Raw genomic sequence first — 53,652 nt, 5'->3', positions numbered from 1 at the left:
CCCTCAATTAAGATTTTGATTTCAAAGTCTTAAAAACTATTGAATTATTTAAAAAAATAATTTAAGAGAAAATTGTATAACCTTAAAATTGAATATATATGAAAGCCTTAAGAATTACTTTGATATTGGCATTATTGTTTTTAGCATTTACCGCTTGTACAAAACAAGATTTAAATGAAGATGATGTACTACAATCACCTGATAATACAGAAACACTTTTTACTGGTGGGCAAGGACATGATTAAAAAAAATAATTAAAGAATAAAAAAAATCCTATGCAGTTAATGCATAGGATTTTTTTTATGTAAATAAAGTCTAGTATTTAATTAAAAAATTATAAATACATTTGGGGTAAAGTCAATAAATAATCTAAATTGAAATATAAAATATTTTACTTTATTCTGTTTTTTTGTTTTTCTAAGTTTTATGCTCAAATTGAGCCAAACTTGCAAAAAATTGATTCTATTCATAAAATATTAAAATCTTCTACAGATTTAGACTCTATTACAATCGCAAAAGAGAAATATAAGATTGCTGAATTATACAGATATTCTTTAATAAGCGATAGTGCTTATTATTATTATCATAATGCGGAAAAAGTTTTTAAAAGAACTAATTTAAAGTATGAATTAGCCATAACTTATTACGGGATAGCCGCAATTCAATGTAACGAAAAAGATTATACCGGTAGCGAAGTGACTTCAATAGAGGCAATTTCTTTACTAGAAAACCTTGAGTCTAATAACGATATTGAAAAGTATAAATCTTTTATTTATAATAATTTAGGGATAGTTTTTAATGAATTGGAACAGTTTGATGAGTCAATAAAGTATCATAACATAGCTCTTGAAATTAAAGAAAAATTAAAAGGAGATTTTAAAAGAAGTATTGGGTTATCCAAAAACAATTTAGCTTTTGCCTACAAAAAGGCTAAACATTATGATTTGGCAATTGAGAAATATGAAAAAATATTAAGTGATAAAGAATTATTAAATAATCATCCAGATGTTCATGTGTTGGCTTTAGATAATTATGCTCATTGTTTGTTTTTGTCAGGAGATTTTGAACAACTTCCTGGTTTGTATTTAAGAGCGATAAAGATTTGCGATAGTATTGATAATAATTATAACTCAATAATAATAAATCAACATTTAGCGGAATATTACAATTACAATAGAAATAAAGATTCTGCTAAATATTATGCCCGAAAAGCCAAAAACATCTCGGAACAATATCATAACGATGATTTATTAAAATCCTTACTATTACTCTCTAAAATAGAAGACGATAGTGTTGCAGTAAAACACTATAAAGAATATATTAAACTTAATGATAGTTTAGTTCAAAATGAACGTACAATACGAAATAAATTTGCCAGAATTCGTTTTGAGACTAAAGAAATAGAACAGAAAAACATTCAAATTGCTAGAGAAAAATTATGGTTAACCATCATTTCTGTCATATTATTAATTTCAGCATTACTCATTTATGTCATCATTAGTCAGCGTTCTAAGAATAATGAATTAAGATTTGTACAAAAACAACAAGAAGCTAATGAGGAAATTTACAACCTTATGTTATCTCAGCAAGAAAAAGTTGAAGAGGCAAGAACACTAGAAAAGAAAAATATTTCCCAAGAACTTCACGATGGCGTCCTAGGACGTTTATTTGGTACACGGTTAAGTTTAGATAGCTTAAATATGGCGTCTAGCGAAGAAGCTGTTAATACCAGAAGTAAATACATTCAAGATCTTAAAAAAATTGAAGAGGATATTAGAAAAGTGTCGCATGAATTAAACACAGATTTTATTTCGGGTTCTGGATTCTTGGACATTATAAAAACCCTTTTGGAAACTCAAACTGAAGCATATCAATTAGAATATACCTTTAGTTATGATGATTCCATTAATTGGGATGATTTATCAAATAAAAATAAAATTCATATTTATAGAATTATACAAGAGTCCATTCATAATATTTATAAACATGCGAATGCGAGCTTTATAAATATTGGGATTCAACAAAAAAATGACGTAATTTTATTAACTATAAAAGATAATGGTTCTGGTTTTGATGTGAACAAGGTTAAGACTGGAATTGGATTGAAAAACATGAAGTCAAGAGTTAATGAAATCAATGGTGAAATTAGTATTATATCAGAAAAAGGCATAGGAACAACAGTTGAAATAAAAGTCCCCGTTTAACTATTAAGAATATGACAGAAACTATAAAGATATTAATGATTGATGACCACCCTATGATTATTGAAGGGTACCAAAACACCTTGCAGTTTACTAAAAAAGAGAATCAGGTTTTAGTTATAGATATTGCCAACAATTGTGATGAGGCCATTCATTTTATGGATAAGTCAATCAAAAATAATAGTCCATATCAAGTTCTTTTTGTAGATATAAGTTTACCTCCTTCAAAAGATGGGTTAATGAACTCAGGAGAAGACTTAGCTATTTATGCTCGAAAAATTTTACCTCAGGCAAAAATTATAATATTAACCATGTTTGATGAATCGTATAGAATTCACAACATCATAAAAACTATTAATCCGGAAGGATTTTTAATAAAAAGTGATTTGACTTCCAGTGAGTTGTCAAGTGCATTTCAAGCAGTGCTTAATAATCCACCATTCTACAGCGGCACAGTCAATAGCCATTTAAGAAAAACGAATGAGAGTGATATCGTTATTGATGATAAAAATAGAAGGATATTATATTTACTATCTCAAGGTGCGAAAAACAAAAGCCTCGCTACTCATTTAGATATCTCATTAAGCGCTATAGAAAAACGTAAAAAGCAACTTAAAGAAATCTTTTTAATTGATGACGGTCAAGATGAGACTCTTATTAATGAGGCCAGAAAAAAAGGATTTATTTTATAAATACAAGGACCCTTTAAATTATATATAACTTAAAAATATAGGTCTTAACATATGTTAATTTAAAACCTAAAGCTTTTTAATACTTTTATCAAGTCAATATTTTAAATTAATTATAGCGATTTTATGTTGATAATAACAATTTACAATAACCTTTTGGAAGTGATAGATTCAAAGGGTTTTTTTATTATTTATAAAAGAATGATAGCGTATTCTGGCAAATTTGTTTCGTATTTACGGTTTTACCGCAGTTTGAATTGAAATTATCTTTATAATTTTGTAACGTCAGCACTTCAAATTAATTAATCCCTCAATTTAATGTTGACAATAGCAATTTACATTAACCCTGTGGAGGTGAGAGACCCACAGGGTTCTTCATTTTATATAGTGAATAAATCGCTTCTATATTCCCAAAGCTTACTTACATAGATTCCTAAATAAATAATACCGATAATGATTTTAATAAATGTGGAGGCTAAAAACCCTAAAAATGAACCTATGGCAGCTTTAAAAGCCAGTTTTGAATCATTTTTGTTCATCATTTCTCCAATAAAAGCACCTATAAACGGACCAATAATGATACCACCAGGAATGGGACTTAGTAGACCAATAACAAGACCAATGGTAGTGCCAATCATTCCATTTCTGCTTCCTCCAAACTTCTTGGTTCCAACAGCTGGAATGATATAATCTAAAATTAATATAATGATAGCAATAACTCCAGTTACTACTAATAAGGATGTACTCATTTGAATACTGTTGGTAAAATTAAGTATTAAAAGACCTAACCAACTTAATGGAGGCCCGGGAAGAACAGGTAATAAGCTACCTAATAAACCAAGTACAATAAATAATGTAGAAATGATAACTAAAATAATGTCCATGTAATGATATGCTACTTAAGTTGGTCTAATTTATAAAATGATTGTTACATTTTTTAACTAAAAAATTAGTTCAAACTAAAAAATTAGTTATATTTGATTTTTAAACTAAGTATTTAGTTGTAAAAATATAAAATAATACACCGTGATTAATTTAAAATACCACAAAATGTCATTTAGAATAAGAATACTATTAATTATTGGGTTTGTCATTTTTAGTCAAAAATATGTATGCGCTCAAAAAGATGAACATCATTTATATAAAGTAGGCGTTGTAGATAGTCTGTATTCCGAAGTTTTAAAAGATTATAGAGAGATTTATGTACAGGTTCCAGCAACTTACAACCATGATAATCATAAGAAATATCCTGTTGTTTTCATTTTAGATGGAGAGGTGTTTTTACCTACAGTTAGTATGGCACATGATTTTTATAGTGGCGGATTCTTACCAGAAATGGTTATTGTAGGCATTTCTAACAGTAAAAATAGAGTGAGAGATTTAACGACTTCAACCATAACAACAAACTATGGAATGCCGTTTAATGAAGAAAACGGTAAAGCTGAAAATTTTACTAATTTCATTGAGAAAGAACTTATTCCATATATAGAGAACAAATATCCCGTAACTCATTTTAGAACATTAATTGGTCATTCTTATGGAGGTTTGTTTACTGTTTACACACTCATTAATCATCCAGAATTATTTAATAACTATTTGGCAATCGATCCGAGTTTAGATTGGGACAACCAAAAGGTATTAAATGAGTCAAAACAAATTCTCGAAACTAAAAGATATGATGGTAAATCCTTATTTATGTCTTTAAGTGGACAATTGCATATGCAGAACTCACAGGTTACCATAAATAATGTCATGCAAGATACAACCGACTTTACCGTGTTTCCCCGTTCTAATATCGCTTTTTCTAATTTGGTTAAGCAAAATTCCAAAAATGGATTGTCTTTTGCTTGGAAATTTTATCCAAGAGATATACATGGCACCGTTCCGTTTCCGTCTATTATGGATGGGTTGATATCTCTTTTTGAATGGTTTCAAATGGAGAATACTGATAAAATAAATTCATTTGATACTCCAAAAGAAGAATTATCTAACTTAATTAAATATAGAGCGAAGAAACTGCAGTCACATTTTGGGTATCAAGTACCACCGTATCCAGAGGAACTTTTAAATATGTCTGGCTATATGAATATGGATATGCAACAATTTGATAAGGCAAAAATGTATTTTGAAGCCGTTATCGAATATTATCCAAAAAGTCCAAACGCTTATGATTCAATGGCAGATTATTATGAAGCTAAAAACGATAACGGAAATGCTTTAAAAAATGTCATGAAAGCCTATGAATTAAGTGGGAATGATAACTATAAAGAGCGAATAGACCAACTTAAAGAAAAAAAATAAAACTAATACGACTCGACTGATGAAGCAACTCACAAAAGCTGAAGAAGATATTATGCAAATACTATGGCAGTTAAAAAAGGCCAATGTAAAAGCGATGATAAAAGAATTTCCAGAACCAAAACCAGCTTATAATACGGTATCAACCATAGTTAGAATTTTAGAAAGCAAAGGATTTGTAGATTACGAAAAAAAAGGAAAGGGTCATGTGTATTTTCCAGTCGTGAAGCAGCAAGATTATAGCAATCAATCTATCAATAAATTGGTTGACAATTATTTTCAAGGGTCTTTTAAAAGCATGGTGTCTTTTTTTGTTAAGAAGAACGACATTAGTTTAAATGAACTGGAATCCGTTTTAAAGGACATCAATAAAAAGGAATAATTATGTTACATTATATAATACAAACTATAGCGTTTCAAACCTTTTTTCTTTTAGTGTTTGATGTTTTTCTAAGAAAGGAAACCTTTTTTAATTGGAATAGATTATATCTTATATCTACCGCTATCATATCCGTTATTTTGCCATTCGTTAAGGTTGATAGCTTCAAAAATGTGGTGCCCGAACAATATATTATGAGACTGCCTGAAGTCTTTATAGGAGAGGATTTAAAAGGAAACATAAGTCAAATAGCCTTTGAACCTATCAATATAAAAGCGCAATCTGTTTTTAATTGGGAACTAATACTTTATATGGGAATGCTGCTAGCAGCACTTCTATTTGTCTTTAAAGTTGTTAAAATAGGTTGGCTATTATATAAAAATCCAAAGAATAAAATAGACCGTTTTAATATTGTTAAACTTATCAACAGTACGGCGGCGTTTTCATTTTTCAACTATATCTTTTTAGGAGAACGAATAAGTGAGCATGAAAAGGAATCTATTTTACAGCATGAAATAGTGCATGTAAAACAAAGACATACACTAGATTTATTATTTTTTGAATGGATGCGCATTATGTTTTGGTTTAATCCTTTGGTGTATATGTATCAAAACAGATTGATGACCGTTCACGAATTTATTGCTGATGAAAAGGCATCAAAAGCCCAAGATAAAACCAACTATTATCAAAGCTTGTTATCACAAGTTTTTGAAACTAAAAATATTTCATTCATCAATCCATTTTTTAAACAATCATTAATCAAAAAACGAATCGTTATGTTACAAAAATCAAAATCAAAACAAATTAATTTATTTAAGTATGCACTTTTAATTCCGATGATACTTGCAATGTTGGTATATACATCTTGTATTCAGAATTCTTATTCACAAAAGAGAGATACACAATTGGTAACAAAAAAAGACAATCCAAGTTCATTAATTGAAAAAATAAAAGTCGTTAAACACCAAATTCAAGAACAAGGCAATACGAGTGACAAAGAAAATAGTGGGTTGAATTTATTATTAAAAATAGCCAAGCACGATGTATTAGATTTAAAATTAGTTGAAGAAGTGCAAACGTTTATGGAGATAGAGCCAAAAACTAAATTGATGTCTAAAATATCTGGTGTTTTTGAGCAAATTCAGTTACAAGGGGATATGACTGATATAGAAAACAAATCATTAAAAGAATTATTAATTCTAACGAGTGATGACGGATTTAATGATTCGTTTTTTGCCGATGTTTTACAAGGTATTGAAGTGCCTTTTGGAGTGATAGACCAAGTACCATTATTTCCAGGCTGCGAATCTTTATCTACCAACGAAGAGCAAAAAGATTGTATGTCCAAAGAAATTTCAATGCATGTAAATAAAAATTTTAATACGAAGTTGGCTGACGAATTGAAGTTAATAGGGAGGCAACGTATTCACGTGATTTTTAAAATAAACAGAGAAGGTGACATTGTTGATGTACGTTCCAGAGCACCCCATCCAGCATTAGAAGCAGAAGCTATAAGAGTTATAAAAACACTTCCTAAAATGATTCCTGGAAAACAAAAAGGAAAAGCCGTTACAGTGCCATATTCTTTACCAATAATATTTCAAGTAGCTGATAATAAACTAAAAGAGCATAAAATTGATTAGACAAACCTTCGTGTTTTTAATTATAATAGTTATTAAAACCGAAGCCCAAACATCGGTTTTAAACCTTGCGGACAGTTTATATGCAAACGGAAATTATTCAAAAGCGATTGAGCAGTATAGATTATATGATAAACAGCCTGACGTTTTTGATAAAATAGCAAAATCCTATATGGCTTTAGGTAATTATGAGGACGCTATAAAACATTATGAATTTAGTATTGAAGCGCATCCTAAAGATGCGCTTTTAAAATATGAATATGCGAAATTATTGGCGAGCTCGAAAAAAGATAAAGAAGCCGCAAAGATGTTTAACGATTTAGTTTATATCGATTACAAAAACCCGAACTATCACTACGAGTTAGGTTTGGTTTTAGAGAAATTAGGAGACTCAACCGCACAAAATAGATTTTATAACACCTTTCAACTAGATAGTACACATCAAAAAGCGATATACAGACTCGCCAAATATAATTTGCAGAAAGGAAGGGGTTCTTTAGCCGAAAAATATATTGATATAGGTTTGTCTTCTTATGAAAATAATAAGGAGCTCATTAATTTAAAAGCCCAAAATTACTTCCTTAGAAAACAATATGAAGAAGCCGTTGTTTGGTTTGAAAAACTTATTTCTTTAAACGAATCTTCAGAGTTTATCCATGAAAAACTAAGCAGGTCGTACGTGAAAATTCTTGAATACGAAAAAGCGATTATACACATTGAGAATGCTTTAAAGTACAATCCGAAAAATGCCTCAAACCTTTATATTCTTGGAAAATTATATGAGCGTATTGAAGATTTTCAAAAAGCTGAAAAATTTATTGCAATGTCACTGGAATTACAAGATTACCCATTAGATGATGAATATGTTAATTTAGGGATGGTATTAAATAGACAAAAAAAATATAAGGAAGCATTGGAGGCCTTCGGTAAAGCTATTGAAGAAAATTCAGATAATGAGCGTGCACATTTCTTTTTGGTATATACAAAAGACCAATATTATAAAGATATAGAAACCCGAATAACTATATATAAAGTTTTTAAAATAAGATTTCCTGAGAGCAATTTTTTAAGTCTAGTTGAATACAGAATACATGAGCTTAACAAGGAGAAATTCGTTAAAGAAGGCAAAAAGGAAGATTGATAACCGAAAAAAATTGTACTTTTCGGTTTTAGTTTAAAACCATGAAGAAAGTTTGCGTTTTTTTATCTATTTTAATGCTCATGTCCTGTGAGTATTTTAATGTAAAAAAAACATCTTCCGAAGCTATTTTAAAGGAAGAGCTGCAAACCTTTAATTGGAACGATGTTGATGAATATCCTTCCTTTTCGGTATGCGATTCGTCATCTGCCAAGCAAGAACGGAAACAGTGTTTTGAAACAACTTTAACGAGCCATATTACAAGCCATTTACAGAAAGATACCATTGTTGTCACTCAAGATATTAAAGACACGGTTAACTTAAAACTTCAGGTTTCAGATAAAGGCGTTATATCCTTATTAAGTGTAAACGTTGATTCTGTTACAAGTCTAGAAATACCAAATATAAAAGCCTTACTAGCTGAAAGTTTAGAGGCTTTGCCTAAAATATTTCCAGCATTAAAACGAGGTCAGCAAGTTAAAACTGAATTCAAATTACCTATTATTATCCACGTCGATTAAGTTCATAACTTAAATTATAACCAAAGCTAAACTTATATTGAAAAGAGTCATTTTATTACTTTTTAAACTGTCTATCCTTCCACTTGTAACTCGTAAATACAGAAAGAAAAGCAATATAAACACTAAAAAAAGGATAGATAAAAAATCCCCAAATCACGCTTTTTAGAATCTCCTTTTGGTGATAAAATGTTGCGGCTTTGTAAATTAAAAGCGTGTCAATATTAAACTTAATAAATACAATATAAAACAGGGTTCTCCCATTTAAAAATCCGAAAACACATAGTAAAACGCTTATTATGATTGTGACATTCATTAAAAGCACCATCAATCCTGTAAGTTTTCCAAACAAATTACGGTAAGAACTTGTTTTGGCAGCCCACCGTTTTCGTTGCGCAATGAGTTGATTCAAATTGAGTTGTGATGGGGTAGTGACGATGGCGTCTTCACATTTTAAAAAATGAATCTCTTTAGGGTGTTTTTTGATTATTTTTTCAAGTAAAAAAATATCATCACCACTAGCAATATTGGTATTGCCCTCAAAACCATTTACATTATTAAATAGTTGTTTGGTATACCCAAAATTAGCGCCATTACATAAAAATGGTTTTTTTATTCCGAAACCTCCAATAGTTGCGCCTTGTAAACTAAGCATGTCAAGTACCTGAAATTTATTTAATAAACTGGAAGTAATATCAAAGGTTACTGGAGCTGCTATGCATGTTGCTTGGTTTTGTTGTATAAATTCATCAAAACTATCGAGCCAATATTTTGGAAGCACGCAATCTGCATCGGTGGTGATAATCCAGTCAAAATTTGCTCTTTTTATGGCTGTAGCAATAGCATCTTTTTTTGGCGAATTACTTTTCCGTTCGTTTTTAATAATGGAAATATTTGCTGAAGAGCCAATAGCATCTTTAATAATTTCAACAGAATTATCTTCAGAATCATCATCAACAAAAATAATTTCAAAAAGGTGTTTAGGGTATTTTAATGCTTGTATAGAAGTTAATAACTGAGGTAAATTTATAACTTCATTTCTAAAAGGAATCACTACCGAAAATCGTGTTTCAGGAATAAGATTTCTTAATTTAAAAGTGTCTACCTTTTCGAAACCATGAACAAATCGAGCGATTAAAAGTAAGTATATAATGGTAATGCCTATGATAATTATTGTCATGATTAATTGTTGTCTTTTGGGAAATTAAATTGGAGGACATAATAGCTGCCTGCAATACTAGGAAGCACAAAGTTAAGAATCCACATGATGGTTACAATACTTAACACAATCAATTCATTCACCCCAATCAATGAAAACAGATATACGGCAACACTCCCTTTTATTACGACATCAAATAAAAAAATAGACGGTATTATAGATGCTAAAAGATACATACTAGTGATAATTTTCATAGCGTTAAGATAGCTTAAATCGATGTCGAAAATGGTTAATAAATAATAAAATTGAAAGGAAAAAATAAGAAATCTGCCAAAAGAAAATACAGTTACTAAAATTAATTTTTTTCTTGAGAAATGCAATATAAAATGTTTTAATTTTCTAAATGAAAACCCTTTAATTTTAAGCGATATTTTTTTTAGAACCATAATTATTAAAACAACTAGTAATAGAAAAATAAAGAGGTAAAACAGTGAATATTTTATGTTTAACGTTGAATGTATTGGCCTAAATAAAAATAAACCTATCATACCAAAAATCGTCGTAACTCCCATTTGAAGAAAGTTGTTTAATACATTAATAAGCACAACACGTTTCCTAAAATTATTAGTGAAGTAAATCGCTTTTGCTCCATATTCACCGATTCTGTTTGGTGTAAATATTGATACGGTTAATGCGCCTAAACATTGTTTTAGAGCTTGTTGGAAATTAATTTTTTTTATCGAACTAATTAAAATTTGCCACTTAAAAATTTCAAAGAACCAGTTAAAAACACTCAATAAAACTAGAAAAATGATAGTTTTTAGAGAAAACGCATCATTTTTGGTCAAAATTTGAACAAAATTATGAAATTCTAAATGGTTGTTTTTTGCAAGTTTAAAGTAAATAGAATAAAAAGCAGTAACTACGAGACTTATTTTGATAAGTACAAAAAAGAATTGTTTAGTTTTGTAATGTAGCGTTTGCAATATTAAAAGGTGAGTTTACTATTGCAAATTAAACCAATATTATTAGATGGCCTTAGGTTTTAAAAGTTATAAGTATGTATTTTTTTTAATTGGTTTTACCAGTTTCACGTTTTTAGGTTTTTCTCAAGTCGATACCAGTACGTTAAAAGCTCAAATATCTGTTGGCGTCAATAGTGAGTCTTCAGATGGATTTGTTAGTAATTTTGAATCAAAAGCTATTAATTTTCCAACGGTGAACTTAGGTGTTCAATATATGTTTTCATCACAATTGGGATCTAAATTAGATTTCGGCTTTAATAGATTTTCAAATCTAGAGAATACACCAGAATTTAAGGTGAATTATACACGTTTGAATATGCAATTGGTCTTTAATGCATCAAGAATATTTAGTTTTTTTCCGACTAATATGGGTGTTTTTATTCATGCCGGACCGGGATATTCTTTTGTAAAACCATTAGGGAATTATCCTGAAAATAAAACTTCCTTTTTAAATGTTATGGGCGGAATAGAATTTCATTATGGCTTTTCAGATAGTTTATCGCTGTACCTCGATGGTTCTTACATTTCTGGGTTTAGTGATGATTTTAATCCTGTAAGTGAAGGTTTTGGTTCATTTAATGGTAATGTGTTAAATATATCTATCGGTGTATCTATTTCTTTAACGGGTTGTTATTACTGCGGAAATGATTAAAGAACAAGTTATTTTAGGAATTGATCCAGGAACAACCATTATGGGTTTTGGTCTTATAAAAGTAGTTGGAAAAAAGATGCAGTTTGTTCAACTTAATGAACTTGATTTAAAAAAATACGACGACCACTATCTAAAATTAAAGCTCATATTTGAGAGGACAATAGAGCTTATTGATACACATCATCCAGATGAGATTGCTATTGAAGCGCCTTTCTTTGGGAAAAATGTACAAAGTATGCTCAAGCTTGGTAGGGCACAAGGTGTGGCTATGGCTGCAGGTTTAAGCAGAGAAATCCCAATCACTGAGTATTCACCAAAAAAAATTAAAATGGCCATTACAGGTAATGGTAATGCTAGTAAAGAACAGGTAGCAAAAATGTTGCAAAGTTTGTTGCAATTAAAAGTATTGCCTAAAAACCTCGATGCGACGGATGGTCTGGCTGCGGCGGTTTGCCATTTTTATAATTCAGGGAAGGTAGTTTTAGGAAAAAGTTATTCCGGTTGGAGTGCTTTTGTTAAGCAGAACGAAGGCAGAATTAAAAAATAATGTCAGGAATTTACATTCATATCCCATTTTGCAAGCAAGCTTGTTATTATTGCGATTTTCATTTTTCAACATCGATAAAAAAGAAAGCCGAACTGGTTAATGCGCTAGTAAAAGAGCTCGAATTGCGAAAGGATGAATTTTTTAGCCAAACGATTGAAACGATTTATTTTGGTGGTGGAACTCCGTCTTTACTGACTATTGATGAATTATTATTGATTTTTGATACCATTTATAAACACTATAAGGTTTCAGACAATCCCGAAATTACCTTAGAAGCCAATCCGGACGATTTGTCAAATAAACAAATAAAAGCATTAACACATACGCCAATTAACCGGCTTTCCATTGGTATCCAATCGTTTTTTGAGAAAGACTTAAAACTCATGAATCGCGCTCATAATACTCATGAAGCCAAACAATGTATTGAAGAAGCTACTAAGTATTTCGATAATATTTCCATCGATTTAATTTATGGCATTCCAGGTTTAAGCCATGAAAATTGGCTGAAAAATATAGAAACAGCTTTAGCGTTTAATATTCCTCATATTTCAAGTTATGCTTTAACGGTTGAGCCAAAAACGGCCTTAGATTCTTTTATAAAAAAAGGAATCGTTAAGGATGTTGATGATGAGCAGGCACAACAGCAATTTTATTTAATGATTGACAAATTAGAAGGGTCAGGATTTATTCATTACGAATTATCTAATTTTGGAAAATCCGGTTGTTTTAGTAAGAATAATTCGGCTTATTGGCAGGGCAAATCCTATTTAGGGATAGGTCCTTCGGCACATTCATTCAATGGAACTCAAAGAGGTTGGAATGTAAGAAACAATACAAAATACATTAAATCATTACAAGAAAATACGCTGCCAATTGAATTAGAAACGCTTTCAAAAACAGATAGGTATAATGAGTATATTATGACAGGTTTAAGAACTATTTGGGGTGTTTCTTTAGAAAAAGTAGAGCAAGATTTTGGAAAAATATATAAAAAGTATTTATTAGAACAAGCCCATCATCATATAAATAATGATTTATTGTATATTAATGACAATAAATTACGAGTCACAAAAAAAGGAAAATTTTTAAGCGATGGCATTGCTTCAGATCTATTTAAAATAAATTTATAATGATTGCAAAAATTAAATACAACTCAAATACATATACAATAGACTTAAAAAAACCTATTGATATTTCCATTCCGCTTCAAGCGTCAAAAAAGAACCTTAATGCCTGGTATATTGATGCACCAAGAATAGAGCCTGTTAAAGATGGTGAATGGACAGCAAGTGTAGCAGAGGGCGCATGTATAAATTTTAACGATATTTATTTTAATCCGCATGGTCATGGAACACATACAGAATGTGTTGGTCATATTACAGAAAAAGTGCATTCTATTAATCAGCATTTAAAACAGTTTTTCTTTCTAGCAGAAGTCATTACAGTGGCTCCGGAAAATTATAAAGGAGACTTTGTAATTTCAAAAAAACAAATTCAGTATGCTTTAGGGAATAAAAAAAGAGATGCCATAGTCATTAGAACGATTCCTAATATGAAGGATAAATTATCTAAGCAATATTCAAACACTAATCCACCTTATTTGTTAGAAGATGGGGCTAAATATTTAAAAGAAAAGGGGGTTAAGCACTTACTAATTGATTTACCAAGTGTTGATAAAGAAAAGGATGACGGAGAATTACTGGCTCATCATGCTTTTTGGAATACTAACGGAAAATTAAGAATGGATGCGACTATCACAGAATTTATTTTTGTGCCTAATACGGTAAATGATGGCACCTATTTTTTAAACCTTCAAATAGCGCCCTTTGAGAATGATGCTTCACCTAGTAAACCGGTTTTGTATAGCATTCAATAAAATGAATATAGAACAACTTCGAGAATACTGTATAAAAAAGGAAGCTGTTACAGAAGAATTCCCTTTTGATAACAATGTGTTGGTATTTAAAGTATTGGGAAAAATGTTTGTAATGGCACCGTTAGATACATGGGAAAAAGGGGAAGCGTCTGTAACTTTAAAGTGTGACCCAGAGTATACTATTGCGCTAAGAGAACAATACGAAAGTATTTTTTCCGGTCCGTATGTTAGTAATAAACATTGGAATACAATTGCTATTTATAAAGGTGAATTGCAGCCGAAATTTGTGCTCGAACTTATAGACCACAGCTACGATATGGTAATTAAAGCAATGCCTAAAAAACTTCGTGACCAAATAATAAGTTTTAAAAATAGGGGCCTAATTTAAAAAAAAAGTCATTTTTTTTTGTATATTTAAAATCTATTCCCTTGATTTAAGTTGAATTAATAGCATAGTATAGATTAACCCTAATCTTAAAATAGTATTTAATTTTAATCAATAAATAACTTTAATTTTTATCAAATTATGAAAACAACCAACCGTTTTTTTACCGCAATAGCTGCTGCGCTATTGTTATTTAGTACAACATCTTTTTCTCAAGATGAAGATCGACCAGATTATTTTTCTGTAACCACCATGTATTGGAGCAAGGATTATCAAGGCACCATGGATGAATGGAAAGCTATGGAAAAAGAATATAGAGAGAAAGTAACTAGTAAGAATGAGCATATTATGGGATCTAGTTACCACACACATTTGTTAACGCCAAATAGTAATGAGGTTCTATATGTACAAGTATATCCTACATGGGCAGATATTGATTTAGCTTCAGCCAGAAATTCTGAGTTAGAAAAAGAAGCTTGGCCGGATGCTGATGCTAGAGAAGCGTTTTTGAAAAAATTTAATTCAGTATTTTCAATGTATCATTCAGACGAAATTTACGCGACTATGCCTGGAGCAAAACTGCCTAAGGAGGAGATGACGAAAGATATGATTCTTTATATGAGAACTAATAAAATGGCTTATCCTAAAGATGGAAGTGCAAAAGAGTTTAACGGATTCATGAAAAAAATACAGGATGAGGTGATCATGAAAAATGATTACATAAAAGGTTATTGGCCAAGTATGCATGCATGGGGTCATGATAAGAGAGATTTTGTTGAGGCCTTTATGATAGAATCGTTATCAGATTTAGAAGCCATGTTCGATAAAAATAGTGAGCTTATGGAAGCTGCTTTTACTGAAGAAGAAGGTAAAGCATTTAGTAAATACTCTAAAAGCCATGGCGATGCTGTTTACACCTATGTTAAATTTTAATATATAAATTTATATATTTTAAAAAGGCACCAATTTGGTGCCTTTTTTTGATTTTTTAAAGCGTATAAATCTTACTTGTACGAACTGTTATTAAAATGTAATATTGCAAAAACAAAACAAACAGAATGAGCGTACTTAATACATTGCAAGAAAGAAGCAATAATAGCTGTGAACTATGTAAGCATTCAAACGATTTAAAACCATATACAATACCGCCTTCCTTGAATGAATCAGTTGATAATAGTCTTTTGGTTTGTGCCGCGTGTTTAGATCAAATTGAAGGTGCTTCAGATATGGACGCAAACCACTGGCGTTGTTTAAATGATAGTATGTGGAGTGAATTCGTAGCTGTGCAAATTATGTCTTGGAGAATGCTTCAAAGGCTTCGTAATGAAGGTTGGCCGAAAGATTTAATAGATATGATGTATTTGGATGATGAAGCCTTAGCATTAGCCAGAGCAAGTGGTGAACATGAAGATGAGGCTAATAAAATTATTCACAGAGATGTTAATGGCGTTATCTTAGAAGCTGGAGATTCTGTTGTTTTAGTGAAAGATTTAAAAGTTAAAGGCTCCAGTATGGTCGCTAAACAAGGGACAGCGGTAAGAAATATTCGTTTAGATCCTGAAAATGCAGAATACATAGAAGGAAAGGTTGATGGGCAGCAAATCGTTATTATCACTAAGTATGTAAAGAAAACCTAATTAGTTATTCCTCATTATCTTTTTTTTTAAAGAGACCAAATCCTAACGGAAGCATTAACAAAAGAAAAAGGAATTTTCCGGTTATAAGCCCGTAAACTGTAATTAAACCAGCAATAACAAAAACAAGATACATGTATTGTTGTTTCATCTTAACGGAAAGTTTTAAATCCTACCAAGAATTTTATCCATAATCCAAGCGGTATGTAGTGCTGTTTTTCCAGTAGATGGATGTTCTTTGGTGCCTTCTAAATGGGTCTTCATGGCTAGAACGTGATACAGTTGGATGTTCTCAGGGTGCTCAATAGTTAAGCTGACAGTTCCATTTGAGGTGATTAGTTGAACAGGGTTTTTATCAAAAACTGAAAATACGATGGAACCTTTACTTCCTATAATTTCAACAGTATCTTCTCGTTTCCAAGATCCAAAATTCCAAAAAGCTGAACCAGTAATACCGTTTTTATGAATCCATGAGGCCGATAGAGCATCTTTAGCCGAATACAAACCTTGTTGGTTGAGACTTTGTCCATTGACAGATTCAATGTCTCCTAAAATATAATGAAAAAAGTCTAGACCATGAGAGGCTAAATCATCAAAATAACCGCCTAAAGCAATACGCTTATCGGTTCTCCAGTTATAATTCTTAGACATATCTATTTCATTAGCCGGTTTGTGGAATGACCAATGGATGTGCCTGATATCGCCTATTTCTTTATGATAAATCCAAGTTTTTATTTGTTCAAATCTCGGAAGGCTTCTTCTGTAATAAGCAATAAAAAGAGGTAAATTCTTTTTTTGAAAAGCAGAAAGCATGGTTTGACATTCTTTAAATGTGACTGCCATTGGTTTTTCTATACAACAAATTTTACCAGCTTCAGCAACTTTTAATGCATATTCTAAATGATTATTTGGAGGTGTTGCTATATAAATAGCATCTATTTCTGGGTTATTAATTAACTCAGAGGCATTATTAGAAAAGGTTTCAATTTGATGACGTTTAGCAAAGTCTTTCGCTTTATCAAGATCTCTGCGCATCACAGCTTTTAAATAAAAGCCATCTACTTTTTGATAGGCGGGAGCACTTTTTTTCTCACAGACATCGCCTACGCCAATTATTCCCCAGTTTATGGCTTTATGATTCATACTTGATTAGCTAGATGTATCAGCAATAATTTTCCATTCACCATCAATCTTCTTAAAAATTATCATAAAAATTCCAGTAGCATTTCCAGCATTACGTTTCAAATGATATTCACCCATTACGTAATAAGCCTCTTCGGTTATTGGTGAAATAGCATTGATTTTAAAATTCAATTTCCCTGTGTGATCTTCAGTTGGATAGGCTTTTTTATAGCGTTCTAATGTGTTTTTCCATCCATATGTTACACCATTACTTCCATAGAATTTAAGAGAATCGCTTTTCCAATAGCCTTCCATAAATTCCTCAATATTATTTTTAGACCACGCCAAACGTTGTGACTTTAATACCGAAAGTATCTCGTCTTTATCGTCTTGTTCTGTTGATTGTGAAAAACAGGCATGACTTATGATGATGCTACATATGATTAAAATATATTTTTTCATGAGTATTTTTGGATTGAATTTGAACTTAATGTGAGTAAAAATAGCAAAATCTTGCTTTAAAAATGTTAAACATCGATTATTTTGACACTAAATATTTTTTTAACTAAAGATAAATTCTGTTCATCGAAAAAATAATGCTGTACCCTTGTTTAGTATTTATATTTACATGTAAATCAAATGATTAATAGCCCAAATTTATCGTTTAACATTAAAATTATACTGTTATGAATCTTAAAATTACTCACAGTCACAATTTTTTTAAATTAAAAGGCATTCTAGACAGAAGAAGTTTAGAATTGTTTCAAAACGAATTCAATAATATTTTTGAACGCGTTAATACTCTTACCATTAGTATAGAAGAAGTAGAATGGATGGACCGTTACGGTGTGAAGGCCATGACAGGTTTGCATGATGAAGCCATTTTAAAAAACAAAAAACTTTCTATTATTGGATTAGGTTGTAGAGAATTATATGAGCACTTTAAATATAAAACGACAGCTTAAAATCTATTAAAGTATGTTTTTTTGATGCTTAAAAAACGCATCAGCTTGAAGTTGCATGAGTTCTCTTGCTTTTTTACGCTTGTAGGTGTATAATTCTTCTTCATGTTCAATATCAGCATAAATACGATCGTTAATGGCATAATCAGTTTTTAACATGATATCCCTTTGATGTTTGTTTTGAAGCACATTTGTTTTGACAGCAGATTCTTCATCATCTAATTTGAAATCGTATGAACTTTTTGGTGATAGTAATTTTGCCAAAATTGGTGATGTTTCTATTGCTAGAAATAAAAGGAATATAAAAAATGAAGGTAACCAAGGAAGCTCACTTAATGCGTTTACTCTAGCCATTAACCCATCAAAATTATTAATGATAGGTTGCGTATTCACTACTTGAGTTTCATAATCACCTTTTAGAGATGCAATTTGCGTCTCAGTATCTAAAATCTTTGCTTTATTTTCATTTTTTAATTGCTGTAATTCAGCTAATAACGCATCATGTTTATCTCGTTTTTCTTTGTAAACAGGCCCTTTTCCAATAAGTTTTGTGCCCGCCGTACCTTCAGCTTCTGAAATATAAGTATCATAAAGGGCATTAACTTCGGCTTCTTTAGTATTGATTTCTTTTTGTAATGATGTTATTTGATTATTTAAACCTTCAATAGTTGGTGTGAACTGTTCAGCAATTTGATTTTTGTTAGCAAGTGTAAGCTCATTTTTTTGTTCGAGTAAAACCTGATTTATTTCCTTTTCAAAAATCTTTAGTTCTAATGGCTTAGAAATAACAACGGCAATAATAACAGCTAATAAAATTCTTGGAGACGCTTGGATGAGCTCATCTACAATATGGCCTGTTTTTTTTATGGTCGATACAATATATCGATCTAAATTAAAAATAAGTAATCCCCATATAAGACCGAAGAAAATAGCGGTATACAGATTATCGAAAACGGTGTAAAGGGCATAACTACCAGCTATAAATGCCATAACAGCCGTAAAGAAAACGGTAGCGCCAATACCTGCATATTTGTTTTGTTCACCAGTTGAACAGTTCTCTAAAATATCTGTATCTGCCCCTGAGCAGATAATAAAAAATTGCTTTAACATAAGATGATTGATTTTGATTGATTGTCTATTAGAACGCTAAAGCGGGTGATTTGTTACATTAATTGATAAAAAAAGCAGCCAATTGTAAAATTAACTGCTTTGAATTTTTTTTTGTGTTTTTTAATCTTTTGAGGACTCTAATTCTTTTTTCGCTAAATATGAATATTTTTTATAAAGAATCATTGTGTTGTCGTACATTTTCCTTAAATCTGAAAGATTGCCTTTTTTTTCTTTAAAATAAGCTTGCATGGCTTCTGAATAGTCGTTTGCTTTTTCATCATACTTTTTCTTAGCGTCTAATAATTGTTTTGAAGGATTATTTGGTTCATGTGGGAATGGTGGTGGTGGCGGAAGATCAATAACATCACCTTGCACCACGCTGGGAGCTGTTAGAGCAGGTGGGGGTGGTGGGAAAACAGGAAAGTGCTCAGCCGTTTTTCGTTGGGTAACAGACAGCTTGTTATAAAGATAGTTTAAGCGCTCTATTTCTTCTTTTTTCACAATAAACTCACCACTTTCTGACATTACATTGTACTTTTTTGCAAGTTGGTTATATTCAGTAATTTCTTTAGGAGTGGCTTTTTGTTGATGTGTTACAATTTGTTTATTGCTAAAACTAAAGGTTAAAATAACTAATAACGGTAATAGAATAAAACTTTTAATACATAAGCTCTGTTTTGATGTTTGTGTTTTCATAATTGTAAATCGTTTTTTGATTGATGAATAATTAATGGCATTTGCCAATTGGGGTTCAGATGCATTTGATGAGAATGCCAATAAAATTTGTTGATATTTAGAAGGTATAACACCCTTATTTAAAACGGATTGGTCTGCTAAAAATTCATGGTTTAATTTAATGCTACGCTTTATTAAATAGATGAATGGATTAAACCAAAAGAGTATTTGGAATATTTCAATAAACACGACATCTATACTATGTTTCTGTTTTGCATGGGTTTCTTCATGCAGTAAAACTTCTTTAGGTATTTGATGCGATTCAAACTTCTGTTTATTTAAAAAAATATAACTGAAAAATGTATGCGGAATTACTAAATCTTGTAGCAGAACATTAATTAGACTTTCGTTTTTAAATTTAGGATTCCGTTTAATTTTAATAACTAGTTCCAATAAGTTTTTTAAAAACTTAAAACCAAAAAGGAAAACACCCAAACCATAAATACTATAGAAAACAATGGCTAAGTAAGCTGCCAGTGTTGTTTTTGTTATTGTATTTTGAGGTATTTCAGTAGAAAATAAAGGTACTTCTTGAGGGATAATGTCTCTATATTCTGTAAATGTAATTAAAGGAATTACAAATGCTAAAACTAAAGATGCTAATAAATAAAAGCGCTTAAAGTTGTGAAAACTTTCTTTTTCCAACAATAATTTATAGAACCCGTAAAATGCAGCTAAGCACAAACCAGATTTTAATATATAGATTTCCATATTTATTTGTTTTTAAGTTGGTTGTCTATTAGGGTTTTTAAGTCTTCCAATTCTTCTTTTGTGAGATTAGTTTCTTTGGTAAAAAATGATGCAAACTGAGAAGCACTATCATTGAAAAAGTTTTTTATAAGACCGTTTACATGCTTGGAGAAATAATCTTTCTTTTTAACTAGCGGATAATATTCCCTAGAATTTCGATATAATTTATAGGCAATAAAACCCTTATCTGTCATGCGTTTTAAAAGCGTTGCAACCGTTGTTGTAGCTGGTTTGGGTTCTGGATAGGCATCAAGTAAATCTTTCATAAATCCTTTTTCAAGTTTCCATAAATAGTTCATTAAGTCTTCTTCGGTTTTGGATAGTTGCATTTACTACATTTTAGAATTAACTCTACAAACATAGAGCATTTATTTCAATTCTACAAATGTAGAGTTAAAATATTTTATAAAAATTTGATTTATCCTTTTCGAGACCTTACACTTTCAATAATAACCGTGGCTAGAATTAATGAACCACCAAAAAACGTATTCCAAGTGGGAATTTCGTTTAGAAAAAAGAAGGCCATGATAATTCCTAAAACCGGTTGAATACTGTTAATTATACTTGCGGTACTTACTGAAAAATACTTTAAACTATGGATAAATATGGAATGACCAATAGCGGTTGTAATTAGCGCTAATAAAATAACATAAGGAAATTGTGTTGTAATATTGCTAACATCCATGGTAAACATCACTGGAATTAGTAATATAGCTAATACAGAAATTTGATACATCATAAGTGTTGTTCCGCTATATTGTCCAACGTGTTGTTTCAAAAAAAGATTTCTTAGTGCGTAACAAAATGCAGAAAAAATTCCCAGTAAAATACCCTTTACCTGAGAACTTTCAAAGTTAAAATGTGGTGCCAGTATATAGATGCCTATTAGCACAATGATGCCCAAAAATATATGAATTACATTGAGTTTCGTTTTTATAAATAAGGGTTCTAATAATGCTGTAATTACAGGGAACGTAAAGAGCGATAACATCCCCAATGCTACATTTGAAAGTTTTAAGGCGTAGAAATACGTAATCCAATGCACCCCTAACAGAACAGAGCTTAATAGAATGGTTGAAATATCTTTACGTGAATTAATTTTAATATTGAATTTTCTATATCGACAAAACACATACAGAAATAGCGCCCCTAAAGCACTACGAAACCAAATGATAACTGGTGTAGGTAAATCGATAAACTTTCCTAAAACACCTGAAGTACTGATAAAAAGAGTCCCAATTAAAAGTTCAATGAGGTGGTTGGTATGCTGGTTTTTCATTTAGCGGTCTTGAACGTGTTAGCGATTATTCTTTGGTTACTATTTTATAATATTGAAATCATGAATACTTCGTATGTATAGTTAAAATCTCTTTACGATTGTAAAAGATTGCAACGAAAAGCGCGACCACCTTCTCCTTCTTAAAAGTAAAAGGTGGTAACACCCAAATTATTTAGATAACTCTACAAAATATTTATAGAAATAAGGAATGGTTTCAATACCTTTTAAATAATTAAAAACGCCAAAATGTTCGTTTGGTGAATGAATTGCATCACTATCCAACCCAAAGCCCATTAAGATGGTTTTGCTTTTTAGTTCTTGTTCAAATAAAGCCACAATAGGAATACTGCCACCGCTACGTTGCGGTATTGGTGTTTTACCAAAAGTTTCTTGATATGCTTTTGAAGCTGCTTGGTAGCCAATATTATCGATAGGCGTTACATAGCCTTGGCCACCATGATGAGGTGTTACCTTCACTTTCACGCCTTTTGGGGCGATACTCTCAAAATGTTTAGTAAATAGTGCTGTGATTTCTTCCCATTCTTGATGCGGTACCAATCGCATGGAGATTTTAGCAAAGGCTTTACTTGCAATAACGGTTTTGGCACCTTCGCCTGTGTAGCCTCCCCAAATACCATTTACATCTAACGTAGGACGAATTGAATTTCGCTCGTTAGTGCTGTACCCTTGTTCACCATATACGGCTTCAATATCTAAGGCTTTTTTATAGTTTTCTAAATTGAAAGGTGCTTTTGCCATTTCGGCTCGTTCTGCTTCTGAAAGTTCTTCAACTTTATCATAAAAACCTGGTATGGTCATATGATTGTTCTCATCGTGAAGCGAGGCAATCATTTTGGTCAATATATTAATAGGATTCGCAACAGCACCACCATAAAGCCCTGAATGTAAATCGCGATTCGGACCTGTAACTTCAACTTCCACATAACTTAAGCCTCGTAATCCCGTAGTGATAGAAGGGATATCGTTAGCAATCATACCAGTATCTGAAATTAAAATAACATCGTTTTTAAGTTTCTCCTGATTTTCTTTCACAAATGTTGAAAGGTTGACACTACCAACTTCCTCTTCACCTTCAATCATAAATTTTACATTACAGGGTAGTTGGTTGGTTTTGGTCATAAATTCTAAAGCCTTCACGTGCATATACATTTGTCCTTTATCATCACAAGCACCTCTTGCGTAAATAGCACCATGTGGATGAGTTTCAGTTTTTTTAATAACGGGTTCAAATGGGGGCGACGTCCATAATTCTAACGGATCGGCAGGTTGCACATCGTAATGGCCATAAACAAGTACTGTTGGTAAGGTTTCATCAAATATTTTTTCGCCATAAACAATAGGATATCCCATTGTTTGACATATTTCAACCGTATCACAACCCGCCTTTTCAAGACTTATTTTCACGGCTTCGGCTGTTTTTAAAATATCGTTTTTATAGGCAGAATCGGCACTTATTGATGGAATTTTAAGTAGTTCTGTTAATTCATTTAAAAATCGTTCTTTGTGCTCTTGAATGTATGCTTGTACGTTTTTCATGTTGAAATTTTATTTACTTCAAAAGTAATAAAAATTGAAGGTTTTTATAGGGAAGTGTTTGCAATTTAAAAATCTTGATTATATTTGCAATCCTTTTGCGGGCGTGGTGGAATTGGTAGACACGCTAGACTTAGGATCTAGTGCCGCGAGGTGTGGGAGTTCGAGTCTCCCCGCCCGCACTTAAAAAAGGAAAAGCCAACTTTTTAAAGTTGGCTTTTTTTATGGGTTTAAATAGTAATTACTAAAGAACCTTTTCTTTGTTCGTTTTAGAATGATTGTTAGCTCTATTTAATTTGTTTTAATTACCATTAAACGTTCTTTTTTAATTAATCCAAAAAATACGGGATTGTACATTATTGGACACCTAAATAATGATATTAGCGATAAAGATTTAACCTTATATTTAAAACATAAGTGTGTTACAGCCCATCCATATAGTAATTATTTTATTGGCAATGAGAAAAAAGATGGGTTAGTTATGGGCTATAGTTACGTAAATAATAAAATTATTAAAGAAACCATCGCGAAAATGAAATCTAAATATTCTAATTTTTTAAATTTATATTAGCGATATGTAATTTATTATTACGCTTAAATGAATTTAATATTGAAATCATCATGAGAATCATTTATTTATTATTATTCCTAATTGCAATCTCCTGTGCTAAACCAGTTACTTCACTACAAGTTGAATATGAACGTTTGGCAAAACACGCTATTAATACCCAAATTATACGAGATGATTTTGGCGTGCCACATATTTATGGTAAATCAGATGCTGATGCTGTTTTTGGATTACTTTATGCGCAATGTGAAGATGATTTTAATCGTGTAGAACAAAATTATATGTGGGCCATTGGCCGACTTGCAGAAGTTGAAGGTGAACAAGCACTTTATAGTGATCTTAGAGCCAAGTTGTTTATGACTAAAGAAGAGGCTATTTCAAACTATGAGAATAGTCCCCAATGGTTAAAAGAATTATGTGATGCCTTTGCAGATGGAATTAATTATTACTTACAAACGCATCCCGAAGTTAAACCGAGATTGTTAACTCATTTTGAACCTTGGATGCCTATGTATTTTAGTGAAGGTTCTATTGGTGGTGATATTGAGGGCATTTCTACAAAAAAGATACAAGATTTTTATGAAAATCAAACTCAAGATAGTTTTAAAAAGGACACGGAAGAAATTATAAAATCTAATGAATTAGAACCTGCTGGATCCAATGGTTTTGCTATTTCTGGAAAATTAACGGAATCTGGGAACTCCATGCTTTTAATTAACCCGCATACGTCGTTCTTTTTTCGAGGCGAAGTTCATGTGGTTAGTGAAGAAGGATTAAATGTCTATGGCGCTGTAACATGGGGACAGTTTTTTGTCTATCAAGGATTTAATGAAAAAACAGGTTGGATGCATACATCTACCTATACCGATATTAAGGATGATTTTGTAGAAACGATTATAGAGACAGATAAAAGATATAATTACAAATATGGTAATGAACTAAGACCCTTAGAAACCATCAATCAAACGTTGAAATATACAGAAAATGGTGTTTTAAAAACTAAAGATTTCACAATGTACAGAACGCATCATGGTCCCATTACCCAAAAAAATGACAGCGCTTGGGTTGCAACTGCTATTATGTGGGATCCAATAAATGCTTTAGTCCAATCATTTACCAGAACTAAATTAAATAATCACAATGAGTTTAGGAAGATGATGGATATGCGAACCAATTCTTCAAACAATACGGTATATGCAGATGCTGACGGAACTATTGCTTATTACCATGGCGATTTTATTCCGAACAGAAATGCAACCTTTGATTATGCAAACCCCGTTGATGGTAGTAATCCAGAAACAGACTGGAAAGGATTGCATACTGTTGATGAAATTATTACAGTAATAAATCCATCTAATGGATGGATTCAAAACTGCAATTCTACTCCTTTTACCGCAGCTGCAGAAAACAGTCCAAAAGTAAATGACTACCCAAAATACATGTCAATAGACCAAGAAAATTTTAGAGGTGTGCATGCCATTCGCTTATTAGAAAAAGCACAAAACTTAACATTAGATAAACTTATCGAAATGGCTTACGATCCATATTTACCTGCCTTTGAGTTGGCCATTCCTAGTTTAATTAAAGCCTATGACGTCTCTAATAAACCTATTTCTTTAAAAGAACCGATAGATGTTTTACGTACTTGGGATTTTGCAGTATCAAAAGAATCAGTAGGGATGTCATTAGCGCATTTTTACGGACAATCATTTTTGCGTGATGCCATGATTCCTTCAGATTTAAGCGATATGGAGAAAGTTGTTTATTTCTCTACTAGAGCCACAGTTAAAGAACGTCTAAATGCTTTTGAAAAAGCCGTTACTAAGTTGCAAGAAGATTTTGGTTCTTGGAATACACCTTGGGGAGATATCAATAGATACCAAAGGCTTGACGGCAGTATTAATCAAGTCTTTAATGATAGTTTGCCTAGTATCCCTGTTGGTATGACTACCTCTAGATGGGGCGCACTTGCTGCTTTTGGTATGCGAACCAAACAAACAACAAAACGTATTTATGGAACACGCGGTAATAGTTTTGTTGCTGTTGTTGAATTTGGAGATAAAGTAAAGGCAAAAACAATACTTGCTGGTGGTCAAAGTGGTGATCCATCTTCGCCTCACTTTAACGATCAAGCCCAACGGTATGCTGATGTTCAATTTAAAGATGTTGCTTATTATTTAGAAGATGTAAAAGAAAGAGCAGTAAGTACCTATCATCCAGGCGAAAAACAATAATCTACTAACTCATTCAATAAATTATTTAGTGCTTTCTCATTATTAATATAAATTATAGCAAATATTTCTTATTATAGTTTAAAATTATTGATAATATAATAAAACATAACATTTGTCATGTTTTATTATATTTTTTTTAATCATCTTTAAATGAGGATATTATATTATTTTAATTATAATATTCTCTTCTCAAATAGAAAATATAACTATTAAAACTATAAAAAGATGAAAAGACCAATTGTATTCCTACTTCTTGGGTTATTCCTTTTTGCCCCTATTTCTGCTGAATCACAAATTTTAAAAAAACTCAAAAATAAAGTTGAAAGAAGAATCGATCGAAAAGTTGATAAAACGATGGATAAAGGTTTAGACAAGGTTGAAGATGAGATTGATGGTAAGAATCAAGATGCTAATTCAAAAGAAATTGAAAATAAAGATCAGGGTTCTCAATCAGAATCTAAAAGCGATAATGAAACTCTAAAAGTTTGGTCTAAATATGATTTTGTTCCCGGGGATGTGATTTTGTTTGAAGACCTCTTGGAGAATGAAGAAAATGGAGAATTCCCGTCTAAATGGGATATCCATTCTGGGAACGTAGAAAATGCAACCTTTGATGGAGAAAATGTAATTAACTATCAAGAAAATGCGGCAATTGTTCCTTTGATCGATAAAAAAGGAGATTATTTGCCTGAAAAATTTACGATAGAATTTGATATTTATTTTACGTCTCTCAATACGCTCTATCAAATTTTCTTTTATGATAAAGTTGCAGAAAATGGCAGAAAACCTGCAGAGCTCAATGACCTTAGAGAAATGACCATTAGACATAATAATGTTAGAATTGGTAATTTTTCAGGAACTGTTGATGGGTCTAGTTTCCGTGATATGCCATTGTGGAGACATGTAGCCATTTCATTCAATATTCGTTCTCTAAAAGTATATTTGGATGAGAGCAGGTTGATCAATATTCCGAATCTAAAAGCAGATCCAAAGGGCCTAACTATTTATGCTTATAAACGCCTAAATGATCCGGCACTTGTTAAGAATGTTAAAATTGCTGAAGGCGCAAAGAAATTATATGATAGAATACTTACGGATGGTAAAATAATTACTACTGGTATTAAGTTTGATTCAGGAAAATCTAGTCTGAAGGCAGAATCGATGGGTACTATTAATGAGATATATAAGATCATGACTGATTATCCTGAGCTGAAATTTAGCGTAGAAGGACATACCGATAATGTAGGAGCTGATGAGTTTAATTTAACCTTATCAAAACAAAGGGCAGAAACGGTAAAAAATAAATTGATTTCCATGGGTATAGCCTCTGAAAGACTACATTCAAACGGCTTCGGAGAGTCTAAGCCTCTACATGATAATTCAAATGATGCGGGTAGGGCTAATAACCGAAGGGTGGAATTTGTAAAAATCTAATTTAATAAACAATATAAATGGTTTAATAAAATATTTTTTGATGCTGTAAGTGTTGTTGTCGCCTATTTAGATTGCAACGGCTTTTAGAAATATTAATGAAAACGATTCTCATGAAACAAATCTTTAAATATATTTTTATTATTGCTTTTTTTCTTTTAACGGGCATAAGATGTAAGAAACCAGAGCCAATCTCCTCTCTACCCGAACCAAATCCAGCGTCTGCAGAAATAACTCTAGACGCTGCTAGTTCTACTAGTGAAACTATTGGTCCTGAGGGTGGCAAAATCGAAATAGTAGGAACTGATGGCTTGGAATACCTTTTCACTATTCCTAAGGGTTTTCTAATTTCTGAGACCGAGATTACAATGACGCCAATTGCAAGTCTAACCAGCCCAATGCTTGAAAGATTCACAGCCGGGGTTCAATTTGAACCTGATGGCCTCGTAATGCCCGGTGTGGCCTGGTTGGAGATCTCAGGTGGCGTTTTTAAAAATAAGCTCATTGGTATAAACTATGAAGGTGATGGTAAAGAAGTTGCTCTCAGTTGGGCGGAATTGGACGGTTCAACTTTACGAATTCCTATCTCTCATTTCTCTGGTTCAGGAGCAGGAACTCCTGCTCCCGGTGCCGGAGATCGATCGCCAACTGGTCATTATAAGGCAATGTCGAATTTGATAGCGGAGGCCTATATCGAAAACGACTCTTATTGTATAGGGCAGTCACATCCGACCGGTAAGTATTCAATTGCATGGTACAAAGGACTATTAACAACTTTTATCTTACCAAAACTAGAGAAAGCAGCAAAAAATGATCTTTTGTTGGCCGATGCCATCAGAAATTATATAGACTGGTATGCCTGGCCTCAATATGTGGATGGTATGTTGTGTTTTGATATAAATGAAGAAATAGATGGAAACATGGAGACAAAAGCCGAGGAATTAATAAAGATAGGCTTAGAGAATGCCATGGATACGGCATCTGACTATTGTGCTAAAAAGCATGATATTAGTGAGACGACCCATATGATTAATTGGGTTGCTGCATCCCATTTACTTGAGGGGATAATTACTAACGTATCGCTCGATACTTATGATATGATTGAAAGAATCAAGGACTGTCTGACCTTCGAATTGCAATTTAGTTCGCATCTCGTAATTGGTGAAGGTGCCCGTGAGACCTTCTCCTGTGATTTGAGTTCAACTATTAAACCGGTAATTCCAGAAGCTAATGGGCAGTATTTGGGTTGGATTTCTAAGGAGGACGCCAATCAACCGGCCTATGGTCCATTGAATTATGAGCCTAGTTTTAAAAATTATGCAAAAGGATGTGATATTATCTTTTCTAAAATCAAAACAGAGCCCGCTTCGGTCTTTCTGCCTCAGGTGAACATCCCCAAACCAACCCGTATTGTTAACAAATATATAAATATACCGGATCAAGAAGAAAATCAACAAGAAGATGACGGAGACCAAAATAAAGACGTGTTGCTAATTTTCTATCCCTTAGAAGGCTCAGAGTTTATTTCTGCCACTTGCGCAGATCCAAATTTGTGGGGCAGTACCAACGAGGACGGTACCTTTGGAACATTCTATTTCAATATGCTCTATAAACATAAGATGTATCCCAAATATGGAGGTTACAGGTTCATGCTAGAAAAACAGGGTCCTGGCAAGTTGTATGCCCGTAAAACCATAGATTCGACCCGATATGAAGAAGGTGCGAAAATCAACGAGCGGACATCCTTCGAGCTGTTTCATAAGCCGAAAGGTGTTCAAAAAGCTGGAAATTAAAGAATTTGACTTTTTTAAGTAACTAGTAGCACTTTTCAAATAAAACTTTTTAATGTTTAAAACTTATACCATGAAACTAATTTTTTGTTTTTTCGCATTACTTTTACTACCCTTTTCAATCTCTGCACAACCTTTTGCAACTAAAATTGATACGCCTAAAAACCCTCAAAATGATCCTGAAATCACCTTTGCTATACAAATTTTAGAAAGTGCCGAAATTCCTGATGCGAAAAGTGTTGGGGTTTCAGCTTATCCCGATGCCAAGATTTTCCAAACAACAATAGCTCAGTCAGGCATGCTTCCCACAGTTCGGCTTTTATCTACAGATGAAGTCAGTGCAGTAAAAGATTATTATAAAAATGAACTAAGCGATTGGGAATTGCAGGACCTTTATGACGTATTCACTTTTTTTAGGGGTGATAAAATGAAAGCAATGATGATGCAAATACCAGTGGTTCAGATTCAAAATGCAGACTTTTTTAAAAAAACAATGCCATCAGCGAAAACAGTTATAACAATAGGATATAAATCTCCCGAATGAACGTAATCATTTCGTGGCACATTATTTAAAAGACTTCAAAGAAATGTTTCCTTTTTTTAATCCTTTACCAGAAACAGATAGTTCGATATTACCTGCGTCTTCGGTAGATTGAATAAGAACTACCAGTTTTCCGCTAAATAATTTCATTGTTGGTAAATGGAATAATTCAAGAGAGGTAGCGTCACCGTTACAAACAGCTCTAAATAAGCCTTTTCCTTTTACTTTAAATCTTAATTGATTCGTAGCGGTTGGACACGGAATGCCATTTTTGTCGACTACCGAAACCGTTACATAACATAAATCTTCGCCATTCGCTTTGATGGTTTTTACATCAGAATCAAGAACTATTTGATGAGGTTTTCCAGCAGTTTTAATTTCTTTTTCAGAAGCGGGTTTACCATCTTTATCAAAAGCAACTACCTTTAATGTTCCAGGTTTATATCGCACATCCATCCACATTAAGCGATATCTGTTCTGTTTGGTATCATTATTTTTATGTTGAATTCCTAAACTCTTTCCATTCAAAAATAATTCGGCACTATCATAGCTTGTATAAACAAAAACGGGGGTTGTTTTGCCTTCGCGATCTTCCCAATTCCAATGCGGTAATATATGCAAGGTTTCGTCTTTAGTATTCCATCGACTTCGATATAAATAGTATCTGTCTTTTGGTAAACCTGCTAAGTCATTGATGCCAAAATAGGAACTTCGAGATGGCCAAGCCCCATCATAAGGTGTTGGTTCTCCTAAGTAATCAAAACCTGTCCAAACAAATTCACCAATCACCCAAGGTTTATCATCTTGTAATACAAAATCATCATCTGGTAAGTTGGACCAGCTACAATATTCTAAATCGTAAGACGATGACTGAAAATCATCATAGGTTTTCATGCTGGCTTTTTCAACAGGAAACTTATAAATACCACGTGAACTTACCGTTGAGGCTGTTTCTGACCCTAAAATAAATCCTTGGGGAAATTTTTCATAGGCCTCCTCATAGAGATGCACGCGATAATTTAGGCCAGGAACATCCAGCAAAGCTCCAAACCCAGACTCCATAGTTGCTTTTACTTGATCCATACCAACAGTAACGGGTCTTGTTGGGTCTTCACGATGAAAAATATCCTGTAACCATTTGGCACGTTTGACACCTTCGGCTCCCCATTGATCTGGAACTTCATTACCGGAACTCCACATAACAATACATGGATGATTTCGGGTAGCTCTCACTAAATTAACAACATCTTTTTCAGCGTATGCATCAAAATAAAGGTTATAGCCATTTTTTACTTTTGGTTTTGCCCATTCGTCAAAACTTTCAGCTAAAAACATAAAACCCATTTCATCACAAAGCTCCAATTGTTCCATAGAAGGCATGTTATGAGAACTTCTTATGGCATTACAACCCATATCTTTTAAAATGCGTAATTGGTGTCTTAAAGCAGATTTATTGACAGCACTACCAATTGGTCCCAAATCATGATGTAAGCAAACGCCTTTAAACTTAGTAATCTCTCCATTTAAACTAAATCCGGTCTTTTGGTTGTATTCAATCTGTCTAATTCCGAAACGTTTTGTTATCTCATCTTTCAAGTCGTTTCCAGCATATAATCGAGAAACGGCTGTGTATAGATACGGGGATTCAGGATTCCAAAGTTTGGGATTGTTAACGGCTATATTTTGTTCGAATTCATTGTCGAAAAGTTCAGCAGTTTCATTAGAATTAACCTTGTCGCCATCAGCATCAAATATAGTTGTTACCATTCTTAAATCCTCTCCAGAGACTTTGGTTTTAATATTTACTTTAGCTATTTCTTGAGCAATTAAGGGTGTTGTAATGAATGTTCCCCATTGGTCAATGCTTTCCTTGTTTTTTATAATAATGCTAACGTTTCGATACAAACCTGCTCCCGGGTACCATCTTGAAGACTCTCCTTGATTGGATAACTTTACAGCTAATGTATTCTCTTGAGTGGTTGATATGTAATCAGTAATATCAAAATAAAAATAAGCATAACCATATTTCCATTCTCCAACTTTATGACCATTAATAAATACTTCTGGCTGGCTCATGGCACCTTCAAATAGAATGATGGCTTTTTTATTAGTATTGAAATTTGGTAATGAAAACGAATGTCTGTACCAGGCTTCTCCAATATATGGTAAAGCGCCAGTTCTTCCTGTTTTTTCTGTGGCGACATTTTCACCGTTTTGTTCAATGGCAACAACCTGTTTATCGATGTCTTTATCAAAAGGCCCATAAATGGCCCAGTCATGCGGAACCGTAACATCTTCCCATTGAGAGTCATTAAAGTTACTTTTTACGGCTTCAGGGTGGTTGCCTTTATTAAATTTCCATCCTTTTTTTAGTGTGATGACCTCTCTGGTTTGTGCTTTTAATGTTCCGATAGAAATTAAGATGCAGAAAAGAGGGAATATAGATTTAAAATATCTCATGAGTTACTATTGTAATGAGCCGTTATAAAATTGCATACCAAGTGTGGCTTTATTGTTTTGGTCAAATAGCGTCGCATTATCCCAATGTGACCCTTGTCTCCAAAGGGTACTGCACCCTGTTGAAACCCAAGCCGGTTCCCAATAAATTAAACCTTCGCCACCAGCATTTTCTATAATAGTCTTTAATTTATTAAGATACTTTAACTGACCTTCTTGTGAAGCTGGATACCCTTTAATAAGCGCATTACTATCTAAAATATTATTAGCGCTGTCTGCATTAGTGAGTGTGAAAGGATAGGCCGTTTCAACAATCATTAATCGTTTTTTGTAGGTGTTTATTAAGGTTGTTAAAGGTGTTGCTATATTATTTAGGGTGTATTCAGACCATATGGGGTAATACGACAATCCTATCCAGTCGTAATCGGTAACACCATTAGCAGTTGCTTGTTCAAACCACCATAAGGCATTTTCCGGTTGGGCAATATGTAGCATGACTTCAATCGTTTTATTTTTTGCTGAAGAAATGTCTCTAACCGCTTTAATACCTTTATTAATTAATGATGAATTTCTTACCCAATCTATTGGCCATTTTAAATCACCATCTTGAAGAATCATTGGGTTTATTTCGTTCCCTATCTGTACAATATCAGGGAGTAGGTTTGATGTTGCTAAATTATTTAAGGTTTGATACGTGTAATTATATAATAAGTTTCCCAATGCTTCAGTATCATCAATTGAATCTATCCAAGCGGCTGGAATTTGCTGTTTACTCGGGTCTGTCCAAGTGTCTGAATAATGAAAGTCTAACAAGACTTTCATGTTAAGGTTCTTTGCACGTTGTATTGACTTTTTAACGTCTTCGTTATTGGAGTAATTCGTCCATGTCGGATTGTGCCATAAACGAATTCTAATTAAGTTAGCCCCTGCTTCCTTAAAAATAGAATAGGGATCTTTTACGCTATTATTTTCATCTTTATAAATAGCACCACAATCTTCCATTTCATTGACATAAGAAAGATCTGCTCCATAATAAAATGCTACAGAATCATTAATAATGTCACCTTTATCGTCGTTGTTGTTTTGAGAACTACTACTTGAACAACAAAAAAAGACTATAAAACATAATACTCCAATGCTAGTTAATAATTTCAATGTCATACTATTTAATTATAAAGATAATAAAAAGCCAACTTTTAAAGTTGGCTTTTTATGTTTTAGTAATTCAAAATTTCAATTAAAGTTTTATGAGCTTCGAAGTGCTTTCTTCTAAACTATTCGTTTTTGCTTTAATAATGTAAATACCCTGACTTAAATCGGAAATATTAAATCGCTTTTCCATACTAAAGTCTCCTTTAAAAGATTTGATTAGCTTTCCAGTTAAATCATATATCTCTAAGTTGTTTATAGACTTATTAAATTTAAAACTTGTTTGAGCAGGGTTAGGGTATAACTTAATAAGATTTGATTTATCAACGTCATTAATACTTAAATTTTGAGTTTTAGAATATAATCTATATTCACCAGGTTGAAGGCTAATGTTGGCTGTAGGATTCGATACATTCAACGTAGAATTTGTGAAAACGTCGTACCAACTACCTGTTGTTGGAAAATTAGGATTAACTGTTTTTGTAGTAACATCAAAATTAGCAAGAATTACAACATCTAAACCTCCTATGTTATCATTTAAATTAATGCGTTTTACAAGTCCTGAAACATCTAAATTAAAATCATTCGTATTAAAAGTAGAAGGGAATTGTTTTTTTAATGCTATCATTTTAGCTGTAATATTATACAAATCTTGTCGGTCTGCGTCGGCATCATAACCTAAAGTCCATGCAACAGGTTTTCTGTCTAATCTACAACTACCATCTTCAATATCACCATCACAATTAATACTTTTATCATATCCAAGTTCCCCAAATTGCCAAAGCATTTTTGGCCCTGGGATTCCGTAGAATACAACTGAAGCAGCCTCTTGTCTATCTAATGCTGTTCCTAAGTCTTTCACATCATATGAGCCACTAACATTCCCATAGGCTAAATTTTTAACCATTAACCGTTCTTCATCATGGCTTTCCATATAACCCATAATATGAGGGTTGTTCCAGTTTCTGCTTTTGTAGGACAGCCATGATATATCTGAATCTGTAGCATAACCCATGGTGTTTTGATTAAAATTATGATTTAGATTTCCCCAAAGCATAAACCCATAATTAGCTAATACTGTTTCTTCGGAATTGTCAGCAAAATGTTCTAATATCAAATAGGCATCAGATGACACATTGTTCCAGATATAATCTGCATAATCTTCTAGTATTGCAATACGAGAAGCATCATAATTACCCCATGCGCCAACATTGCTTGGGTTGTTTGTTTGTGTAAACCCTTTAGATAAATCAAACCTAAACCCATCAACTTTAAATTCTTCAATCCAATATTTTAAAGTTTGTTTAACATACGTTTTAGTGTATACACTTTCATGATTGAAATCGTAACCCACATTAAACGGATGTTTGGCATCAGGGTTTAACCACGGATTATCAGCTGCTGGTTTGTTATTTGTGCTATCCCAATACATTTGAGACAAAGGGCTTTGACCAAATGCATGATTATATACAACATCTAAAATTACAGCAATACCGCGTTGATGGCATTCATCTACAAATTCTTTAAAGTTGTTTTTGGTTCCATAAGCTTTATCTAAGGCGCCATGAAAAGATGGATTATAACCCCAACTATCATTGCCTTCAAATTCGCTAACTGGCATGAGTTCAATAGCATTTACACCAAGCTGATCAAGATAATTAAGATGTGTCATGGCTTCTTGAAAAGAATCTGTTTCAGTGAAATCTCTAATCAACATTTCATAAACAATCAAATTTTCTTTATTAGGTTTCGTAAATGTTGTGTTTTGCCAGGTATAATTCGCTTCATTAATTTTAAATGTAGAAATGATACCAGTAGTTTCTCCTAGTGGATACGCCATTAAATTAGGATAGGTTGTGTTAGATATATATTGATCGTTATTGGGGTCTAGAATTTTTTTAGCATATGGATCAGCGACTTTTAGACTATAATCTATGTAATATTGATATGCATATTCGGTATTAGCATCTAAACCGCTTACTGTTACCCAAAATGTGTTATTATCTTTTTTCATTTGATAGTTTTGGTTTAACATCCAGTTATTAAAACTACCAATTAAAAAGACATCTGCTTTAGAAGGTGCTTGTAAAACAAAAGTAACGGTACCATCGCCATTATCATTAAATCCGTTTTCTAAACCAGTTGGTAATGTTTGATTTTGAGTTGGTGTTTTTACATACACCGAAATATCTTGCGTTTTAGTTTCACTATTTAGAGTAGCAATTGCTTGTAACGTATAATTTCCGGTAGATGAAAATGTATATGGTTGAGAAATAGTGGTGGTATTTGAACTTGTTTTAATAGATTCATTATTTACTTTAAGTTCTAAATCTGCATTAATGCTAGATTCGGCACTAATTGTAATGTTGTCGTTTAAATTATATACAGCTTCATCAGTTGGGTTTGTAAAAGTTATATTTAGACCCTGTCCATAAATAGGGATAAAAATATCTGGTCTTGATTGTAAACTACTTGTACTGCTTCTAAAAACGATCGCAATATCGGTAACTACTTCTCCCACGGTTATGCTATAATAGGTAGTGATATCTGGGGTAATGACTAATTGATATGTATTCGTTCCTGTACGTGTTAATTTCGGTTGTGTTGTATTGGAATTCCAAGTGCCAATAACATGTTTCCAATCTGAGCTACTCGTTGACGCTGTAGTTAACACACCTGTATGCGCATAAACATCGCCTGTATAGCCATCTAACTCTGTTCCAGTAGCATCAAAAGTAACGGTTATAGCATCTGAGACTGTTGGTATGGTCGGTATTGTAGTAACTACTTGAGAATATATTACCGATGTAAACAATAAAAACAGTAAGTATAATTTTTTCATAGTCTGAGTTATTTTTATGGAAAAAAAAGGCTGATGTATATCAGCCTTTTTTTAACACTTAATTTACACTTAATTTTTAGTATATGTAGGATTTGCTGGGTCAGAGAAATCTAAAACAAAAGAGTAAGTTCCTGCTGTAGTAAATATGTTTCCTCCTCCTTCTTCTAAAACAAAATCACCATTACTATCACCATAATTTTTGTCAGGAGCATCCCAATTATTGTTTGATCTAAATTTGTATTCACCCTCAATAAGTGTCACATCATTTAGAATCCAAATGTCATTAAATGGTCGAGACCAATCTCTATTAAATTGTGCATCTGGAGTAGCTCCCCAATTATTATAAGCACCACCTACAAGTCCCCAAACATAATCAATTTGTTCTAGCGTGTAAATAAGATTATTAAGATCTACTGTAACAATATAAATACCAGCAGAAACAGCTATGTTTGCACCACCTTCTTCTAAAGTTCCATCAGCTCCGTTATCACCATAGTTTACATTAGGCGCATCCCAACTGTTGTTCATTCTAAATTTCATTTCCCCATCAATAAGCGTCACAATGCCTCTAAAAACATCTGAGTATTGATCATATTCTAACATAAAATCTAGAGTAGCGCCCCAATTATTATAAGCACCACCAACAACGCCTAAAGAAAAAGCTTCAATGGTATAGGTATTCGAATTAAAGTCTAAAGTAATTTTATAGTCTCCCGCAGTAGTTATTGCGATATTAGCTCCGCCTTCTTCAATAGTACCATCTGCACCATTATCACCATAATTTATATTGGGTGCGTCCCAACTATTATTTTCTCTAAATTTAATTTCTCCGACGGTCAAATTCACATATGCAGCTAACACACCGTCAACACTAGTTTCAAAGAAAGGTAAATCTGGACCACCCCATTGGTTTATTGTAGAAGAGCCCACAATGCCCCAAACAGTTGATAAATCTAGAACTGTTAAATACGTAGTAACTGAAATTGTAACTGTTTCAGAGATTCGCTCTAGAACTGTTCCAGAAACATTATCTGTAATTGTAGCAACTACCCTAAGATCTAAATCACCAGTCTCATCAACCGCAATACCACTTTGAATAGCCAATCCGTTTAGTTTAGCATTTGTTAAAGAAATTGAATTTAAATTTGTAACACTGCCAGCCTCTATAGGTGACGCAAAACTTGTTCCTGCAGTACCTACTTCTAAGACATATTGTACATCTACCCCTAATGACGATTCTAAAATAGGGTCACTCCATTCAACATTAACAGCTTCAACGTCATTATTATCTAATGATAATGCAAAAGAATCTCCGTTAGCAATACTTGTAAATTCCGGAGCATTTACAGGATACGTTGTTACAAGTAACAAAATAGTATTGGTTACTTGACTTCCCGATGAAACTCTTATGTAAATGGCGATATCTTTAAAACTACTCACACCTGTATTTACAATGGCATTATTAAATTCTGCAACAGTCATTGAGAATGTATTAGAATCTGAAGTTCCTAAGGAAACTGAACTAGAAAAATCGGCTTCAGTAGACATTTCAACATTGTAAGAACTACTTCCAGTAATATCATCATTCCAAGAAATAGTAAATGCAGGGTTTTCTGGTAAAGCAAAATTTAAAAACACACTACTAATACCTGGCGTATTTAGAGCAAACTGAGGCTCTGGCGCAGTAATCGTCAGGCTTTCTTCAGTTTCACATGCTCCAAAAAGAAGCACTGATAGCATTAGAAGAAAACTTAATTTGTTTATATATAATTTCATTTTTTTTATATTAAATTGATTAATATTATAAGTTTAATGGAATAAGGATATAACGACCAGTTAAATCGTTAAACCAAACATCATAATCGTCTTCTACAATTACAGGTATGGAACCACCACCATCAGTAGCTACTCCAGAAAAACCGGTAGTACCTCCCCATGTTGCTCCAGAATCAGTTAAGAAAGTTACGTCGCCAGGAGTTAAATGCAAACCTTGAATATTCCAAATATGGCCATCGAAAGTTAAAGGGGTCATAGCAGTTGTAGCAACACTAGATCCTTGTATTGATAAACTTGCTGGACTTGTAATTCCTGAAGCATTAAATGCTTCAAAAGTAAAAGTATTATTACCGAAATTCATTGTAAAGGTATAGAACCCACCAGCAACACCGTTTGCACCTGCATACGGAAATCTTTCTGGTTCTGGTGATGAATTTGTTGCTGTTGTATTCCAAAATGTACTTCCATCATCTGTTCCGTACTGAGGATGCCAAAGTCCTTTTGTATCTAGTACTTTAAAATGACCATTGTCTGCAAAAAAACCAGTATAATAGTATAGGTTTGCATTATCACTATCTCTAAATAATGCTGGATTATTAGAATTGTTGTTCCATCCTGGTGCAGTGGCATCGCCAACTAAGTAAAAATCGTTAAATGCATAATTAAAATATGGGAATACTTCAAATTGTATGGCATTTGAATTTATAGGATCACTTTTTTGAGACCCTAATGAGGCAATAACTCTAGTGTATAAAGTGGCCCATTCAAAAGGGTTTAAACCTGCGTTTCCTGCTGCAGCGTTTATTTCACTAATAGATAAAGTAATAGCAGTTTGTCCAGTAACTGAAGCCGCCGTTACAGGCGCTGTAAAGGCTTCGTCACTAGCAAATTGAATCGCATAGTTTATAGCGGTTTGTTGTCCGTAGTCTGATTCAACCCAATTTAAAGTAACTGCTGGGTTCGAAGTATTAACAGGATCTAATTCAATACTTGAGAAGTTTAAGTCTGCAAGTATTGGTGCGGTAGGTGCTGTTATACTGAATGTGTCAGTTGTATCATTACAAGAGCTTAGGAATAGTAAAACTAAACCAATAATGCCAACTGCTGAAATTCTTTTAAAATTTTTCATCGTCTTTAATTTGTTTTTAATTTTAATACCCTGGATTTTGAGTAAGATTAGGATTAGCAGCCATACTTCCTGTAGGAATAGGGTAGACATTAAAGTGAGCAGGAAGTGCAATTCCGTTACTTCCATTTCCTTTCCAAGCCCAATTGTAATTACCTCCGGTAAATCTATTATATCTAATTAAGTCTTGTCTTCTATGCGCTTCCCAGTGCAATTCTCTTGATCTTTCATCTAATATGAAATCTAAGGTTAATTGCCCTGAACTTATCAAATTAGAATTATTTGCTCTTGTTCTTAAAGCGTTTACATAATCAATAGCATTGGTTAAGGTTCCGCCGCCACCTCTTAAATGAGCTTCGGCATACATTAAATACACATCGGCTAATCTAAATAACGGAAAATCTGTATCGACAAAGGTTTGATCGATACCAAAATTACCTGTAGAAGTCGCATTTGAATATTTTTGAATGATGTAACCGGAATCGTTGTCAGAGATATCAGTAATATCAATATCTCTTTCTTCAGAAATGATAGTATTACGGGTGTCATTTGCAAAAGACCCATCCCAAAGATCGGCAAATTGCTTTCTTACTCTAAGAGCGCCACCCCAGCCGCCTTCAGCAACACCAACTTCCAATCCGTTTAGTTCAAGGCTTCCAACAGACCCATTAATCATAACGGTTGTAGGCCCATAGTTTTGAGTTGTTAAACCATCTGAAACAATTGGAAAAATAATTTCGTTTATTGCTGAGTTTGTATTGTTATCTGCCATGAAATTATGCAGATAATTAGTGGCTAATGAATACCCACCATCTATAATTTTCTCACAATAGCTAATACAATCAGAATAGTGATCTGTTCCAATATACACTTCGGCATTTAAATACATTTTAGCTAAAATCATATAGGCTACAGCTTTATCGGCTCTTCCATATTCATTTTGTCTAGCGTCTATTAAATCGGCATCAATGTCTTTTAATTCAGTTTCAATAAAATCAAATAATTGAGCTCTATCATAAACTGGAGGTTGAGAACTAATAGCATCATCTTGAGTCGCAAAATTAGCTTTTCCAAAAATATCCATCATATAATAGTAAGCCATAGCGCGCATTAATCGTGCTTCTGCTCTATAGGCAGGCATCTCGCTTCTCACTGCAGAAGAGACGTTTCTTGCGTCTAATTTAGCATCAGTAGTTTCTCTTAAAAAGTTATTTGCCAATGATACAGATAGATGCGCTCTACTATACATTCCCAATAATAAAGGGTTTTGAGCTGTCCAAATATTTCTTTGAATTTCTCTAGTTCCTGGATCATTTTCATAAGACCAAATCATTTGGTCTGCAGACAGGGTTTGTACATATAAAAGTACACGCCCAAACTGGCTAGTTCCAGCATCTATATTCTTAAGATTAGAACTTCCTGCGCCATCGGTTCCTGTTAATGCTAAATTTGCATAGACACCAGCTAAAACTTGTTTATAAGCAGATTCACTTTCAAAAAGGTTTTCGCTTAAAACAGTTTGGTCGTCATTAGGTGTTATATTTAAATCATCGGTACAAGAAGTTAATGCAGCGACAAAAATCATTATAAAACCTAGTGTTTCAAATATTTTAAATCTTGTTTTCATAGTTTATTTTTTAAAATTTAAAATTAGCTCCAGCTAAAATAGTTCTTGGTCTAGGATAAATCAAGTTGTCAATCCCATCAAATACTTCAGGGTCTAAACCACTATAATTGGTTATGGTAAATACATTTTGTATACCAGCCCATAATCTTAAACTTTTTAAGTTGTTTTTAGTTATATTATTGATAGTATAACCTAATGTGATATTGTCCATTCTTAGGAATGAAGCGTCTTCAATATAGATATCAGATATAATTACATCAGAAGTTCTTTGGAAATTAGTATTTAAAACCGATGATGGAATATTACCTAGTACGGCATTATTTTGAAGTAACTCGTATTGCGCTCTTGAAGAGTTTACGTTGTTATAAACGTAGTTACCAAGATTGGCTCTTAAGTTAAATGATAAATCAAGGTTTTTATAATTGATGTTTGATTGAAATCCTAAAATTACATCTGCCCCTGGATTTTCTTTTAAATAACGATCGTCATCATTAATAATATTGTCGCCATTTAAATCAACAAAAGCACCTTCTATAGGATTTCCAGAAGTATCATATAACTGCTTGTAAACACTAAAAGAATTTGGCGCAAAGCCTTCTCTTAATAACTGAATGTTATTTCCAGTTCCGCCAGAGATACCTCCTGTTCTTACATCCTGACCTAGTGCAAGTTTAGTGATTTCTCTATCTAAAAAAGTAGCATTAAAGTTAAAATCAACATTAAAGTCGTCTGTATTTATAACGTCAGCATTTAATGAAAACTCAATACCTTGAATTTGTAATTCACCAATGTTTTGGATGATACTATTTGAAAAGTTAGTTCCATCTGCAACGGCAGCTGTAAATAATAAATCGGTAGAATTTTTTTGGAAGAAGTTTAAAGAACCTGATAGTTTTTCGTTAAACAATCCATAATCAATACCAAACTCTATGGTTGCTGTTTCTTCCCATTTTAAATCAGGATTAACTTCAGAAGCAATTAAAGACTGGATAACAGAATTTCCAAATTGATATTGTGAGTTTTCATCACCACCTCTATAGCGGTTTAAGAAAATATCTTTTTCATTTACTGCTTGTTGTCCTGTAATACCATAACCGGCTCTTAATTTTAAATTAGAAATAACCTTAGAATCTTTTAGGAAATCTTCATCACTCAAATTCCAAGCTAAAGCGGCAGCAGGGAAGTTACCCCATTGGTTGTCTTTGCTAAAACGTGATGTTCCATCTCTTCTATACGTTAAGGTTAGTAAATATTTATCAAGAAACGTAAGGTTAGCTCTACCAAAGAATCCTATTAAAACAACATCTGGGTCTGCATAAAAACTAGCAAAACTTAATTCATCTAATCGATTTCCAGAATTATCACCTTCATTAGTAAATTTTTGATACGAATAACCTGCAGTAAATTCTGTACGTACGTTGTTAAATTCTTTATTATAAGTTAAATAACCATCCAGTAATTGGTTCGTTCTTTTTTGAGAACCATTGGATCGATTTCCTTTTACAGGGTCATTTGTTGCATATGTGGCAGTATTAATTGTCTTGGCTCTAGTTTCATCATAACCAATATTTAATACAGCTTTTAACTCTGGCAAGAAATGAAATTTATAGTCAAAATTTAAATTCCCATAACTTCTATTTGAATCACCAATATTATTAGTCTGCAATAAATTTGCTACAGGGTTTGTTGCTCCATTCGATAAAACATTGCCAGTTCTATGTTGGTAGAAACCTCCAAATGGCGATGTTGAATCGTAAACTGGATGTGTTGGATCATAAAGTATAGCAGTTCCAATTTGACCAGAATCCCCAAAACGGTTATCTTCATAAGAAAGATTTGCGTTTAAATTAACTTTTAAGTGATTATCAAAAAAAGTAGGATTTAAGGCTAAGCTTAAGTTTTTACGCTCAAATTTTGAGGTAAGTATAGCACCTTCTTGATTCGTTACTCCAAATGAAAATCTAGCAGGAAGTGCTTTAAAAAGAGATCCTTGTAATGAAATATTATGTTGATTAGAAACAGTATTTCTAAAAATTTCATCCTGCCAATCTGTTGAAGCCGTACCTAATAAACTTGTATCTAAAGTAGTTCCGTTTAAAGGTTGAGATGTTACTAATTGTCTGTATTCATCTGCTGAAAAAACATTTATTCTATCTGTTAGTTCTCCAAAGCTAAATTGCATATCGTATGTAGCACTAAACGTAGACTTCCCTTTTTTGGTAACAATAATGATAACCCCATTAGAGGCTCTGGAACCATAAATAGCAGTTGCTGACGCATCTTTTAAAACTGAAAAGGAATCAATGTCATTAGGGTTAATACTAGCTAGCACACCTCTAGAGCCGCTTACGCCATTATTATCAATAGGTAATCCGTCAATAATAATAAGAGGGTCATTTGATGCGTTAATAGAGGAACCTCCACGAATTTTAATTTGAGATCCAGAACCTGGCGCACCGCTTGTTGTAATACTAACACCAGCAACTCTACCACTTAATAAATTTTCAGGGGTAACAATATTACCCTTTGTGAAATCTTTGGATGTAATTGATTCTACTGAACCAGTGGCATCTTTTTTAGTAGTAGAACCATAACCAATAATAACTACTTCATCAAGCTGAGAAGTGTTTTCAGTAAGTTCAATGTTAAGTGTCGTTTGTCCAGTAAAGGTAATTTCAACTGGATTGTAGCCTACATAAGAGAATAAAATAATATCTCCGTTGTTTGCATTAATTTGATAGTTTCCATCAAAGTCTGTTGCTGTTCCAGAAGAGGTTCCTTTAATAAGTATGTTTACTCCTGGTAAGGGTATTGACGTCGATTGTTCTGTTACCGTTCCTGTTACTGTCGTTTGTCCAAACATACATATTGGAACAAAGAATAAGAGAAATAGTAAGCTGTTTACATTTGTTTTCATACAATACTTTTGAATTAGTCTAATAATTAGTTTGTTATATTTTCACTTCTCGGGTTAAAACAATGTAAATTTAATGTAAACTTTTAACAAAAAATTATCATATCACCAACGAAAACGTTTGCGTGTTAATAACTTTTGTGAAATTCGTAACGGAATCGTTTGCGTATTAGCAACTATTCAATTTTGATCAATTTGAAAGAAAAGCATTAAATTAGCTAACATTAAAATATTCATTCTTTAAGAAAGAATAATTCTTTAAAATAGTATGAAACGAAAAGTAACGTTAAAGCAGATAGCAAAAGAACTTGATGTATCAATTTCTACAGTTTCTAGGGCTTTAAGTAATAGTAAAGAAATAGGTGAAGAAACGAGGGAGAAAATTCAAGCGTTTGCTAAGTTTTATAACTACAAACCCAACAACATTGCCCTTAGTTTAAAAAATAGAAAGACAAAAACCATCGGAATTTTAATTCCAGAGATTGTTCATCATTTTTTCTCAACGGTTATTAGGGGTATTGAAATTATTGCAAATAAAAGGGGTTACAATGTCATTATTGGGCTGTCAAATGAATCTTTTAGTAAAGAGGTCATTAATATGGAAATGCTAGCCAATGGAAGTATTGATGGGTTTATTTTATCTATATCAAAAGAAACTTTATTACAGCAAGATTATCATCATTTTAAGGAAACAATAAGTCAAGGTATTCCTATTGTGATGTTTGATCGCGTAATTAATGAAGTTGATTGCGATAAAGTTATTGTTGATGACTATAAAGGCTCTGTAAATGCCGTTAAAAAATTAATTTCTACCGGATGCAAAAATATAGCACTTATTACAACCATGGATTATGTAAGTGTTGGTAAATTAAGGACACAAGGATATTTAAGGGCATTGGAAGAAAGTCATATTAATCCGAAGGCTAGTTTAATTTTAAAATTAGACGATAGTCTAGCTCTCGAAGAACATTTAGATTTATTGGAAAAAGAAATTGAACAGTTTTTTAGTAATAATTCTAAAATTGATGCCATTTTTGCTGTGAACGAGCTTTATGCAGTCACTGCTATGAAGGTCGCCAGAAAGTTAAATTTTAATATTCCAGAAGACATTCAAGTTATTGGTTTTACAGACGGAGTTTTATCAAAACACGCCAGACCAAGTTTAACAACAGTAAGTCAACATGGTCAAAAAATAGGAGAGAAAGCGGCCGATTTATTGATTGATAGGTTAGAGTTAGATAACGACGATTCAGATACGTATATTCCTGAAAATGAAGTAGATAATAATTTTAAAACTGTGATTATTGAAACCGAATTAATAGAAAGAGATTCAACTAAATAAATTTTTTATTAGTTTGAATTAAATTATTTTATACCTTTGAGCCAAATCAAAACTTATATTTTCACTTCTCACCAATAAGTTTTGATAAGTAATATGCTTATCAAATAGTAATCATTTTAATTTACTATTTATGGAAAAGCGTAGACTGAGTTTCTGGGAGATTTGGAACATGAGTTTCGGTTTCTTAGGAATCCAAATGGGGTTTGCCCTACAAAATGCTAATGCCAGTAGAATTCTTCAGATTTTCGGAGCCGACGTTCATGAACTGTCATGGTTTTGGATAATTGCGCCTTTAATGGGGCTCATTGTTCAACCCATTATAGGGCATTACAGTGATAACACTTGGGGCCGCTTCGGAAGAAGAAAACCTTATTTTTTAGCGGGGGCTTTATTAGCATCTATTGGCCTTGTCTTAATGCCGCAAGCAGATATTTTTATAGCATTTTTACCAGCTTTATGGGTTGGTGCTGGAATGCTTATGATTATGGATGCATCCTTCAACATCGCCATGGAACCTTTTCGAGCTTTGGTTGGTGATAATCTTAGAACCGATCAACGTACTTTAGGCTTTAGTGTTCAAACAGCACTCATTGGCTTTGGGGCCGTTATTGGCTCTTGGTTACCCTATGCGTTGGCCAATTGGTTTGGAGTTTCGAACAGAACTATAGATGGAGAAGTTCCTTTTAACTTAATCTTGTCGTTTATCATTGGAGCTATTGTTTTAATCATTTCAATTTTAGTTACAGTATTAAGTACTAAAGAGTATTCACCAGAAGAATTAGATAGCTTCGAATCTGCTCAGTCCAATACTGACATTCCTTCATTAGAGGAAGAAGAAAAAGAATCCAGTTTATTAGATATTTTTGATGACTTCAGGAAAATGCCTGTTACGATGCGTCAATTAAGCTGGGTACAGTTTTTTTCTTGGTTTGGTCTATTTGGTATGTGGGTTTTTGCAACGCCAGCCATTGCGCAACATATTTATGGGTTGCCGCATACAGATAGTAGTAGTTCAACATACCAAGATGCCGGTGATTGGATAGGAATTCTTTTTGGAGTTTATAATCTAGTATCTGCATTTTATGCCTTCGCATTGCCCTATATAGCGAAAAAAATAGGCAGAAAACGAACACATGCTATCTCATTAATTATAGGTGGGTTAGGCTTGCTTTCTATTTACATGATGCCAAATGAAAATTGGCTTATTGTTTCTATGATAGGTGTAGGGATTGCCTGGGCTAGTATTTTAGCCATGCCATATGCCATATTAGCAGGATCTATTTCTCCAAAAAAGATGGGAGTTTATATGGGCATATTTAATTTCTTTATTGTAATCCCGCAAATTATCAATGCCTTAATAGGTGGACCTTTAGTTAAGTATGCTTATGACAATCAAGCAATATTTGCTTTAATGTTAAGCGGTGTTAGTTTTTTAATTGCAGCCGGATTAGTTTATAAAGTAAAAGATGTTGATGATATAATTCAATCTTAAATGTATGAGTAAAAAAGGATTTATATTCGATTTGGACGGTGTTATAGTTGATACAGCAAAGTATCATTATCTGGCATGGAAAAAACTGGCCAATAGTATTGGTGTAGATTTTACCGAAATCCAAAACGAACAACTTAAAGGTGTTAGCCGTATTGAATCGCTTAAGAAGATTTTAAAGTGGGGAAATAAAACACTTTCCGAAGAAGATTTTAATCGATTAATGTCAATGAAAAATGAAGATTATTTAAATTATATTGATAAAATGGATACTTCAGAAATCTTACCGGACGTTACTGAAACATTAGATTTTTTAATAGAAAATAAGCAACCAATAGCATTAGGTTCAGCAAGTAAAAATGCTCCAGAAATTCTTAATAAAGTGAATTTATTTAATCAATTTAATGCCATTGTAGATGGGAATTCGGTTACAAAGGCAAAGCCTGATCCTGAAGTGTTTTTAAAGGCAGCAGAAGCGATACAAATTAAACCAGAAGACTGTGTTGTTTTTGAAGATTCTGTGTCAGGAATTCAAGCAGCCAATGCAGCCAATATGATTTCTATTGGAATTGGAGATGAAGAGGTGCTTTTTGAAGCTGATTATATTTTTAAGGATTTTACACAGATAAGTACAGATTTTATAAAGGGACTCATCGAAAAATAAAAATTAATAAACTAAAGGAATAAGACAATTAGAAATTATGTCAAGGTATTGCTTATATAAATGACGTGGCCTGAATTCTATTGTCTAATATCAAAAGATTATGAATCAAGATTATATAAAACCAGATAATTGGTCAATTATAGAAGAAGGCTTTGATATAAACAGAGTGCAGTCTTCAGAGAGTTTATTCAGTATTGGAAACGGCGCCATGGGGCAACGTGCTAATTTTGAAGAACATTACTCCGGACCAACATTTCAAGGAAGTTATATTGCAGGTGTTTATTATCCAGACAAAACTAGAGTAGGTTGGTGGAAAAATGGATATCCAGAATATTTTGCTAAAGTACTTAATGCACCAAATTGGATAGGAATTAATGTAACTATCAATGGTGAAGCATTAGATTTATTTACATGTATAAAAATTGAAAATTTTCGAAGAGAGCTTAACATGAAAGAGGGTTGGTTATCGCGACGTTTTAAAGCAACACTTCAAAATAAATCACAGATACTAGTAGAAACAAAACGATTTCTTAGTCTGGATGTCGATGAGGTTGGCGCTATCGAATATAATGTTACTCCTTTAGATAACGATGCTCAAGTAAATTTTTCACCATATTTAGATAATGGAATCACTAATGAAGACTCTAATTGGGATGATACTTTTTGGGATGTGTTAAGTATTCACCATGATAGTAATCATGCCTGTATTTTGTCACGGACTATGAAAACCCAATTTTATGTTTGCACATCTATGAAAACATTTGTGTCATTAAATGGTACTATATTAAATCAGAGTAATAAAGTTCGAGAAGATGTTAATTATATTGAATTTCAATATCAAAATAAAGTAAGTAAGGGTGATACCTTAACACTTACGAAATTTGGAGGCTATACAGTCGATAGAAACCGTGATAAAAATCAACTAATTGCAGTAGCTAAAGGAACCCTTGACGGAGTTGCAGAAAAAGGATTTCATGAACTTTTGAAAATGCAAAAATCTGCCTGGGCTAAAATTTGGGAAATGGCCGATATTTCCATTCAGGGTGATGTGAAGGCACAACAAGGGATACGTTTTAATATTTTTCAATTAAACCAAACCTATCTTGGTAAAGACGCGCGACTAAATATTGGTCCTAAAGGATTTACAGGCGAAAAGTATGGAGGAAGTACCTATTGGGATACTGAAGCCTATTGCATACCATTTTATTTAGCTACAAAAAATCAAAAGGTGGCCAGAAATTTGTTAGAATACCGCTATCATCACCTTAATAAAGCTATTGAAAATGCTGAAAAATTAGGGTTTACTAATGGGGCAGCTTTATATCCTATGGTGACTATGAATGGTGAAGAGTGTCATAATGAATGGGAAATTACCTTTGAAGAAATTCACAGAAACGGAGCCATAGCATTTGCTATATTCAACTACCATCGTTTTACATCAGACTATAGTTATATTCCTGAAAAAGGATTGGAAGTTTTAATTGGTATTGCGCGTTTCTGGCATCAGCGTGCTAACTTTTCCCAAGCAAAAGGGAAGTATGTAATTTTAGGTGTTACGGGCCCGAATGAATATGAAAATAACGTCAATAATAATTTCTATACTAATTATATCGCTAAATGGTGTATTAACTATGCCGTTGAAAATATTGATATTGTTGAAAAGGATTATTCTTCAGATTTTATAAGAATCATGAACAAGGTGAAACTTTCTAAAGCTGAAATAGCCCAATGGAAAGAAGTTGCAGACCAAATGTATTTTCCTTATTCAAAAGAAAACCAAGTGTATTTACAACAAGATGGTTTTTTAGATAAAGAATTAATTACCGTAGAAAATCTAAATGAATCTCAACGACCTATTAATCAAAAATGGTCTTGGGACAGAATTTTGCGTTCTCCGTATATTAAACAAGCCGATACCCTTCAAGGATTTTACTTTTTTGAAGACGATTTCACTACAGAAGAATTAGAACGACACTTTGATTTTTATGAGCCATTAACGGTTCATGAAAGTTCTTTATCACCTTGTGTTCATAGTATTCAGGCAGCAAAATTAAATAGAATGGAGCAAGCCTATACTTTTTACTTACGCACATCAAGATTAGATTTAGATGATTATAACCATGAAGTTCATGAAGGCCTTCATATAACAAGTATGGCAGGAACTTGGATGAGTATTGTAGAAGGTTTTGGAGGTATGCGTGTTAAAAATAATATGTTGTCTTTTAATCCTAAAATTCCAAAACAATGGGAAGCGTTCTCATTTAAAATTAATTTCAGGAATCAAATATTAAAGGTTAATGTGTGCCAAAATGAAATTAATTTTGAGCTGGAAGGAGATACCGTTTTAGATATTATGGTTAATAATAAACGCATTGTTATAAGTCCTCACAGCTTAGTCACTGTTTAGTTTGAAAATTTTAAAAGAATGAAGAATTTATTATATATCGTTTCAATTTTTGTCATTACCTTTTGTTGGTCTTGTAAAAATGAGTCTTCAGAAAAACCGATTGAAAATATGGCTTCAGAAACGTTTGTTGAATACAACGAAATCGAAAGATTAGAACCTTCAAATTGGTGGGTTGGTTTTAAGAATCAAAAGCTTCAATTGTTAGTGAAGGATAAAAATATTTCTTCAGCTAAGGTTGAAATGTCCTACGAAGGTGTTATGGTTGATAGTATTGCTAAAGGCACAAGTCCGAACTATTTATTTATTGATTTAATTATTTCAGACTCAACAAAACCTGGAAAATTCAATATTCATTTCAAATTTAAAAATGGCGAAGAAAAGACTCAAACATATCAGCTAAAATCAAGAGTAAAAGCTGCTGAAGATTATATAGGTTTTGATAGTAGTGATGCCATTTATTTGATTACACCAGATAGATTTTCTAATGGGGATTCTTCAAATGATATCGTTCCTTACTTAAAAGAAACTACTATTGACAGAGAAGATGATTATGCAAGACATGGCGGCGATATTAGAGGTATCATAAATCATGTAGATTACATTAGTGATATGGGTTTTACAGCAATTTGGCCGTGTCCTGTTCTTATTAATGATATGCCAAGAGCTTCCTATCATGGATATGCAATGACCGATTTTTATCGGGTAGATCCCCGTTTTGGAACTTTTGATGAGTTTAATGAACTGGCTGATAAAATGAGAGCATATGGTATGAAATTAATTATGGATCAAGTAGTTAATCATTGTGGAAGCGAGCATTGGTGGATGAAAGACTTGCCTTTTTCAAATTGGGTAAACCAACAAAAATCTTTTGAGGACAGCACAGAATTAAAGAATTCAAATCACCGACGAACCAGTAATCAAGATTTGTATGCTTCCCAAAAAGATAAGCACGAAATGAGCGAAGGTTGGTTTGTGTCGGCTATGCCAGATTTGAATCAGAAAAATCCATATATGGCAACATATTTAATTCAAAATAGTATTTGGTGGATTGAAACATTAGGCTTGGGTGGTATTAGACAAGATACCTATCCGTATTCCGATAAAATATTTTTGTCGCAATGGGCTGGATCTATTATGAAGGAATATCCAAACTTTAGCATAGTTGGTGAGGAGTGGAGTTATAACCCTTTAATTGTTGGGTATTGGCAAGATGGAATGAATAATAAAGACGGCTATAAATCTAATTTAAGATCACCCATGGATTTCCCAATGCAACGTCAAATTGTGAATGCCTTAAATGAAGATGAACAATGGGATAATGGATTTGTAAAAATGTATGAAGGATTGGCTAACGATTTTCATTATGCAAGCCCAAAAGATTTCATGATTTTTCCCGATAATCATGATATGAGTAGAATATTTACGCAATTGCATGAAGATATTTCTAAAACTAAAATGGCATTGGGTTATATTTTTACGTTGCCAAGAATCACACAGTTTTATTACGGTACAGAAATTTTAATGAATGATACGGCAAAACCGGGTGATCATGGTTTAATACGAACAGATTTTCCAGGAGGTTGGGAAGGTGATGCGGTTAATGCGTTTAAAGGAGAGGGCTTAACGGGTGCTCAAAAAGATATGCAATTGTTTGTGAAAAAGCTGTTGAACTACAGAAAACACAGTAAAGCGATACACGAAGGAAAAACCATTCATTTTGCTCCTGATAATGGTGTATATATTTTGTTTAGAATTTTAAACGATGAAATTGTAACGGTTATTTTAAATAAAACGTCAGAAACTACTCTGCAACTTTCTCGTTTTAATGAAATTGGTTTAAATAATAAGCAAGTACGAAATATTATTAATGATAACATTAGCACTTGGGATAAAAACATTCGTATAAATTCTAACGGAATTACATTATTTACAACTAAGCTTAATTAAAAATGTTATGAAGAAGATTGTCTTTTTTATATTTTTTTTACTCGTTGTAATAACTTCTGCAAGTTCCCAAAATGGAGATAGTTTAAACATTAATAGCGTTTTAGATATTAATTTATCAAGCGGTCAATTAATGCGTATTGAAAAATTTCCTTCTAAATTTATTCAACCAAGAAATGTAGATGTTTGGTTGCCAGAAGGCTATTCCTATGATAAGAAATATGCTGTTTTGTATATGCATGATGGCCAAATGCTTTTCGATGCTGAAACAACTTGGAACAAACAAGAATGGAAGGTAGATGAGGTTGCATCTAAATTAATGACAGATGGAAAAACAGAACAGTTTATTGTAGTCGCTATTTGGAATATAGCAGCTTTAAGAAACAGTAATTATTTTCCTGAAAAAGTCTATGAGAAATTATTAAAAAAGGACAAAGATTCCTTGTATTCAACTGGTGTTAAAGGACATTGGATAAATACTATTAATTCTGATAATTATTTAAAGTTTATTGTTCAGGAATTAAAACCTTATATAGATTCTCAGTTTTCAACCCTTTCTGTAATGGAACATACAAGCATTATGGGGTCAAGTAGAGGTGGACTGATTTCTATGTATGCCATTTGTGAATATCCAGAAATTTTTGGGTCAGCGGCGTGTTTGTCAACGCATTGGATTGGAACCTACAGCAATGAAAACAATCAAATTCCAAAGGCCTTTTTTGAGTATATGAAAATGAATTTACCAGATGCAAACAGTCATAAATTATATTTTGATTACGGAACAGAAACTTTAGATGAGCAATATTTAAAGTATCAAGGTGAAGTTTCAAAACTTTTAGAAATAAAGGGATATACAACAAATTTAAAGTTCGAAGGCGCCAATCATTCAGAAAACTCTTGGAATCAAAGATTAGAGGTTCCATTAACTTTTTTATTGGGAAAATAATATGAAATACCTATTAACAAAATTTTTAAACCAATCGATAATAATTATTTGGTTATCCTATCTGACCTCTAAAACAATGAATATAAACAGGTGAAGCAGAAATTAAGTATCGTAATATGCTTGCTATCGATTTTGACTTTTGCTCAAAATCCGAATCGTGAATATATTTCGCATAAACAGGAAGGAGGAACGTTTGAGGTATTCACTAACGATGGACATTATATTTTTACACCATATTCCCCCGAAATAATAGAAACGGCATTTATTCCTGCGGGTGAAGAATCCAATTCAAAATCTCATGCCGTTGTTTTAAAACCAAATAATCAAAAAATAACATATTCTTATGTTGGTGAAGATATCACGTTTTCAACATCGGGAATTTCGGTAACAATAACAACATCGCCTTTCAAAATCTCGTATTCATACAAGGATAAAGAAATCATTTCAGAAAAAGCAGGCTACATAAAAAATGATAGTTTAGAAACTATTGAATTTAATCTTACAGACGATGAGGTTTTATACGGAGCAGGCGCAAGGGCTTTGGGAATGAATAGACGGGGATATCGTTTACAGCTTTACAATAAAGCACATTATGGGTATGAAACGCATTCAGAATTAATGAATTTTACCTTACCAATCGTTATGTCGTCAAACCAGTATATACTTCATTTTGATAATGCGCCTATTGGTTTTTTAGATTTAGACAGTAAAAAAGATAATACACTTAGTTATGAGACTATTTCAGGCCGTAA

45 protein-coding genes and 1 tRNA gene (1 of these 46 cut by a window edge) are annotated in these 53,652 nt (G+C 32.6%); 28 read left to right on the top strand and 18 right to left on the bottom strand.

The genetic code is table 11. The features are described 5' to 3' along the window. Positions 1 to 98: 98 nt before the first annotated feature. The 3 genes from AC15TD_RS06165 to AC15TD_RS06155 all read left to right on the top strand — a co-directional run bounded on the left by AC15TD_RS06165 (position 99) and on the right by AC15TD_RS06155 (position 2,893). A complete protein-coding gene (locus tag AC15TD_RS06165) occupies positions 99 to 245 on the top strand; it encodes a hypothetical protein (protein WP_484451261.1) in 147 nt (48 codons plus the stop codon). Between the two features lie 201 nt (positions 246 to 446). Next, complete coding sequence (locus AC15TD_RS06160) at positions 447 to 2,204, top strand: ATP-binding protein (protein WP_484451260.1); 1,758 nt, start codon at positions 447 to 449, stop codon at positions 2,202 to 2,204. Between the two features lie 11 nt (positions 2,205 to 2,215). Next, positions 2,216 to 2,893, top strand: coding sequence for a DNA-binding response regulator (locus tag AC15TD_RS06155; protein WP_484451259.1), 678 nt, complete (start codon positions 2,216 to 2,218; stop codon positions 2,891 to 2,893). Positions 2,894 to 3,270: 377 nt separating this feature from the next. Here AC15TD_RS06155 and AC15TD_RS06150 read toward each other — a convergent pair whose 3' ends face one another. Further along, positions 3,271 to 3,774, bottom strand: coding sequence for a DUF456 domain-containing protein (locus AC15TD_RS06150; RefSeq protein WP_484451258.1), 504 nt, complete (start codon positions 3,772 to 3,774; stop codon positions 3,271 to 3,273). A 166-nt stretch (positions 3,775 to 3,940) separates the two neighbouring features. On the opposite strand from AC15TD_RS06150, the gene AC15TD_RS06145 reads away from it, so the two are divergent. From AC15TD_RS06145 to AC15TD_RS06125, 5 genes are read left to right on the top strand one after another with little or no spacing between them, the layout of a single operon-like run. Beyond that, positions 3,941 to 5,191: an alpha/beta hydrolase-fold protein gene (locus AC15TD_RS06145; RefSeq protein WP_484451257.1), complete on the top strand. Its 1,251-nt coding sequence runs from the start codon at positions 3,941 to 3,943 to the stop codon at positions 5,189 to 5,191. A 19-nt stretch (positions 5,192 to 5,210) separates the two neighbouring features. After that, on the top strand, positions 5,211 to 5,570 hold the full coding sequence (locus AC15TD_RS06140) for a BlaI/MecI/CopY family transcriptional regulator (protein WP_484451256.1): 360 nt from the start codon (positions 5,211 to 5,213) through the stop codon (positions 5,568 to 5,570). A 2-nt stretch (positions 5,571 to 5,572) separates the two neighbouring features. Then, positions 5,573 to 7,210: a M56 family metallopeptidase gene (locus AC15TD_RS06135; RefSeq protein ID WP_484451255.1), complete on the top strand. Its 1,638-nt coding sequence runs from the start codon at positions 5,573 to 5,575 to the stop codon at positions 7,208 to 7,210. Beyond that, positions 7,203 to 8,348, top strand: a complete 1,146-nt coding sequence (locus AC15TD_RS06130) for a tetratricopeptide repeat protein (protein WP_484451254.1) — start codon at positions 7,203 to 7,205, stop codon at positions 8,346 to 8,348. Before AC15TD_RS06135 ends, AC15TD_RS06130 begins: the two co-directional genes overlap by 8 nt. A 41-nt stretch (positions 8,349 to 8,389) precedes the next feature. Next, the gene (locus AC15TD_RS06125; RefSeq protein ID WP_484451253.1) at positions 8,390 to 8,866 is read left to right on the top strand and encodes an energy transducer TonB; all 477 of its coding nucleotides are present in this window, start codon (positions 8,390 to 8,392) and stop codon (positions 8,864 to 8,866) included. A 55-nt stretch (positions 8,867 to 8,921) separates the two neighbouring features. Here the strand turns inward: AC15TD_RS06125 and AC15TD_RS06120 are convergent, their stop codons facing one another. Continuing rightward, positions 8,922 to 10,043: a glycosyltransferase gene (locus AC15TD_RS06120; RefSeq protein WP_484451252.1), complete on the bottom strand. Its 1,122-nt coding sequence runs from the start codon at positions 10,041 to 10,043 to the stop codon at positions 8,922 to 8,924. Positions 10,044 to 10,045: 2 nt separating this feature from the next. Then, positions 10,046 to 11,008 (bottom strand): lysylphosphatidylglycerol synthase domain-containing protein, encoded by a 963-nt coding sequence (locus AC15TD_RS06115; protein ID WP_484451251.1) that lies wholly within the window; start codon positions 11,006 to 11,008, stop codon positions 10,046 to 10,048. A gap of 46 nt (positions 11,009 to 11,054) precedes the next feature. On the opposite strand from AC15TD_RS06115, the gene AC15TD_RS06110 reads away from it, so the two are divergent. From AC15TD_RS06110 to AC15TD_RS06080, 7 genes are all read left to right on the top strand, one after another. After that, on the top strand, positions 11,055 to 11,699 hold the full coding sequence (locus AC15TD_RS06110) for a cell envelope biogenesis protein OmpA (protein ID WP_484451250.1): 645 nt from the start codon (positions 11,055 to 11,057) through the stop codon (positions 11,697 to 11,699). Then, a complete protein-coding gene (ruvC, locus tag AC15TD_RS06105; RefSeq protein ID WP_484451249.1) occupies positions 11,692 to 12,246 on the top strand; it encodes a crossover junction endodeoxyribonuclease RuvC in 555 nt (184 codons plus the stop codon). Before AC15TD_RS06110 ends, ruvC begins: the two co-directional genes overlap by 8 nt. Next, positions 12,246 to 13,376, top strand: coding sequence for a radical SAM family heme chaperone HemW (gene hemW, locus AC15TD_RS06100; protein WP_484451248.1), 1,131 nt, complete (start codon positions 12,246 to 12,248; stop codon positions 13,374 to 13,376). The genes ruvC and hemW overlap by 1 nt, the downstream gene beginning before the upstream one ends. Continuing rightward, complete coding sequence (locus AC15TD_RS06095; RefSeq protein WP_484451247.1) at positions 13,376 to 14,122, top strand: cyclase family protein; 747 nt, start codon at positions 13,376 to 13,378, stop codon at positions 14,120 to 14,122. The genes hemW and AC15TD_RS06095 overlap by 1 nt, the downstream gene beginning before the upstream one ends. A gap of 1 nt (position 14,123) precedes the next feature. Continuing rightward, entirely contained in the window at positions 14,124 to 14,510 is a 387-nt protein-coding gene (locus tag AC15TD_RS06090; RefSeq protein WP_484451246.1) for an MmcQ/YjbR family DNA-binding protein, read from the top strand. Positions 14,511 to 14,648: 138 nt separating this feature from the next. Beyond that, a complete protein-coding gene (locus AC15TD_RS06085) occupies positions 14,649 to 15,440 on the top strand; it encodes a hypothetical protein (RefSeq protein WP_484451245.1) in 792 nt (263 codons plus the stop codon). Positions 15,441 to 15,565: 125 nt separating this feature from the next. Continuing rightward, positions 15,566 to 16,144: a PhnA domain-containing protein gene (locus AC15TD_RS06080; RefSeq protein ID WP_484451244.1), complete on the top strand. Its 579-nt coding sequence runs from the start codon at positions 15,566 to 15,568 to the stop codon at positions 16,142 to 16,144. Positions 16,145 to 16,148: 4 nt separating this feature from the next. Here AC15TD_RS06080 and AC15TD_RS06075 read toward each other — a convergent pair whose 3' ends face one another. From AC15TD_RS06075 to AC15TD_RS06065, 3 genes are read right to left on the bottom strand one after another with little or no spacing between them, the layout of a single operon-like run. Next, positions 16,149 to 16,292 carry a hypothetical protein gene (locus tag AC15TD_RS06075; protein WP_484451243.1) on the bottom strand — a complete coding sequence of 48 codons (144 nt, stop codon included), beginning with the start codon at positions 16,290 to 16,292 and terminating at the stop codon, positions 16,149 to 16,151. Positions 16,293 to 16,306: 14 nt separating this feature from the next. After that, complete coding sequence (locus tag AC15TD_RS06070; protein WP_484451242.1) at positions 16,307 to 17,284, bottom strand: Gfo/Idh/MocA family protein; 978 nt, start codon at positions 17,282 to 17,284, stop codon at positions 16,307 to 16,309. A 6-nt stretch (positions 17,285 to 17,290) separates the two neighbouring features. Next, complete coding sequence (locus AC15TD_RS06065; RefSeq protein WP_484451241.1) at positions 17,291 to 17,725, bottom strand: YybH family protein; 435 nt, start codon at positions 17,723 to 17,725, stop codon at positions 17,291 to 17,293. Between the two features lie 224 nt (positions 17,726 to 17,949). Here AC15TD_RS06065 and AC15TD_RS06060 point away from each other — a divergent pair, with 224 nt between their 5' ends. Continuing rightward, positions 17,950 to 18,228: a hypothetical protein gene (locus tag AC15TD_RS06060; protein ID WP_484451240.1), complete on the top strand. Its 279-nt coding sequence runs from the start codon at positions 17,950 to 17,952 to the stop codon at positions 18,226 to 18,228. A 6-nt stretch (positions 18,229 to 18,234) separates the two neighbouring features. On the opposite strand, the gene AC15TD_RS06055 is transcribed toward AC15TD_RS06060, so the two are convergent. The 5 genes from AC15TD_RS06055 to AC15TD_RS06035 form a co-directional block, all read right to left on the bottom strand. Beyond that, positions 18,235 to 19,335, bottom strand: coding sequence for a DUF4407 domain-containing protein (locus AC15TD_RS06055; RefSeq protein ID WP_484451239.1), 1,101 nt, complete (start codon positions 19,333 to 19,335; stop codon positions 18,235 to 18,237). 120 nt (positions 19,336 to 19,455) lie between these two features. After that, positions 19,456 to 20,781, bottom strand: coding sequence for a M56 family metallopeptidase (locus tag AC15TD_RS06050; protein ID WP_484451238.1), 1,326 nt, complete (start codon positions 20,779 to 20,781; stop codon positions 19,456 to 19,458). A 2-nt stretch (positions 20,782 to 20,783) separates the two neighbouring features. After that, positions 20,784 to 21,149: a BlaI/MecI/CopY family transcriptional regulator gene (locus tag AC15TD_RS06045; RefSeq protein ID WP_484451237.1), complete on the bottom strand. Its 366-nt coding sequence runs from the start codon at positions 21,147 to 21,149 to the stop codon at positions 20,784 to 20,786. 89 nt (positions 21,150 to 21,238) lie between these two features. After that, entirely contained in the window at positions 21,239 to 22,099 is an 861-nt protein-coding gene (locus AC15TD_RS06040; RefSeq protein WP_484451236.1) for a DMT family transporter, read from the bottom strand. 168 nt (positions 22,100 to 22,267) lie between these two features. Beyond that, positions 22,268 to 23,656: a dipeptidase gene (locus tag AC15TD_RS06035; RefSeq protein ID WP_484451235.1), complete on the bottom strand. Its 1,389-nt coding sequence runs from the start codon at positions 23,654 to 23,656 to the stop codon at positions 22,268 to 22,270. Positions 23,657 to 23,753: 97 nt separating this feature from the next. On the opposite strand from AC15TD_RS06035, the gene AC15TD_RS06030 reads away from it, so the two are divergent. The 5 genes from AC15TD_RS06030 to AC15TD_RS06010 all read left to right on the top strand — a co-directional run bounded on the left by AC15TD_RS06030 (position 23,754) and on the right by AC15TD_RS06010 (position 30,220). Next, positions 23,754 to 23,835 (top strand) — tRNA-Leu (locus AC15TD_RS06030). Between the two features lie 439 nt (positions 23,836 to 24,274). Further along, positions 24,275 to 26,455, top strand: a complete 2,181-nt coding sequence (locus AC15TD_RS06025) for an acylase (protein WP_484451234.1) — start codon at positions 24,275 to 24,277, stop codon at positions 26,453 to 26,455. Between the two features lie 225 nt (positions 26,456 to 26,680). Further along, positions 26,681 to 27,889: an OmpA family protein gene (locus tag AC15TD_RS06020; RefSeq protein WP_484451233.1), complete on the top strand. Its 1,209-nt coding sequence runs from the start codon at positions 26,681 to 26,683 to the stop codon at positions 27,887 to 27,889. Between the two features lie 110 nt (positions 27,890 to 27,999). Beyond that, positions 28,000 to 29,679, top strand: coding sequence for a hypothetical protein (locus AC15TD_RS06015; protein WP_484451232.1), 1,680 nt, complete (start codon positions 28,000 to 28,002; stop codon positions 29,677 to 29,679). A gap of 70 nt (positions 29,680 to 29,749) precedes the next feature. Beyond that, a complete protein-coding gene (locus tag AC15TD_RS06010; protein WP_484451231.1) occupies positions 29,750 to 30,220 on the top strand; it encodes a hypothetical protein in 471 nt (156 codons plus the stop codon). A 21-nt stretch (positions 30,221 to 30,241) separates the two neighbouring features. On the opposite strand, the gene AC15TD_RS06005 is transcribed toward AC15TD_RS06010, so the two are convergent. From AC15TD_RS06005 to AC15TD_RS05975, 7 genes are all read right to left on the bottom strand, one after another. Continuing rightward, entirely contained in the window at positions 30,242 to 32,677 is a 2,436-nt protein-coding gene (locus tag AC15TD_RS06005) for a DUF4982 domain-containing protein (RefSeq protein WP_484451230.1), read from the bottom strand. A gap of 6 nt (positions 32,678 to 32,683) precedes the next feature. Beyond that, positions 32,684 to 33,835 (bottom strand): glycoside hydrolase family 53 protein, encoded by a 1,152-nt coding sequence (locus AC15TD_RS06000; protein WP_484451229.1) that lies wholly within the window; start codon positions 33,833 to 33,835, stop codon positions 32,684 to 32,686. Between the two features lie 76 nt (positions 33,836 to 33,911). Continuing rightward, positions 33,912 to 36,665, bottom strand: coding sequence for an alpha-amylase family glycosyl hydrolase (locus tag AC15TD_RS05995; RefSeq protein WP_484451228.1), 2,754 nt, complete (start codon positions 36,663 to 36,665; stop codon positions 33,912 to 33,914). Between the two features lie 69 nt (positions 36,666 to 36,734). After that, complete coding sequence (locus AC15TD_RS05990; protein WP_484451227.1) at positions 36,735 to 38,441, bottom strand: SusE domain-containing protein; 1,707 nt, start codon at positions 38,439 to 38,441, stop codon at positions 36,735 to 36,737. 25 nt (positions 38,442 to 38,466) lie between these two features. Continuing rightward, on the bottom strand, positions 38,467 to 39,570 hold the full coding sequence (locus AC15TD_RS05985) for a SusE domain-containing protein (protein ID WP_484451226.1): 1,104 nt from the start codon (positions 39,568 to 39,570) through the stop codon (positions 38,467 to 38,469). A 22-nt stretch (positions 39,571 to 39,592) separates the two neighbouring features. Then, complete coding sequence (locus AC15TD_RS05980; protein WP_484451225.1) at positions 39,593 to 41,194, bottom strand: RagB/SusD family nutrient uptake outer membrane protein; 1,602 nt, start codon at positions 41,192 to 41,194, stop codon at positions 39,593 to 39,595. 10 nt (positions 41,195 to 41,204) lie between these two features. Further along, positions 41,205 to 44,111 (bottom strand): SusC/RagA family TonB-linked outer membrane protein, encoded by a 2,907-nt coding sequence (locus AC15TD_RS05975; RefSeq protein ID WP_484451224.1) that lies wholly within the window; start codon positions 44,109 to 44,111, stop codon positions 41,205 to 41,207. 265 nt (positions 44,112 to 44,376) lie between these two features. Here AC15TD_RS05975 and AC15TD_RS05970 point away from each other — a divergent pair, with 265 nt between their 5' ends. The 7 genes from AC15TD_RS05970 to AC15TD_RS05940 all read left to right on the top strand — a co-directional run. Further along, complete coding sequence (locus AC15TD_RS05970; protein ID WP_484451223.1) at positions 44,377 to 45,450, top strand: LacI family DNA-binding transcriptional regulator; 1,074 nt, start codon at positions 44,377 to 44,379, stop codon at positions 45,448 to 45,450. A gap of 130 nt (positions 45,451 to 45,580) precedes the next feature. Beyond that, positions 45,581 to 46,942 carry an MFS transporter gene (locus AC15TD_RS05965; protein WP_484451222.1) on the top strand — a complete coding sequence of 454 codons (1,362 nt, stop codon included), beginning with the start codon at positions 45,581 to 45,583 and terminating at the stop codon, positions 46,940 to 46,942. Between the two features lie 4 nt (positions 46,943 to 46,946). Continuing rightward, entirely contained in the window at positions 46,947 to 47,603 is a 657-nt protein-coding gene (gene pgmB / locus AC15TD_RS05960; protein WP_484451221.1) for a beta-phosphoglucomutase, read from the top strand. Positions 47,604 to 47,703: 100 nt separating this feature from the next. Next, positions 47,704 to 50,010 (top strand): glycoside hydrolase family 65 protein, encoded by a 2,307-nt coding sequence (locus AC15TD_RS05955; RefSeq protein ID WP_484451220.1) that lies wholly within the window; start codon positions 47,704 to 47,706, stop codon positions 50,008 to 50,010. An 18-nt stretch (positions 50,011 to 50,028) separates the two neighbouring features. Then, a complete protein-coding gene (locus AC15TD_RS05950; protein WP_484451219.1) occupies positions 50,029 to 51,957 on the top strand; it encodes a glycoside hydrolase family 13 protein in 1,929 nt (642 codons plus the stop codon). A gap of 7 nt (positions 51,958 to 51,964) precedes the next feature. Beyond that, positions 51,965 to 52,900 carry an alpha/beta hydrolase gene (locus AC15TD_RS05945; RefSeq protein WP_484451218.1) on the top strand — a complete coding sequence of 312 codons (936 nt, stop codon included), beginning with the start codon at positions 51,965 to 51,967 and terminating at the stop codon, positions 52,898 to 52,900. A 90-nt stretch (positions 52,901 to 52,990) separates the two neighbouring features. Beyond that, positions 52,991 to 53,652 carry the 5' portion of a TIM-barrel domain-containing protein gene (locus AC15TD_RS05940; RefSeq protein ID WP_484451217.1) on the top strand. The gene runs 1,726 nt beyond the window's last position, so the window shows 662 of its 2,388 coding nt (coding positions 1–662); its start codon is at positions 52,991 to 52,993; the stop codon falls past the right edge of the window.

The sequence above is a fragment of the Yeosuana sp. genome, from assembly GCF_057126245.1.
Note: the sequence above shows the minus strand (reverse complement) of the source record. Positions and strands in the feature narration are given on the sequence as shown.

Coding starts and splice junctions, on each gene's coding strand:
- AC15TD_RS06165 (WP_484451261.1), top strand. CDS start 99: ATGAAAGCCTTAAGAATTACTTTGATATTGGCATTATTGTTTTTAGCA.
- AC15TD_RS06155 (WP_484451259.1), top strand. CDS start 2,216: ATGACAGAAACTATAAAGATATTAATGATTGATGACCACCCTATGATT.
- AC15TD_RS06150 (WP_484451258.1), bottom strand. CDS start 3,774: ATGGACATTATTTTAGTTATCATTTCTACATTATTTATTGTACTTGGT.
- AC15TD_RS06145 (WP_484451257.1), top strand. CDS start 3,941: ATGTCATTTAGAATAAGAATACTATTAATTATTGGGTTTGTCATTTTT.
- AC15TD_RS06140 (WP_484451256.1), top strand. CDS start 5,211: ATGAAGCAACTCACAAAAGCTGAAGAAGATATTATGCAAATACTATGG.
- AC15TD_RS06135 (WP_484451255.1), top strand. CDS start 5,573: ATGTTACATTATATAATACAAACTATAGCGTTTCAAACCTTTTTTCTT.
- AC15TD_RS06125 (WP_484451253.1), top strand. CDS start 8,390: ATGAAGAAAGTTTGCGTTTTTTTATCTATTTTAATGCTCATGTCCTGT.
- AC15TD_RS06120 (WP_484451252.1), bottom strand. CDS start 10,043: ATGACAATAATTATCATAGGCATTACCATTATATACTTACTTTTAATC.
- AC15TD_RS06110 (WP_484451250.1), top strand. CDS start 11,055: ATGGCCTTAGGTTTTAAAAGTTATAAGTATGTATTTTTTTTAATTGGT.
- ruvC (WP_484451249.1), top strand. CDS start 11,692: ATGATTAAAGAACAAGTTATTTTAGGAATTGATCCAGGAACAACCATT.
- hemW (WP_484451248.1), top strand. CDS start 12,246: ATGTCAGGAATTTACATTCATATCCCATTTTGCAAGCAAGCTTGTTAT.
- AC15TD_RS06095 (WP_484451247.1), top strand. CDS start 13,376: ATGATTGCAAAAATTAAATACAACTCAAATACATATACAATAGACTTA.
- AC15TD_RS06090 (WP_484451246.1), top strand. CDS start 14,124: ATGAATATAGAACAACTTCGAGAATACTGTATAAAAAAGGAAGCTGTT.
- AC15TD_RS06085 (WP_484451245.1), top strand. CDS start 14,649: ATGAAAACAACCAACCGTTTTTTTACCGCAATAGCTGCTGCGCTATTG.
- AC15TD_RS06080 (WP_484451244.1), top strand. CDS start 15,566: ATGAGCGTACTTAATACATTGCAAGAAAGAAGCAATAATAGCTGTGAA.
- AC15TD_RS06075 (WP_484451243.1), bottom strand. CDS start 16,292: ATGAAACAACAATACATGTATCTTGTTTTTGTTATTGCTGGTTTAATT.
- AC15TD_RS06070 (WP_484451242.1), bottom strand. CDS start 17,284: ATGAATCATAAAGCCATAAACTGGGGAATAATTGGCGTAGGCGATGTC.
- AC15TD_RS06065 (WP_484451241.1), bottom strand. CDS start 17,725: ATGAAAAAATATATTTTAATCATATGTAGCATCATCATAAGTCATGCC.
- AC15TD_RS06060 (WP_484451240.1), top strand. CDS start 17,950: ATGAATCTTAAAATTACTCACAGTCACAATTTTTTTAAATTAAAAGGC.
- AC15TD_RS06055 (WP_484451239.1), bottom strand. CDS start 19,335: ATGTTAAAGCAATTTTTTATTATCTGCTCAGGGGCAGATACAGATATT.
- AC15TD_RS06050 (WP_484451238.1), bottom strand. CDS start 20,781: ATGGAAATCTATATATTAAAATCTGGTTTGTGCTTAGCTGCATTTTAC.
- AC15TD_RS06045 (WP_484451237.1), bottom strand. CDS start 21,149: ATGCAACTATCCAAAACCGAAGAAGACTTAATGAACTATTTATGGAAA.
- AC15TD_RS06040 (WP_484451236.1), bottom strand. CDS start 22,099: ATGAAAAACCAGCATACCAACCACCTCATTGAACTTTTAATTGGGACT.
- AC15TD_RS06035 (WP_484451235.1), bottom strand. CDS start 23,656: ATGAAAAACGTACAAGCATACATTCAAGAGCACAAAGAACGATTTTTA.
- AC15TD_RS06025 (WP_484451234.1), top strand. CDS start 24,275: ATGAGAATCATTTATTTATTATTATTCCTAATTGCAATCTCCTGTGCT.
- AC15TD_RS06020 (WP_484451233.1), top strand. CDS start 26,681: ATGAAAAGACCAATTGTATTCCTACTTCTTGGGTTATTCCTTTTTGCC.
- AC15TD_RS06015 (WP_484451232.1), top strand. CDS start 28,000: ATGAAACAAATCTTTAAATATATTTTTATTATTGCTTTTTTTCTTTTA.
- AC15TD_RS06010 (WP_484451231.1), top strand. CDS start 29,750: ATGAAACTAATTTTTTGTTTTTTCGCATTACTTTTACTACCCTTTTCA.
- AC15TD_RS06005 (WP_484451230.1), bottom strand. CDS start 32,677: ATGAGATATTTTAAATCTATATTCCCTCTTTTCTGCATCTTAATTTCT.
- AC15TD_RS06000 (WP_484451229.1), bottom strand. CDS start 33,835: ATGACATTGAAATTATTAACTAGCATTGGAGTATTATGTTTTATAGTC.
- AC15TD_RS05995 (WP_484451228.1), bottom strand. CDS start 36,665: ATGAAAAAATTATACTTACTGTTTTTATTGTTTACATCGGTAATATAT.
- AC15TD_RS05990 (WP_484451227.1), bottom strand. CDS start 38,441: ATGAAATTATATATAAACAAATTAAGTTTTCTTCTAATGCTATCAGTG.
- AC15TD_RS05985 (WP_484451226.1), bottom strand. CDS start 39,570: ATGAAAAATTTTAAAAGAATTTCAGCAGTTGGCATTATTGGTTTAGTT.
- AC15TD_RS05980 (WP_484451225.1), bottom strand. CDS start 41,194: ATGAAAACAAGATTTAAAATATTTGAAACACTAGGTTTTATAATGATT.
- AC15TD_RS05975 (WP_484451224.1), bottom strand. CDS start 44,111: ATGAAAACAAATGTAAACAGCTTACTATTTCTCTTATTCTTTGTTCCA.
- AC15TD_RS05970 (WP_484451223.1), top strand. CDS start 44,377: ATGAAACGAAAAGTAACGTTAAAGCAGATAGCAAAAGAACTTGATGTA.
- AC15TD_RS05965 (WP_484451222.1), top strand. CDS start 45,581: ATGGAAAAGCGTAGACTGAGTTTCTGGGAGATTTGGAACATGAGTTTC.
- pgmB (WP_484451221.1), top strand. CDS start 46,947: ATGAGTAAAAAAGGATTTATATTCGATTTGGACGGTGTTATAGTTGAT.
- AC15TD_RS05955 (WP_484451220.1), top strand. CDS start 47,704: ATGAATCAAGATTATATAAAACCAGATAATTGGTCAATTATAGAAGAA.
- AC15TD_RS05950 (WP_484451219.1), top strand. CDS start 50,029: ATGAAGAATTTATTATATATCGTTTCAATTTTTGTCATTACCTTTTGT.
- AC15TD_RS05945 (WP_484451218.1), top strand. CDS start 51,965: ATGAAGAAGATTGTCTTTTTTATATTTTTTTTACTCGTTGTAATAACT.